Annotated in this window: 41 protein-coding genes, 2 tRNA genes and 1 pseudogene; 25 read left to right on the forward strand and 19 right to left on the reverse strand. The window is 68.6% G+C overall.

Annotation, left to right across the window (positions count from 1 at the left end; all coding sequences use genetic code 11):
• Window positions 1-282 precede the first annotated feature (282 nt).
• Window positions 283-1353, forward strand: coding sequence for a glycerophosphodiester phosphodiesterase family protein (locus tag Acor_RS30755; RefSeq protein WP_155340274.1), 1071 nt, complete (start codon window positions 283-285; stop codon window positions 1351-1353).
• An 85-nt stretch (window positions 1354-1438) separates the two neighbouring features.
• Here the strand turns inward: Acor_RS30755 and Acor_RS30760 are convergent, their stop codons facing one another.
• The gene (locus tag Acor_RS30760) at window positions 1439-2080 is read right to left on the reverse strand and encodes a maleylpyruvate isomerase family mycothiol-dependent enzyme (RefSeq protein ID WP_155340275.1); all 642 of its coding nucleotides are present in this window, start codon (window positions 2078-2080) and stop codon (window positions 1439-1441) included.
• A complete protein-coding gene (locus tag Acor_RS30765) occupies window positions 2077-2475 on the reverse strand; it encodes a YciI family protein (protein WP_155340333.1) in 399 nt (132 codons plus the stop codon). The genes Acor_RS30760 and Acor_RS30765 overlap by 4 nt, the downstream gene beginning before the upstream one ends.
• A gap of 281 nt (window positions 2476-2756) precedes the next feature.
• On the opposite strand from Acor_RS30765, the gene Acor_RS30770 reads away from it, so the two are divergent.
• The 3 genes and pseudogenes from Acor_RS30770 (at window position 2757) to Acor_RS30775 (ending at window position 4289) form a co-directional block, all read left to right on the forward strand.
• On the forward strand, window positions 2757-3263 hold the full coding sequence (locus tag Acor_RS30770; RefSeq protein WP_155340276.1) for a P-loop nucleotide/nucleoside kinase family protein: 507 nt from the start codon (window positions 2757-2759) through the stop codon (window positions 3261-3263).
• A gap of 432 nt (window positions 3264-3695) precedes the next feature.
• Window positions 3696-3848 (forward strand): annotated as a pseudogene (locus Acor_RS46430) (TetR family transcriptional regulator); the annotation flags it as partial.
• A 66-nt stretch (window positions 3849-3914) separates the two neighbouring features.
• Complete coding sequence (locus tag Acor_RS30775) at window positions 3915-4289, forward strand: hypothetical protein (protein WP_246239357.1); 375 nt, start codon at window positions 3915-3917, stop codon at window positions 4287-4289.
• A 31-nt stretch (window positions 4290-4320) separates the two neighbouring features.
• Here the strand turns inward: Acor_RS30775 and Acor_RS30780 are convergent, their stop codons facing one another.
• From Acor_RS30780 to Acor_RS30790, 3 genes are all read right to left on the reverse strand, one after another.
• A complete protein-coding gene (locus Acor_RS30780) occupies window positions 4321-4761 on the reverse strand; it encodes a fascin domain-containing protein (RefSeq protein ID WP_155340278.1) in 441 nt (146 codons plus the stop codon).
• Window positions 4762-5036: 275 nt separating this feature from the next.
• Window positions 5037-5903: an SGNH/GDSL hydrolase family protein gene (locus tag Acor_RS30785; protein WP_170317149.1), complete on the reverse strand. Its 867-nt coding sequence runs from the start codon at window positions 5901-5903 to the stop codon at window positions 5037-5039.
• A gap of 527 nt (window positions 5904-6430) precedes the next feature.
• Entirely contained in the window at window positions 6431-6970 is a 540-nt protein-coding gene (locus tag Acor_RS30790) for a GrpB family protein (RefSeq protein ID WP_170317150.1), read from the reverse strand.
• Between the two features lie 57 nt (window positions 6971-7027).
• On the opposite strand from Acor_RS30790, the gene Acor_RS30795 reads away from it, so the two are divergent.
• Both Acor_RS30795 and Acor_RS30800 read left to right on the forward strand, forming a co-directional pair.
• Window positions 7028-7528 (forward strand): C40 family peptidase, encoded by a 501-nt coding sequence (locus Acor_RS30795; RefSeq protein ID WP_155340281.1) that lies wholly within the window; start codon window positions 7028-7030, stop codon window positions 7526-7528.
• Between the two features lie 22 nt (window positions 7529-7550).
• Window positions 7551-10814, forward strand: a complete 3264-nt coding sequence (locus Acor_RS30800; protein ID WP_155340282.1) for an ATP-binding protein — start codon at window positions 7551-7553, stop codon at window positions 10812-10814.
• Between the two features lie 4 nt (window positions 10815-10818).
• Here Acor_RS30800 and Acor_RS30805 read toward each other — a convergent pair whose 3' ends face one another.
• Entirely contained in the window at window positions 10819-11463 is a 645-nt protein-coding gene (locus tag Acor_RS30805; RefSeq protein WP_155340283.1) for a hemerythrin domain-containing protein, read from the reverse strand.
• A 113-nt stretch (window positions 11464-11576) separates the two neighbouring features.
• Here Acor_RS30805 and Acor_RS30810 point away from each other — a divergent pair, with 113 nt between their 5' ends.
• The 10 genes from Acor_RS30810 (at window position 11577) to Acor_RS30855 (ending at window position 17586) form a co-directional block, all read left to right on the forward strand.
• Window positions 11577-11786, forward strand: a complete 210-nt coding sequence (locus Acor_RS30810; RefSeq protein ID WP_155340284.1) for a transposase — start codon at window positions 11577-11579, stop codon at window positions 11784-11786.
• Window positions 11787-11877: 91 nt separating this feature from the next.
• Complete coding sequence (locus Acor_RS30815; RefSeq protein ID WP_155340285.1) at window positions 11878-12333, forward strand: hypothetical protein; 456 nt, start codon at window positions 11878-11880, stop codon at window positions 12331-12333.
• Between the two features lie 96 nt (window positions 12334-12429).
• Window positions 12430-12505: transfer RNA gene (locus tag Acor_RS30820), tRNA-Thr, on the forward strand.
• Window positions 12506-12796: 291 nt separating this feature from the next.
• Window positions 12797-12870, forward strand: a tRNA-Met gene (locus Acor_RS30825).
• 77 nt (window positions 12871-12947) lie between these two features.
• Window positions 12948-13112 carry a 50S ribosomal protein L33 gene (rpmG, locus tag Acor_RS30830; RefSeq protein ID WP_030921771.1) on the forward strand — a complete coding sequence of 55 codons (165 nt, stop codon included), beginning with the start codon at window positions 12948-12950 and terminating at the stop codon, window positions 13110-13112.
• 359 nt (window positions 13113-13471) lie between these two features.
• The gene (locus tag Acor_RS30835) at window positions 13472-13921 is read left to right on the forward strand and encodes a MaoC family dehydratase N-terminal domain-containing protein (protein ID WP_155340286.1); all 450 of its coding nucleotides are present in this window, start codon (window positions 13472-13474) and stop codon (window positions 13919-13921) included.
• A gap of 2 nt (window positions 13922-13923) precedes the next feature.
• Window positions 13924-14352: a MaoC family dehydratase gene (locus Acor_RS30840; protein ID WP_155340287.1), complete on the forward strand. Its 429-nt coding sequence runs from the start codon at window positions 13924-13926 to the stop codon at window positions 14350-14352.
• A 47-nt stretch (window positions 14353-14399) separates the two neighbouring features.
• On the forward strand, window positions 14400-15767 hold the full coding sequence (locus Acor_RS30845; protein ID WP_155340288.1) for a glycosyltransferase family 2 protein: 1368 nt from the start codon (window positions 14400-14402) through the stop codon (window positions 15765-15767).
• Window positions 15768-15777: 10 nt separating this feature from the next.
• A complete protein-coding gene (locus tag Acor_RS30850) occupies window positions 15778-16818 on the forward strand; it encodes a UDP-N-acetylmuramate dehydrogenase (RefSeq protein WP_155340289.1) in 1041 nt (346 codons plus the stop codon).
• 198 nt (window positions 16819-17016) lie between these two features.
• Window positions 17017-17586 (forward strand): TMEM165/GDT1 family protein, encoded by a 570-nt coding sequence (locus Acor_RS30855; protein ID WP_155340290.1) that lies wholly within the window; start codon window positions 17017-17019, stop codon window positions 17584-17586.
• Window positions 17587-17704: 118 nt separating this feature from the next.
• Here the strand turns inward: Acor_RS30855 and Acor_RS30860 are convergent, their stop codons facing one another.
• On the reverse strand, window positions 17705-20527 hold the full coding sequence (locus Acor_RS30860) for an ATP-binding protein (protein WP_246239361.1): 2823 nt from the start codon (window positions 20525-20527) through the stop codon (window positions 17705-17707).
• Window positions 20528-20693: 166 nt separating this feature from the next.
• A complete protein-coding gene (locus Acor_RS30865) occupies window positions 20694-20861 on the reverse strand; it encodes a hypothetical protein (RefSeq protein WP_155340292.1) in 168 nt (55 codons plus the stop codon).
• A 185-nt stretch (window positions 20862-21046) separates the two neighbouring features.
• Between Acor_RS30865 and Acor_RS30870 the strand changes: the two genes are divergently transcribed.
• The 4 genes from Acor_RS30870 (at window position 21047) to Acor_RS30885 (ending at window position 25414) form a co-directional block, all read left to right on the forward strand.
• Window positions 21047-22021, forward strand: a complete 975-nt coding sequence (locus Acor_RS30870) for a hypothetical protein (RefSeq protein WP_155340293.1) — start codon at window positions 21047-21049, stop codon at window positions 22019-22021.
• Between the two features lie 148 nt (window positions 22022-22169).
• Window positions 22170-23111 (forward strand): deoxyribose-phosphate aldolase, encoded by a 942-nt coding sequence (deoC, locus tag Acor_RS30875; RefSeq protein ID WP_218034588.1) that lies wholly within the window; start codon window positions 22170-22172, stop codon window positions 23109-23111.
• Window positions 23112-24548: an aldehyde dehydrogenase family protein gene (locus Acor_RS30880; protein WP_218034584.1), complete on the forward strand. Its 1437-nt coding sequence runs from the start codon at window positions 23112-23114 to the stop codon at window positions 24546-24548.
• Window positions 24548-25414 (forward strand): aldehyde dehydrogenase family protein, encoded by an 867-nt coding sequence (locus Acor_RS30885; RefSeq protein ID WP_155340295.1) that lies wholly within the window; start codon window positions 24548-24550, stop codon window positions 25412-25414. The genes Acor_RS30880 and Acor_RS30885 overlap by 1 nt, the downstream gene beginning before the upstream one ends.
• Here the strand turns inward: Acor_RS30885 and Acor_RS30890 are convergent.
• From Acor_RS30890 to Acor_RS30930, 9 genes are all read right to left on the reverse strand, one after another.
• Window positions 25411-26736 (reverse strand): amidase, encoded by a 1326-nt coding sequence (locus tag Acor_RS30890; RefSeq protein ID WP_155340296.1) that lies wholly within the window; start codon window positions 26734-26736, stop codon window positions 25411-25413. The two genes, Acor_RS30885 and Acor_RS30890, sit on opposite strands and share 4 nt — an antisense overlap.
• Before the next feature lie 57 nt (window positions 26737-26793).
• The gene (locus Acor_RS30895) at window positions 26794-26964 is read right to left on the reverse strand and encodes a type II toxin-antitoxin system antitoxin (protein WP_155340297.1); all 171 of its coding nucleotides are present in this window, start codon (window positions 26962-26964) and stop codon (window positions 26794-26796) included.
• Window positions 26957-27808 carry an SPFH domain-containing protein gene (locus Acor_RS30900; RefSeq protein WP_155340298.1) on the reverse strand — a complete coding sequence of 284 codons (852 nt, stop codon included), beginning with the start codon at window positions 27806-27808 and terminating at the stop codon, window positions 26957-26959. Before Acor_RS30900 ends, Acor_RS30895 begins: the two co-directional genes overlap by 8 nt.
• Before the next feature lie 38 nt (window positions 27809-27846).
• Window positions 27847-28137 carry a hypothetical protein gene (locus tag Acor_RS30905; protein WP_155340299.1) on the reverse strand — a complete coding sequence of 97 codons (291 nt, stop codon included), beginning with the start codon at window positions 28135-28137 and terminating at the stop codon, window positions 27847-27849.
• A gap of 76 nt (window positions 28138-28213) precedes the next feature.
• Window positions 28214-29170, reverse strand: coding sequence for an SCO4651 family lipoprotein (locus Acor_RS30910; RefSeq protein WP_155340300.1), 957 nt, complete (start codon window positions 29168-29170; stop codon window positions 28214-28216).
• Window positions 29171-29348: 178 nt separating this feature from the next.
• The gene (gene hrpB / locus Acor_RS30915; RefSeq protein ID WP_155340301.1) at window positions 29349-31787 is read right to left on the reverse strand and encodes an ATP-dependent helicase HrpB; all 2439 of its coding nucleotides are present in this window, start codon (window positions 31785-31787) and stop codon (window positions 29349-29351) included.
• A 17-nt stretch (window positions 31788-31804) separates the two neighbouring features.
• Entirely contained in the window at window positions 31805-32890 is a 1086-nt protein-coding gene (gene rho / locus Acor_RS30920) for a transcription termination factor Rho (protein ID WP_422664845.1), read from the reverse strand.
• A gap of 204 nt (window positions 32891-33094) precedes the next feature.
• The gene (locus tag Acor_RS30925) at window positions 33095-33673 is read right to left on the reverse strand and encodes an LURP-one-related family protein (RefSeq protein ID WP_174876225.1); all 579 of its coding nucleotides are present in this window, start codon (window positions 33671-33673) and stop codon (window positions 33095-33097) included.
• A gap of 43 nt (window positions 33674-33716) precedes the next feature.
• On the reverse strand, window positions 33717-34319 hold the full coding sequence (locus Acor_RS30930) for a TetR/AcrR family transcriptional regulator (protein ID WP_155340303.1): 603 nt from the start codon (window positions 34317-34319) through the stop codon (window positions 33717-33719).
• 73 nt (window positions 34320-34392) lie between these two features.
• Here Acor_RS30930 and Acor_RS30935 point away from each other — a divergent pair, with 73 nt between their 5' ends.
• The 4 genes from Acor_RS30935 to lipB all read left to right on the forward strand — a co-directional run bounded on the left by Acor_RS30935 (window position 34393) and on the right by lipB (window position 37586).
• The gene (locus tag Acor_RS30935) at window positions 34393-35355 is read left to right on the forward strand and encodes a hypothetical protein (RefSeq protein WP_155340304.1); all 963 of its coding nucleotides are present in this window, start codon (window positions 34393-34395) and stop codon (window positions 35353-35355) included.
• Between the two features lie 327 nt (window positions 35356-35682).
• Window positions 35683-36684 (forward strand): lysylphosphatidylglycerol synthase transmembrane domain-containing protein, encoded by a 1002-nt coding sequence (locus Acor_RS30940; protein ID WP_170317151.1) that lies wholly within the window; start codon window positions 35683-35685, stop codon window positions 36682-36684.
• Between the two features lie 85 nt (window positions 36685-36769).
• Window positions 36770-36955, forward strand: coding sequence for a PspC domain-containing protein (locus tag Acor_RS30945; protein WP_155340306.1), 186 nt, complete (start codon window positions 36770-36772; stop codon window positions 36953-36955).
• Window position 36956: 1 nt separating this feature from the next.
• Window positions 36957-37586, forward strand: a complete 630-nt coding sequence (gene lipB / locus Acor_RS30950) for a lipoyl(octanoyl) transferase LipB (protein ID WP_155340307.1) — start codon at window positions 36957-36959, stop codon at window positions 37584-37586.
• A gap of 47 nt (window positions 37587-37633) precedes the next feature.
• On the opposite strand, the gene Acor_RS30955 is transcribed toward lipB, so the two are convergent.
• The gene (locus Acor_RS30955) at window positions 37634-39190 is read right to left on the reverse strand and encodes an amino acid permease (RefSeq protein WP_155340308.1); all 1557 of its coding nucleotides are present in this window, start codon (window positions 39188-39190) and stop codon (window positions 37634-37636) included.
• Window positions 39191-39217: 27 nt separating this feature from the next.
• Window positions 39218-40117, reverse strand: coding sequence for a choline/ethanolamine kinase family protein (locus Acor_RS30960; protein WP_170317152.1), 900 nt, complete (start codon window positions 40115-40117; stop codon window positions 39218-39220).
• Window positions 40118-40189: 72 nt separating this feature from the next.
• Between Acor_RS30960 and Acor_RS42415 the strand changes: the two genes are divergently transcribed.
• Window positions 40190-41929, forward strand: a 1740-nt coding sequence (locus Acor_RS42415) for an FAD-dependent oxidoreductase (protein ID WP_246239370.1), incomplete at its 3' end; no start/stop codon positions are given.

Genomic DNA, 41929 nt, shown 5'->3' on the forward strand with positions numbered 1-41929 from the left:
GGGCGGGGGCAGGGCGGGGGCAGGGCGCGGGCAATGACGCTGCGGGTGGAAGGGCTGTGGGCAGCGGACCATGCCGGACCTGAAATGGGAATACGTGAGCGAGAAGGTGGTCCCGCCTTCGCTGAGCGTTTCCTTGGGAGTCACGGATCATTGACAGGTTGGCGTCAAGGCTGCATCCATCCCGGCCTTGTGCGGGTCACCGGGTGCTGACATGCGGCCGTTTTTGTCCGTCATCCCCCGGTGCCGCTGATGCCGGCGCGGGGGCGAAAACCGGAAGGCGTCATGACCTTACTCCGTACCACCTCGGTTGCCCTGCTCGCCGGAGTGGCCGTGCTGGCCCTCTCGGGTCCGGCCCTCGCCGATCCTGGATTCTTCGGGAAACATCACCGTAAGAGCTTTGACGTTCAGGCCCATCGGGGCGGGCTCGGCCTCGTGGTGGAGAGCACTCTCGACTCCTTTGCCAATGGCCTGCGTGTCGGCGTCAGCACGCTCGAACTCGACATCCAGATCACCGAGGACGGCAAGGCCGTCGTCACTCACGACCGCAGGGTGGACGGCCGCAAGTGCCAGGACACCGGCCCGGCCGCCCCGAACGACCTCGAATATCCCTATGTTGGCAAATATGTGAACACGCTCACCTTCGCCCAGGTCAGGATGCTGGATTGCGGGTCCACCACCCTGCCGGACTTCCCCGGGCAGCGGCCCGCTCCCGGCGCCAGGATGCCGCTGCTGAGCGAGGTGTTCGACCTGGTCAAACGCTTCCACGCGCGCGACGTCATGCTGAACATCGAGACCAAGGTGGAGGCGGGAGCCCCGGCGGAGACCGCACCACGTGAGCAGTTCGTCCAGGTCGCCGTGCAGGAGATCCGCCGCGCCCGGATGCATGAGCAGGTGACCATACAGAGCTTCGACTGGGGGTCGCTCATGCGCATGCGCCAGGTCGAGCCGCGGTTGCCGCTCGTGGCTCTCACCAACTACGACTTCCTCCAGACCGGTCAGCCCGGCGCGTCACCCTGGCTGGGCGGAATCGACATCGACGACTTCGGCGGCGACCCGCTCAAGGCCGTCAAGTCCTTCGGTGCCAGCGCGTTCTCGCCCGTCCATGGGTTCCCCCAGAACGGAAAGGTGACCGACCCCGGCTACCGCCCCTACGTGACCAAGACGATGGTCGATGAGGCACACCGCCTCGGCCTCAAGGTGATCCCGTGGACAGTCGATGACGAGCCCACCATGAACAAGCTGATCGACGACGGAATCGACGGTCTCATCACGGACTATCCCGACCGCCTGCGCGGGGTGCTCGCCGGCAGGGGCTACAAGCTGCCGAAGCGGTACCAGGGTCCTCGCCGCTGATAGTGACCTGCCGCCCGCGCAGGCGAGCCCCGTCTGCGCGGGCCTTAATCCTGAACCAAAGAGCTCCCGATTCGACTGGGAGCTGTTAAAGCGTGGCTGCGATCCGTTTGGTGCCCGAACCGGACAAGGCGGCGAGTGCCGCGGGTCGGCCGGTTGCCAGTAGTAGCAGGTCAGCCACTGGTCCGCGGACCTCGTCTGGGCCCTCGCCTGCGGACCAGTTCACGTCGGTGGCGATCAGTTTGGTGCCGCGGAAGCGTTTCGGGCCGCCGTAGAAGCGGCGATTGCGGACATGGTCGAGTGTCGCGATCGCCGCGTCGCCCGGCATTTCGCGTACGAGACCGAGTGGTCGTGCGATGTCCTGCCCGTGTGCCAGCAGGTCGATGAGCGGGTCCCACGGGCCGGAGCCGGGGGAGCGGTTTGTCGAGTCGGCCGACTCGCGGAGTTGGGCGATGAGCTCGGCGGGACCGAAGCTGGCCGCGCGTTCGCGTGCCTGGTCGGCGGTCATCCGGTGGAAGTCGCCGCGCGCCCGGATGGCGTCCTTGATGGTCATCAGAAGCGTGGTACGGGTGGACGTGGTCAGGTGAGCGACCACATCGTGGACTGTCCAGCCGGGGCAGAGGGAGGCGACTTGCCACTCATGGTCGTCCAGGCCGTCGAGGAAATCGGCCAGGCTGAGCCATTCGGCCCGGATCCAGAAAGGGAGTTCATCAGGCACATTCTTGCTCATCGGCCCTGCTCCTCATCGGAATCGGACGAGCCCAAGAGCGGGCGGACCTCCACAGTGCCGAACCGGGCGTCGGGAAGGAGCGCCGCGATCTCCGTCGCGCGCTCCATGCTCACGCAATCGAGCAGGAAATACCCGGCGAGGTGTTCCTTCGCCTCGATGAACGGCCCGTCCGTGGTGGCCGGGACACCGTCGCGTACCCGGACGGTCCGGGTGTTCGCGGGGGCGGTCAGCGCTTCGCCTCCGATCAGTTCGCCGACCTCGAAGAGCTCGCCCATCAGTTCGTCGGACTGTGCCGTCAGTTCGTCGCGTTCCCGTTCCGACATCGCCAGCGCCTCAGGGGCTTCCAAGTGCATGGGATGCGCCCAGTTCCGCGGGTTGGCGTAGATCAACACCATGTACTTCACGGCGGCTCCTCACGTTCGTTCGGCGCCCGGGGCGGGCGCCTCCAAGCGGGGTCGGAGCGCAGGGCCCGGTCTCGACATTCGCCGCGAGGATTTATCTTCTCAGGACGGATGCCCCGGCGTGCGTACCCACTGTCTGCTTCGGCGACGACGCATCATCGGGCTGACCACCTGACTCACCTGCTCACGTCAGCGAAGTAGAACTAGGTGCGCACATTGCTATGGAAGTCTGCACGCACAGGCGATTACCCAGCCGCGGCTCCAAAGGCCGAGAGATGATCGCGCGGGCCGAAACCGAACGGACCGTGGTGATGATGTGCGGCGTCGCGGGTTCGGGTAAGACGACTCATGCTCGGGCGCGGGAAGAGCAGGGCTATGTACGGCTGTCGATCGATGAGGCGATCTGGGCGCGGTACGGACGCGACGGCGCGGAATTCGATCCACAGGTGTACGAGCAGTACCAGGCCGATGCCGAGGAAGAGCTGCGGCAGGAACTGATGCGTTTGATGCGAGCCGGTCGGCGGGTGGTTCTGGACTACAGCTTTTGGCAGCGCGCGACACGCGAACGGTACAAGTCCTTGATCGAGAGCTACGGGTATCGCTGGGAGCTCGTCTACCTGAAGGCCGACCCGGAAACACTGCGTCGGCGACTCGCGGTCCGGAATGAGTTGGGCGGCCCGAACGGCGTCACGGTGTCCGAGAGCGTGCTGGAGAAATACCTGGCGGGCTTCGAAGAGCCGCACGGTGAGGGAGAACACACGATCGTGCAGGGCGCGAGATGAGCGTCTTCCAGAACTAAGAGGTCACCAGTCGCGCCACTCGCCAGTGATTCCGACCGGTCGATGCCGTGTCGGGCTGCCAGGGCGTCGACGTCGATTCCGGCTTCGGTCAATGCGGCATCGAGGTAATCGCAGAGTTCCTCGCGGTCTATCGTGTCATAGTCACTGTCGAACTGGGATTCATTCACCGAGTTCAGCGCTTCGACCACGTGTCTTACCGCCGCGAATATCTCTTTGTCGGTCGGATCGGTGAAGTTGCCGATTCGACCGACGAAGGATGTGAGTACTTGTTCGGTGGCGGCCAGGAATGCCGCATGGTGATGCTCGTGCCAGCTGTCTGTCGGTCTTGTTGGCATTGCGTGATGGTATCGAGGGCTGCGGAGTCGCCACCACTATGCCCGTGACCTGGGCGTACGATTTGTCGGGGGAGGGTTGATGCGGCGGGGGGATCAGGAGAGGCGGCGGGCCGAGTTGGGGGAGGCGGCTTTGCGGGCATTGGGGAGGCGGGGGTTGGAAGGGTTGCGGTTGCGGGATGTCGCGGCGGAGGCGGGGGTTACTTCGGCGGCGGTTCTTTACTATTACGGGGATCTTGGTGAGTTGATGGGGGAGGTTTATCGGCACGGGGTGGAGAGATATTGCCGAGGGCGGGAAGAGGTGGTTGAGCGGGTTGAGGATGCGCGGGAGCGGTTGCGGGTTTGTATTGACGCAGGAGTCCCGCGCGGGCCGGGGGATCTGCTGGCCAGGTTGTTGGTGGAGTATGGGCCGCGTAGTTTGCGGGATCCGCATGCGGCGGCGCTGGAGAGCAGTTTGGTGGAGCGGCAGGTCGCCATTTATCAGGGAGTGCTCGTGCTGGGGCGGGCGCAGCGGCATTTCGAGTTCGAGGAGTCGGCGCGGGTGTTGGCGGGGAATTTCGTCGCGCTGGAGGGCGGGTATCGGATCGATGTGCTGACTGGGCGGCGGAGGCGTACCGATGTCGTCGGGGTTTTGTGGTCGTATGCGCAGAAGAGTGTCGGCGGCCTGGCCGCGTGATGCGACCAGGCCGCCGACCGCAGAGAAACGGCTAGCCGGTGATCAGGTCGAACTGTTCCCAGGGGCCGATGGCGGTGCGGTTGGCGATCAGTGGCTGGGCGCCGCCGCCGTCGGCGCAGACGTAGCGGCTGTTGGCTTGGGCGCGCAGGCTGATCGTGCCGTTGGGGTTGTTGATGACCTGGAAGGTTTCCCACGGGCCGGCCGCGGTGCGGTTCGCGATGAGCGGCTGGGAGCCGGCCGCTTCGGCGGCGACGTAGAGGTTGTTGGCCTTCGAGCGCAGGGCGATGTTGCCGTTGCCGAGGTCGATGCGGTCGAAGAGTCCGGTCGTCGTGACCGTGGACTTGTTGGCGATCAGGGTGGAGTTGGCGGTCACGCTGACGAAGAGGTTGTTGGCGCGGGAGCGGAGGCTTGTCCCGGTTGGGCCGGGGTTGCCGGGGGCGCCGAACCAGGTGAGGTTGACCGCGTTCGCCATGGCCTGGAGGCCGGCGTCGTTGGGGTGCAGGTGGTCGCCCGGGTCGTACGCGGGGAGTAGGCGTTGCGGGTTGGCGGGGTCGCGGGTGGCGGCGTCGAAGTCGACGAAGGAGTCGCAGCCGCTGCCGGTGCCACGGGCCCAGTTGTTGTAGCCGACACGCTGGGTTTCGACCGTTTGGGACCAGCCGCCTGCGCCCTGGAAGGGGGTCAGGGTGGCACAGATGAAGGAGATGCCGCGGGCGTGCGCTCGGTTGATCAGGCTCTGGGTGGCGGTGATCAGCTGGCTGGCGGTGGGCGGTGGGCGGTGGGCGGCGGGTTGCTGGAGGTGAGGTCGTTGATCGGGTTGTCGGCGAAGACCACCCAGCGGACGCCGGGCTGGTTGAGGACATCGCGTTCGAACCGGTTTCCGGCGCTCTGCCCGGCTCCGTCGGCGAGGAGGCGGTTGCCGCTGATGCCCTGGTTGATCACGTCGATGGTACGGCCGGAGGCGTTCAGGCGGGTGGCCAGGCGGTTCGGCCAGCGCCGGTTGGCGATGAAGGAGGAGCCGACGCCATCGACGATGGACGCTCCGAAGGTGACCACCGCGCCCGTCGCGCTGGCGTTGACGACGTCCAGGTTGGCCAGGAAGAAGTAGTTTCCGAACTCCTGGACGCCGGTCAGGTTGGCGCTGCCGCTGACATTGCCGGGGGCGACATAGTTACTTTGTGAGCTCATCTGGTGATACGTGGCCCGGCCGGTGGCCGAGGGCAGATGCACGCTGACGGCCAGGTCGGACTCTGCGGCGACGTTCATCGCGATCTCGTCGCTGGCGGCCAGGCCGCCGACGGGGACGGTGATCGACGCCTGGCCGCCGAAGGTCAGCACCTTGTCGGTGCTGACGTCCACCGAAGATTCCGAGGTACGGCGGGCGACGTGCACATTGGCGAACGTCACCGGCTGGGTGCCGAAAGCGTTGGATAACTGGACGCGGATCGCGGTGCCGCTGATGCTCGTCCGGATGATCTGGCGCAGGGTCTGGTTGCTGAACTGGCGGTCCCCGGTCTGGGGGGACACCGCCCAGGTGCCGGTCCAGGTCGCGGCTGCGGCCGTCCCGGTGGCCAACGGGGTGATCACGAGAGCGATCGCCGAGAGCAGGACGGTCACGAGCGCGGTTATCGACAGCCTGGGGACAGGGCTTCGGTGCATGGTGTCCTTCTCGTTCGGCGGTGACCGGTTTGCGAATGGGCGGCCTTCATCGGCAGTTCGGGGCCTGGCGTAATCACGGTGAGATTAAGCCGACACATCCGGGCCGTCAAGAGATAGATAGGATGTATGAGAGTCGTTTCGGCCTACTTGTGCTTCCTGTACCGCCCAATCTCATCGAGACATCGGACCTTCGACATTCTCGAGTGGAATGGCAGGAACGCACCAATGGGCAGATTGGCTAGCCATGGCATGCGGCTCCGCTGCCTCCGTGACTGATGCCGGGCTGCTCGCCGTTATCCGGCGCCGTTCACGCAGGCGACAGTCCTCGCCGCACCGGCGCCAAGGAGGCGCGGCCCATTCGGCCGGAAATTCTTACGCGGGCGGGGCGCGCGGTGAGTCAGGCGCCGTGGGGCCAGGCGACCGAGACGGATGGGCGGCCCGGGTGGTGAAGGCGGCTGCCTGAAAGGGGCGCGGTGCCGGGCGTGTCAGGGCTTTGGGGGGAGGTCGTTCAGGATGGTGTCGAGGCAGCGGATGAATTCGTTCTTCGCGCGGCTGTATGCGGCTGCGTCGCCGTCGGACAGATCCAGTAGCAGCCTTTTCATGTGCGAATACGAGAGTGCCATATCGCGATTCCGCAGCAGCCGGTCGCGGAAAACTCGCTCGTGGCTGTGCTGCCATTGGTATTCGTTCACCACGTGAATGTGAAGGTCGGGGTTCCCGTCCGGGCCCCAGCGGCGATAGAACGTCCGTCCGCCCAGTTCGGCGATGTTCATCCGGGTCAGGCCCATGCCCGTGATGACCTGATCCACCTGGTCACGCGCCTCCGGTGGGACTTTGATCATGATGTCCAGGACCGGTTTCGACCATAGTTCGGGGACCACGCGGCTGCCGACCGCTTCCATCTCGATGTCCCACCCGGCGAGAGATTTGGCAAGAATTCCGCTTATTTCGTTATACAGGGTTACCCAGTCGGAGGAATACTCCGTCAGGACGACCTCGTATTCGTGTCGCTTCTTGTCCGCCAATTTTCCTCCAGGACATATCATCCCATCCACGGATGAAGGTGGCTAGAGTCCTAGAACGTGAGGCGCTGGCGAGTGCTCGGGGTGGTCGCGTTACTCGTCATCCCCAGCGCCGCCCCCCAGGGCGACGAACGCACCAGGATCGTCTCCACCGCGTACGCGATCATCGGAACCCTCCCCTACTCCTGGGGCGGCGGCCACGCTCCCCGCCCGGGCCCGTCCCGAGGCACCTGCGCCGGATACGAGGGAAAAATCAAACCCTGCCCGGCCAAACGGACCCGTGGCCTCGACTGCTCCGGCCTGACCCGCTGGGTCTACCACATCGCGTACGGATGGGACGTTTTAGGCCCAGGAAACACCGACTCCCACCTGAAACGCCTCCACCGGACCACCGACCCCCGCCCGGGCGACCTCGTCTTCTTTGGCAAGCGCAAACGCACCCACCACGCCGGCATCTATATCGGCGACGGCAAGATGATCAACGCGTACGCGACCGGAACCGTGATCCGCGTGGACGAGGTCGATATTCTCGACGATCTCCTGGGTTACTACCGATTCTGACCCAACCTATGCTTTTCCCACCATGGTGCGTATACGTGTTTTGGGGCAGTTGACGGCCGAGGTGGCAGGGCAGTCCGTTGACCTGGGAACCTCGCTTCAACGTGCGGTGGTGGCACGGCTGGTCTCCGCCGCCGGGCACATCGTCTCGACGGATCGTTTCATCGACGATCTCTGGCAGGGCCAGGCGCCGCCCAAGGCCCTCGCCGCCCTCCAGGTCTACGTCTCGAACCTGCGCAGAGCCCTCGAACCCGGACGATTGCCACGCACCCCGGCGACCGTGCTGGTCAGCGCGCCCCCGGGCTACCGCCTCCAGCTGGCCCCCGACGCCGTCGACGCCTGGCGCTTCCCCCGGCTGATCGATGAGGCGGTGCGCGAACTGAACGCGGGCCACCCGGAGACCGCGATCAAGCGAATCGACGAGGGACTCGGCCTGTTCACCGGCCCGGCCTACGCGGAGTTCGCCGACGAGGAGTGGGCCGTCGCCGAGGCCGCCCAGCTGGAAGAACTCAAGCTGGTCGCCATCGAGTACCGTGCCGAGGCGGGCCTGGCGCTGGGCGGGCAGGCGGCAGCCGTACCCGAGTTGGAGCGGCATGTGACCGCGCATCCGTTGCGGGAGAACGCGGTGCGGTTGCTGGCGCTTTCCTACTATCGGGCCGGGCGGCAGGGGGAGGCGCTCGCGGTCATCCGGCGGACCCGGGAGCTGCTCGCCGACGAACTGGGCGTGGATCCGGGGCCCGCGCTGCGCACCCTCGAAACCGACATCCTCGCTCAGACCGAAACACTCCAGCACACCCCTCCGCCGGTACGGCCCAAGTCGGCCGTCATGTTGCCCAGCCCCGAGATCGTCGGACGTACCGCCGAACTCGCCCGGCTGACGACGGCGGCGGGCCTGGCGCGCGGCGGGTTCCGGGTCGCCTGGCTGGGCGGGGACCCGGGCGCGGGCAAGAGCACGCTGGCCGAGGCGCTGGCCCGGCAGCTGGCCGGGCAGGGCTGGACCACGGCGGTCGGGCGCTGCCCGGAGACGCTGGGCGGAGTGCCGCCCGCGTGGGCGTGGAGTGAGGTGTTGCGGCAGTTGTTCGGGGTTCGCACCCCGACGGCGGAGGTCGCCGCCCGGCTGGCGCCCCTGCTTGTCGACGACGCGCCGCCGGTGGGGCAGTTCTGGCTGGCCAGGGCGGTCGGCGAGTTTCTGGACGGGGTGCCGGGGCCGCTGCTGATCGTGCTGGAGGACGTGCACCGGGCCGACGACGAGACCCTGCACCTGCTCCGGCATCTCGCGGCGCGGCTGGCCGAAACCCAGGTGCTGGTCCTGCTCACGCATCGTCCGTCGGAGGCCAGTGACGACCTGATGGCGACGGGGGCGGCGCTGGCCGTACAGGCGGCGGAGAATTTGACGTTGGACGGGCTGGGCGTGGCGGATGTGGCGACGCTGGTCCGGGAACGTTCCGGGGTCGAGGTGAGTCCGGCGACGATCGTCACGATCGCGGAACGCACCGGCGGGAATCCGCTCTTTGTCAGTGAAATGGCGCGGCTGTTGGGGGCGGAAGGGGCCGCCGCGGCTTACCGGCTGCCGCCCGGGGTGCGGGATGTGCTCCGGCGGCGGCTGGCGCGGTTGCCGGCGACGGCGCAGACGACGTTGCGGAACGCGGCCGTGCTGGGGCGGGACGCCGACGCGGACGTGCTGATCGCGATGCCGGACTCGGACGAGGAGACCGTGCTCGACGGCCTGGAAGCGGGTGTTCTGTCCGGGTTGCTGACCGAGCCCGCGCCGGGGAAGGTCAGGTTCGCGCACGTGCTCGTCCGCGAGACCCTTTACGAGGACATTCCCCGTCTGCGCCGGACCCGGCTGCACGCGAAAGTGCTCACGGCCCTCGAATCGGTACGGCCCGGCGATGTCGGCGCGCTGGGACATCACGCCCTCGCGGCCGCCACTCCGGCCACCGCGATTCGGGCGGCCGGATATGCCCTGCGGGCCGCGGCCAAGGTCTCCGCCCTCTACGCCCATCGCGAGGCGGTCAGCCTGCTGCGGGACGCGCTCGACGTCCTCGATCAGGCCACCGAGCCGGACCACGCGGTCACCCTGGACGTCATGTGCCGGCTGGTGTCGGCGCACGTGCACGCCGGTGATGTCAGCAGGGCGTTGAAGACGCGGGCCGAGGCACTGGCACTGGCCCGGCGGCTGGGTGATCCGCAGGGGGTCGCGCGGGTGGCGGCCTCCCTGGACGCACCGCTGCTCTGGACGATCCGGCCGACCAATATCCCGGACCTGGAGATGATCGCCGCCATCCGGGAGTCGATCCCGCTGGCGGACCCCCCGCTCCGGGGCCGGCTGCTGGTCGCACTGTGCCACCAGCTGGAGGGGCACGACATGGCGGGCATCGAGGTCGCGAGCGCCGAGGCGAGCGAGATCGCCCGCGAACTCGACGATCCCGTCCTCCGCTGCATGGCACTCAACGGCCTGTACTGGGTGGTCAACTATCCGCTCCGGCGCGCCGAACTGGCGGAAGTGGGACGGCAGCTGCTGGAGATATCCGAGGCGCACGGCCTGCCCGCCTACCGGGCGCTCGGGCACTACCTGATGATCATGGTGACGCTGGGCGACTGCGACCGGGCCCAGGCGCGCTGGCACGCCGAACAGGCCACCAAGCTCGCCACCAGCGGGCAACTCGGGCACATGCTGGCGATCGTCGCCATTCTCGACGAGATCGACCTGGTCATGGCGGGCGACTTCGCCGCGGCCGAGGCCGCCTGCCAGACGCTCGCCGATCAGATCGCGGAGACCGGCGGAGTCAACGCGTCGGCTTTCGGGGCCCTCGCCCTTTTCGCGATACGGCACCTGCGCGGGCGCGGCGGCGAATCCGTGGCGGAGATCAAGGACGTCATGCACCTGTACGGCGACGAGTTGCACGAGGCGTACATCCGCGCCCTGGTCGCGGCCGGGCGACTGGACGAGGCCCACGCCGAGTGGCAGCCCGGCTCCCCGCCGGCACGCGGGGTCTACTGGGAGTTCATGGCCGTCCTTCGCGCCGAAACCGCCATGATCCTCGACAGTCGCGAGGTCGCCGCGGAGTGCTATCGCGACCTGGGACTGCTGGCCGGGGAGTTCGCGGGCATGCACACCGGCTCCGTCACCCTGGGTCCGATCGACCATACTCTCGGCGAACTGGCCGAATACCTTGGCGACCGGTCGGCCGCCCGCGCGCATCACGCCGCCGCCGTGGAAGTCGCCAACCGAGCCGGTTCTCCCTATTTCGCCCAGCAGGCCCGCAAGGCGCTTCGCCGACTGTGATCCGTTATGCGGTTGTCGAGCCGAAGATCAGCCGGTGTCGGCGGCGGTGGCCTGGGCGGATCATGGCGATCATCAGCGTGATGATCGGGCCTGCCTTGGCGCGGAGGTGGGCCAGTTCGGCCGGGGTGGCGTAGTGGGCCACCCAGCCGAGGTCGAACTTGATGCTGCCGCCCTTGCGGATCTCGTTCTCGGAGTGCTCCCAGTCGGCGGTCGTGACGTATTTCTGGATGACGGGGAAGATACGGCGTTCCTCCTCCTCAATGTGTTCATCGAGGAGTTCGGAGAGCTTCCGAACAGAGGCGGCCAGCGCGCCGATGGCGTTCCGGTTCGCGACGAAGGCGCGCCCGGCGGACTCCATCTCGGCGAGCAGCGGGTCGAGCACCGAGTGGTCGTCGGAGAGGTCGGTGAGGTCGACGGCGGCGCCGGCCGAACGTTCGAGCAGCGGCCAGACGATCTCGTCCTCGCGGGTGTGATGCTGGTGGATGGCGTGCCTGATCTGGCCGACGAAGTCGGCGAGGGCGCGGGCACGGGCGGGTGAGACGTCGGTGCGGCCTGCGGCGATCGCCTCAGTGAGGGCGACAAGAAGGTGCAAGTCGCCACGCATCGCGCGGTGAATGATCCGGATTCCGGTGAGATCTGGGGTTGTCATGGAGCTACCGTGCGCCCGCCCGCTTAACGTCGACCTAGTGTCGACTTGGTGAAACGCGAGTGGCGTGTGTCATTGCCCGAAAATGACGGTGCTGGACGCTAGTTTGTCGAGCTATGGACAGTCGATGGGTGGGACCGGACGGATACGACATCGTGCCCGCGCTTCTCGACGGGCGCCAGGTGCTGCGCGTCAGAAAGAACGGGCAGGTGATCGCCGACTGCCTTTCGGTCGAGGCGGTCGCCCGACATGTCGACCTTGCCGACCTCTGTGAGGTCATTCCGCTGCCCCGCCGCGTCGCCGACCGCTGGGCCGCTGTCCCGTAGCCGCCGCTGTCCCATAATCACTGCTGTCCCGTAGCCGCCACTGTTGCGTTGATTCCGAGAATCCGCAGGCCAAGCCATCTACGGTCGAGGTATGCGCCTGTCCATCGTCCTCGCCGCCGCGTCCCTGGCCGCCGTCTCCTGCGGCACTTCCACCCCATCTGGTACGCCTTCGGCGACCGCGACCCCCGCCTCGGTCTCCCCTTCCTCAGAGCCGCAAACCGGGCCGGTCTATGTCCTCAACCTCTTCGGCGACGAACAGGGCAGACCAGACCAAAGCCCGAAAAATCTGGTCGTGTCGGAGTTCAGTTCGCTCAGTGAGGTGACCTGGCGGAACTGGGGGCCGGCCACCGCCGTCGGCGCCGGCAAACTGAGCGGCAGCTGGTGCCTGCCGGAGTGCCTCGACAAGCCCTATGACGCGACCGTGACACTGAGCTCGATCAAGGTGGCGCAGGGCCAGTCCTATTTCTCCAGATACGACATCGAAGTGGACTTGCCGGTGGCTCAGCAGGAGGGCGCCGACCTGAGCGGAACCCTCGCCACGCCCTGATCCCGATCCCGATCGAGGGCGGGATTTGATTTCACATCCGTCGGGGCGGACGTGTATGGTTGCACCTGTCCGCAGCGCGCGAGCGACGCGGATGCCGCCCCTATAGCTCAGTCGGCAGAGCGTCTCCATGGTAAGGAGAAGGTCAACGGTTCGATTCCGTTTGGGGGCTCCAGCTACCAGTGAGAACAGGCCATCACCGGACTCCGGGATGGCCTTTTGATCTTCTGGAAGCGATCCTGATCCGGGCCAGATGGCCAGTGTCTTGACTCTGGGTCCGGTGGGTTAGGATGGCGGTTGGCAAAGGGATGACACCTGCCGGTGTCGGGGTTCCCTGCCGAAAGTGATGTGGGGGCTCCGGTGAAAGTCGTGGGCTTCTTAGCCCGATCCTGGCGATGCGCGCATGTGCGTGACTGTCGTGCAGGTCGGGTATCCTTGCGTGGCCGGTGAATTTCGTCGGCCTCCAGGCGGAGTAGCTCAGTCAGGCAGAGCAAACGGCTCATAATCGTTGTGTCGCCGGTTCAAGTCCGGCCTCCGCTACTACCCTGCCGGGTCCCCCTCCATAGGAGCCCGGTCCGGGTTCGTCCAGAGTCCCAAACGTAGAAAGGCACTCCCACGTGGCTGCCACAGACGTTAGGCCGAAGATCACGTTGGCCTGCCAGGAGTGCAAGCACCGCAACTACATCACGCGGAAGAACCGGCGTAACGACCCGGATCGGCTTGAGCTGAAGAAGTACTGCCCGAACTGCAAGACGCACCAGGCCCACCGCGAGACCCGCTAGCCCTAAAGGGCCGCTGGTTCGCCTCCCTTTCGCATCTTTCAAGGTGCGGAGTTCGAGGTTCCATAGCGACGTGCGACTTCGTGGTGCGTTCGTAGGTGGGCGGTTCTTTTAGGTCGATGGGTCTTCTTGCTTTGCCTTTTGTCAGGCTAAGCGGCCATTGGTGTATTCGCGAACCGGCGTACCCGGAATGGGGCGCCGGTTTGTTGTGTCCGCACAGTGCGTGCGGGATGGGCTTGGCGGGTTCGGCAGCGGGGTTTCCCGGCTGGACTGGCTACGGTGGAGTTGGCCGCGCAGACAACGGAATCTTGTTCTGTTACTGTCGGTTTCCTGTCTCTTGCCGCCGAAGGAGCACGTGCCCGATGGCTTTGAATCGCGATTTCCTTGGGCGGGCGTACGCGTCGTCCGTTCCCTACGAGGTCAGCCGCGTGAAGATCAAGGAGTTCGCGGCCGCCATCGGCGACACGAACCCGATCTACCGGGACCGGGAGGCCGCGGTCGCCGCCGGGCACCCCGATGTGGTGGCTCCGCCGACCTTTCCCATCATTTTCAGCCTGTCCGGGGCGGGTGAGGCGCTCTCCGACCCCGAGTTCGGGCTGAACTTCGCGATGGTGGTGCACGGGGAGCAGCGATTCAGCTACCAGCGGCCGATCTACGCGGGTGACCAGCTGATCTGCACGTCGACGATCTCGGAGATCCGCAGCGTCGGGCGGAACGAGTTCCTGACGGTCAAGAGCGACATCACGACCGTGGGCGGGGAACAGGTCTGCACGACGTACAACGTCATTGTCGAGCGTGGAGGGGCGGCGTAACCATGGCTGCGACGATCAAGTATGACGAGGTCGAGGCCGGCCAGGAGATCCCGGCGGTCGAATACCCGGTGCGCCGGGTGAACCTGGTCATGTACGCCGGGGCGTCCGGGGATTTCAACCCGATTCACTGGAACGAGCGTTTCGCCACGTCGGTCGGGCTGCCCGATGTGATCGCGCACGGCATGTTCACCATGGCCGAGGCCGGGCGGTTCGTGACCGACTGGGCAGGGGATCCGGCCGCGGTGGTCGACTACGGTGTGCGGTTCTCGTCGATGGTGGTCGTGCCGGATGACGAGAACGGGGCGACCCTCGTGGTGAGCGGGGTGATCGAGGAGAAGCTGGAGGACAAGCGGGTCCTGGTCGCGCTGACCGCCAGGTCGGGGGACTCCCGGGTGCTGTCCAAGGCGCGCGCCGTGGTGCAGCTGTCCTGATCGGCCGCCCGCGATAGTTTCGGATGTGGCTGGGTAGCGTCATTTAGGTGACTGAACCTTCACGTGATGTTGTCGAGCTGGCCGAACGGCGGGCGCAGGCGCGCGCAGAGCGTGACTTCGTGTCCGCCGACAACTTGCGGGACGAGATCGCGGCGGCTGGGTGGATCGTGCACGACACGCCCGGCGGCGGCTTCGAGCTCACCGCGAAACCACCGTTCGAGGTCTGGCCGACGGTGGAGTCGATCCCTGTCACCGCGGTCGTGGTGGATATTTCGCGACTTGATCAGGGTGGGTCCAAGGCCGGGCAGGCGTTGACGGGGTCCGAGGATCGGGCGCGTCAGTGGGAGCAGGCGCGGGACCAGGCGGTCGCCGCCGAGCGGGCGGGGGATCGGCCGGAGCGTTCGCACGAGGGTGCCGGTCCGGCGCTCAAGCCGCAGCATGCCGAGGCCGCGCGCGTGGCGAATGAGGCGAGCGGGGTCGTCGACGATCCGACGGCGCCCGGGGGCATGATCGAGACCGCGCTGACTCGGGCGGGGACGCCGTCGATGGTCGCGTCGCAGCTGCTGTGGGACGGCAGCAGCGCCACCTCCAGAATCGACCAGGTCATCGCCGATCACGAAAAATCCGTGCATAGGGCCGCGGAAGAGGCTCTCGACCGCGATCGGCGTGAGCAGGCCGGTGAGCCGAGCTCTGGCGCGCCCGCTGAGCAGAACGAGCGCCCGCTCGTTTCGGTGGGGATCCTGGTGGACGGGTGGCCCGATGATCTGCGGACCTGCGTCGAGTCGCTGATCGCGCACACGTCCGCGCAGATCGTGGCCCTGGACCTGGGTGATGTCGACGGCGCGGGAGCGATGCTGCACGAACTCGCTCAGCGCTACCCGGATCGCGTCAAAGCGTGGCATGTCGCCGAGAAGCCGCACTGGCGGGAAGGCTCGGCCGGTTGGGGCGCCGCGCGGAGCAAGCTGCTGCACCTGGACAACGCGCAGGTGCACGTCGTCCTGGAGACCTCGACCGTCTTCGAGGGTGACGCGATCACCCCGCTGGTGCACGCCCTGGACGCGGACGGCGTCGCCGCCGCCGGCTGGCGTGGGGTGATCCCCGCCAACAACGGACATCAGTGGGCGGAGGCCGGACCCGGCGAGGTCAAGGCGCTGCTCGGGCATCTGTTCGCGGTCCGGCGGCTGACCGCGCTCGGCGTCGGCGGATTCCCGGAACGGGCGCGTTTCTCCCGCCACGCCGACCTGGAGTTCTCGCTGAACCTGCCGGGCAAGCTCGTGGTCCCCGAGAAGGATCTCCCGGTTCGGGAGGAGCGGCACCGGGGCTATCACGACGTCGATCCGGAATATCGTGACAAGGAGTCTCGGCGCACCTACGACCGGGTGCTCAAACGCCTGCGCGAAACCGGGGACGACTAGGCTGGTCGGCGTGTCTGATCGTTTGACAGGGGTACGGCTCGCGCCGTACACGACGCTGCGGCTGGGTGGGCCCGCGCGGGCGTTCGTGTCGGCGGGGTCGCAGGAGGAACTCGTCGAACTCGTCGCTGAGGCTGATCGGGTGGGGGAACCCGTGCTGGTGCTCGGCGGCGGGAGCAATCTCGTGCTGGGGGACGGCGGGTTTCCCGGGCTGGTGGTGAAGGTCGCGTCGGCGGGGGTGGAGATCGGGCCGGCGGGGCGGGTGACCGTACAGGCGGGGGAGGATTGGGACGGGCTGGTCGCGCGGTGCGTGGCCGAAGGGCTGTCCGGGGTGGAGTGCCTGTCCGGGATTCCGGGGTTGGTGGGGTCTACGCCGATTCAGAATGTGGGGGCGTACGGGCAGGAGGTCGCGCAGACGATCTCGTCGGTTCGGGTGTATGACCGGGTGACGGGGGAGACGCGGGATCTGCCCGCGGCGGCGTGTGGGTTCGCTTATCGGGATAGTGCCTTCAAAGCGGATGCCGGGCGGCATGTGGTGCTGACGGTTACCTACGATCTGGCCGAGTCCGGGGTGTCGGGGCCGGTGGCGTACCAGGAGCTGGCCTCGGTGCTGGGGGTTGAGCTGGGGGCTCGGGTGCCGCTGGCGGCGGCGCGGGCCGCGGTGCTGGGGTTGCGAGGGGGGAAGGGCATGGTGCTGGACGCGGGGGATCCGGACACGATCAGTGCGGGGTCGTTCTTCACCAATCCGATTCTGGGGGCGGTCGAGGCAGCCGAACTGGAGCTGCGGGCGCCCGGGTATCCGCGGTGGGGCATGCCGGGGGACCGGGTCAAGGTGCCGGCGGCCTGGCTGATCGAGAACGCGGGGTATCCGAAGGGGTACGAACGCGGGCCGGTACGGATCTCCACCAAGCACACGCTCGCGCTGACCAACCCGACGGGGGCGGCGAGTGCGGCGGAGCTGCTGGCGCTGGCCAGGGAGGTTCGCGATGGCGTACGGGAGAAGTTCGGGGTCACATTGGTGAACGAACCGGTCATGGTGGGAGTAAGTCTCTGATGGGCTAGGGTGGGAGCACCCGAAGGGGAGTAGTCCAGAATCCGGTGATCGACATACTGGCGCGTTTCGCGTCCGGTCCCGGGGCCCGAGTGGCGGACGAGACCTTCGGTCCGACAGTGATATCAAGCTGCCGGACCGAAGTCATGCTCTCTGTGTGGAACGCGGTCCGGTTGCTGTGAACGGAAGGGCAACCCCCGCGTGGAAGCGTTCTGGATCTCCCTCGTTGTCATCTTCGTGGCCGAGCTCGGTGACAAAAGCCAGCTGATGGCCCTGACCTTCGCGACGCGCTTCCGGACCCTGCCGGTTCTTGTGGGCATCACCATCGCCACCACGGTCGTCCATCTGCTCAGCGTCGCCATCGGCGGCGTCCTCGGCGACGCGCTGCCCACCGCCATCTCCATCGCGGCCGGAGTCGCCTTCCTCGGCTTCGCGCTCTGGACCCTGCGCGGCGACGAACTCACCGCCGACGAAGCCAGGAAAGCTCAGCAGACGACCAGGTCAGTCCTGGTCGCCGTGACGGTCGCCTTCTTCCTCAGCGAACTGGGCGACAAGACCATGCTCGCCACCATCACCCTCGCCACCCAGCACGGCTGGTTCGGCACCTGGATCGGCTCCACGGTCGGCATGGTCGCCGCCGACGCCCTCGCCATCGTCGTCGGCCGCCTCCTCGGCACCCACCTCCCCGAAAAGTGGATCAAATACGGCGCCTCCGCGGCTTTCGCCATCTTCGGCATCATCCTCATCGCCGAAGGCATCACGCAGCTGTAGAGGTCCTCGCCGTTAGCCGGCGCCGATGGACTTCGTGCCGCTTCTCGCCGCACCGGCGCCAAAAGCTTCAGGTCAGGCGGGCGGTGCCAAAAGCGTCCGGGGAGGGGTGCCGGAAGCCTTAGGTCAGGAGGGCCAAGCGGTGGGCGGCGGCGGTGGCTTCGCCTCGGGTGGAGACGCCTAGTTTGGCGATGATGTTGGAGACGTGGACGCTGGCGGTTTTGGCGGAGATGGAGAGTTGGGTGGCGATGTCGCGGTTGGAGCGGCCCTCGGCGACCAGGCGGAGGACCTCCAGTTCGCGGGGAGTGAGGAGGGTGGTGTCGTCGGGGGCGGGGGTGCCGGTGAGCGAGATGCCGGCGCGGCGGGCCACCAGGTCGAGATGCGTGACCAAGGGGGTGGCGGCGAGGTCGGTGGCGATGGTTCTGGCCTCGCGGAGCCACTCGGTGGTCAGGTCGCGGTTGGTGGCGGTGGTCGCGGCGTGGAAGAGGGCCTTGGCGCGGGCGTAGGGGCGGTTGAGGTGCAGCCAGCCTTCGGCGGCGCCGATGAAGTCGCCGAGGCATTCGAGCCGGAACATCTCGCTGACCGGGCCGTCGGTGTTCATCGCGGTGGCCAGGTCGTCGGCGCGGGCGCGGAGGGCCTGGGCGCGGGCGGGGTCGACGGTGGCGGCGGCGTCGCAGACGCGGTAGATCTGGGCCAGCAGCCGCCAGCCGAGCATGGCCTTACGCGACCAGGGCGGGTCGATCAGGGCGGCTTCGGCCTTTTCGAGCGCGGTCAGCGGGTCGCCGACGACGAGGTGCCAGTTGAGGGCGAGCCGGGTGTTGTGGGTCCATTCCTGGGTCCACTCCTTCAGCCGGCCGGAGAGCGCGCCGATCTCCACCAGGTCGGCTTTGGCGGCGTCCGTCTCGCCGCGGGCGAGCGCGATCCCGGCCCTGGTCCGGGTGAGATGCCAGCGGTTGCGTACCGACGGGTCCATGGTCATGGCGCGTTTGATGACGGCCAGCGCCTCGTCCCAGCGGCCGAGCGATTCGAGCGCTTCTGCGCGGTTGTTGGCGATGAAGACGCCCTGGTCGCGGTAGCGGCCGTACTCCTTGGCGAGTTTCTCGCCTTCGACGGCGAGTTCGACGGCGTCTTCCGATCGGCCGAGGTTCTCCAGCGCGTCCACGTTGTTGGCCAGCGCGCGCAGCACGACGCGGCCGGATTTGTGGCGGGTGCCGATGGCCTGGGCGCGGCGGTTGGCGGCCAGGGTGGAGTGCAGGTCGCCGGAGATGGAGTGGCCGAGCGCCAGGTTGATGAGCAGGTCGGCTTCCTGGCATTCGTCCCCGACGGCGCGGGCGACCCGGAGCGCCTCCTGGGTGACGGCGGTGCCTTCGACCACGTGGTCGCCGAGCATCAGCAGCGTGCCCAGCCGGGACAGCACCATCGCCCGCGTCTCGCTGGGCAGCGGCACCAGCCGTTCGGCTTTCCGCAGGTCCTCCAGGGTGCCGTCCTTGCCCTTCTGGACCCGGCAGTTGACCAGCCGGACCAGCAGCGCGGCGACCCGCTCGGGCGCGGTGGCCTCGTCCAGCTCGCTGAGCGCGCCTTTCGCGAACTTCGTGCACCGTTCGATGTCGCCGCTGGCGTAGGCGGCCTCGGAGGCCCGTTCCATCACGGTGGTGTGGTCGGCGCCGATCCGCTCGGCCGCGTCGGGCACCTTGTCCCACAGGGTGAGCACCCGTTCCAGCAGCTGGATCTGCTCGGTGTACGCGAACGCGTTGGCCGCCTTCCCGGCCGCCTCCCATGCCGACACCAGGGCCCACAGATCGTCCCGCGCCGAGAACCAGTGGTGCGCCATCTCGATGGCGGCCCGGCCCGGCGGCACCAGGCTCCGATCCCGGTCGATCGCCTCCGCGTACCGCGCGTGCATGCGCGCGTGCTCTCCCGGCAACAGCTCGTCGTGTACGGCTTCGCGGATCAGCGCGTGCCGGAACGCGTACGCCCCGCCGTCGGCGACCTGCATCACGTTGCCCGCCACCGCCGGCCGGAGCGCGTTCTCCAGATCCACGTCGGAGAGCCCGCTGACCAGCGCGAGCAGCTCGTGCCCGACCCTGATCCCGCCGGCGGCGGCGATCCGCAGCACCCGCTGGGTCTCCTCGGGCAGCCGTTCGACCGAGCCGAGGATCAGGTCGTGCAGCGAGTCGGGGAAGGAGTAGTCGCCGTCGCAGTCGACCATCGCCTCGACGAACAGCGGCACGCCCTCGGTGCGCTCGAAAACCTTGCCGACGCGGGCGAACTCGGGGGTCCGGCCGAGAATGCCGGCCATCTGCTCGGCGACCTCGTCCAGGGTCAGCCGAGGCACCTCGATCCGGGAGACCCCGTCGACTCTGGCCAGCTCGGCCAGTACCGGCCGGAGCGGATGGGTGCGGTGCAGTTCGTCCGACCGGTACGTCATGACCATCAGCAGCGGAACGGCCCGCATGTTCCGGCTGAGGAAAGCGATGAGGTCGCGACTGGATCGGTCGGCCCAGTGGATGTCCTCGATGACGAGGACCACTGGCCGCCGCTCCGCCAGTCGCTCCAGCAGGGTGAGGATCTGCTCGAACAGCCGGGCCCGCGCCGATTCTGTCTCGGTGTCCCCGCTCGGCTCCCCGAATTCGGGCAGCAGCCGGGCCAGGTCGCGGGCGGCTCCTTCGGGCAGCATGGCGGCCACTTCCGCGGCGCCCATCTCGCGGACGAGCTGCCGCAGCGCGGCGGTGAACGGCGCGTACGCCAGGCCCTCGGTGGAGAGTTCGACGCAGCCCCCGACGATCACGTGTGCGCCGTCCTGCTCCGCCTGTTCGGCGAAAAGGCTCAGCAGGCGGGTTTTGCCCACCCCGGCCTCGCCTCCGAGCAGGACCGCGGCGGCGGCCTGCTTCCGCGCCTGATCGAACATTTCGGCCAGGAACGCCAGCTCCGCAACTCGTCCCACAAAGACGGGGCTAACCGCTCGACCCACCATGTTGTCCAGCATGTCATGCCTTCTATGGGCTATTCGCCCTGTTTTTTCTGCGGGTGAAACCACCCGATTCATGGCTATGGGGGGATCTCGCATGCCCGGCCGGGAGGGAGGTTCCGGCCGGGCATGCTTGGCGCCGTCATGAGGAGCGGAACTTGCTCAGCCCGGCGCGGAGGCGACGGCTCGCGCTCCGCTGGTGGGCCTTCCTGGACGCCTGCGCCTCGCGCGCCCGGCGGTGGCTGGTGGCCTCCTCCTGAAGCTCGGCGACCCGGTTGATGATCAGCTGGTAGTGCAGTTCGGGACCCATTAGGGGCTCTCCTTGTTTCGTTGTTTGCTTACATACTTAAGATTCGGTCTAAGGCCCCCACCCTCACATCGGGCGGATGCCTTATCTCTGGCCGAACCTTTGGCCTAGGACTGCCTAGGGTGTGCCGTATCCCCGCCTTAGACGCGCGAGCATGGGGCTCCGTGATGTCTTTGACGATCTTCTCGGTGCTGTTGACCTTGCTGTCTCCGCAGGTGAAGGCCGCCAAGTGGCAGGTCTTCCGGACCATGCGCCCGGCGCCTTCGACCCCGCTCGAGGGCGCGGCGGCCGGGCTCGCCGATCTTTGGGTGGTACGGGCGGGCGCCACCGCACTGCACTGGGACGGCCGGCTCTGGGGCGAGGACGGCGAGCCGCACCTGATGGCCGGTCGCGGGCGCGAAGTGTGGCGGTTCACGGACGGCCCGGCCGGGGTCGTGGCCGGGCGCCGGACCGGGAAGAGCTGGGCGGAGCAGCCGCTCGGCGTGCCGGACGCGCATGTGACCGAGGCGGTCGTGACCGGGCCGGCCGACGCCTGGGCGTCCGGGTTGCAGTGGACGGAGGCCGGCATGCGGGACGTCTCGTGGCGCTGGAACGGCCGCGCCTGGCGGAAGATCACAACGCCCCGGCCGGTCACCGACTACGCCGCGACCGGGCCGGCCGACGTGTGGGCGGTCAGCAGCATCGACCGGGTCACCTATTTCCTGCACTGGGACGGCTCGGCGTGGACTTCCACGGCGGCCCCCGGTGGCCCGGTCGAGATCACGGACATCGTCGCGCTGTCGCCGAAGGAGGCATATGCCGTCGGCTCAGTGAGCCCGGTCCAGCCGGTCGTCGCCAAGGTGGCGGGGCTCCTCGCTCCGCCTGACACCACCGGTGTGGCGCCCCGGTCGGAAGGCGTGGTGCTGCGCTGGAACGGGACGGCTTGGAGCCGTGTCGTGCGGAAACCGGCCGGCGGCCCATACACGCACGCCGCGCCCGACGGCGTCGGCGGCGTGTGGCTGGTCGAGGGGACGAATCTGGTGAACCTGCGGAACAGGCGCTGGACGCGACATCCGGTTCCGGTTCAGGCGGAGGTGAAAGGGATCGCCAACGTGACCGGCACGGCCAGGATGTGGGCGGTCGCCGAGTCGGCGGCCGGGCAGTACGTGCTGTCCTACCCGTGACATGTGCCAAAGATTGCCCGCCAGGATCGGCGTGCTGCTCCCTTCTCCCCGGGTTGACCTGCGGTGACGCCTTCTTCGCCGGGGACGCCACGCACGGGCCGGTTTGGATTCGTTCGTCCTGGTCGGCGATGCTAGGGAGGTGTCAACTCTGACGACCTCCGGGTTCTCCGATGTCGCCTCGTCGAACGCGGCCCTGCGCGGGTTCCTGCATGGGCTGCCCGGTGTCGACAAGGTGGGCGCGGACGGCCGCGCCGCCATGCTGGGCACCAGGTCCATCAAGACCACCGCCAAGCGGCAGGCGATCGACCTGGCCATCTCGATGGTCGACCTGACCACACTGGAAGGCGCCGACACCCCGGGCAAGGTCCGGGCGATGTGCGCCAAAGCAGTCCATCCCGATCCGTCGAATCCCGACGTTCCCCGGGTAGCCGCGGTCTGTGTGTATCCGGACCTGGTGGCGGAAGCCGTACGGGCGGTGGGGTCTTCCGGGGTGAAGGTGGCCAGCGTCGCGACGGCGTTCCCCAGCGGGCGGTCCTCGCTGGAGGTGAAGGTCACCGACACGGAGCTCGCGGTCGCGGCGGGGGCCGACGAGGTGGACATGGTCATCGACCGGGGGGCGTTCCTGGCCGGGGACTATCTGAAGGTGTTCGAGGAGATCGTCGCGATCAAGGCGGCCTGCGGGGACGCGCACCTGAAGGTGATCCTGGAGACCGGCGAGCTCGCCACCTACGACAACGTGCGGCGGGCGTCCTGGCTGGCCATGCTGGCGGGAGGCGACTTCATCAAGACCTCCACCGGGAAGGTGCAGCCGGCGGCCACGCTGCCGGTGACCCTGGTGATGCTGGAGGCGGTGCGCGACTTCCTGGACAGCACCGGCCGCAAGGTCGGCGTGAAGCCGGCCGGTGGCATCCGCACCACCAAGGACGCGATCAAGATGCTGGTGCTGGTCAAGGAGACCGCCGGGGACGGCTGGCTGGATCCGGACTGGTTCCGGCTGGGCGCGTCCTCGGTCCTCAACGACCTGCTGATGCAGCGCCAGAAGCAGGACACCGGACGCTACTCCGGCCCCGACTACTTCACATTGGACTAAATGATGTTCGAGTACGCACCAGCGCCCGAGTCGCGCGATGTCGTCGACATCAAGCCGTCCTACGGGCTGTTCGTCAATGGCGAGTTCGTGGACGGGTCGGGATCGGCGTTCAAGACGATCAACCCGGCCTCGGAGGAGAAGCTCGCCGAGATCGCCGCCGCCTCGGCCGCCGACGTGGACCTGGCCGTGCAGGCCGCCCGTAAGGCGTTCACGACCTGGTCGGCGATGCCCGGCGCGGAGCGCGCCAAATACCTGTTCAGGATCGCCAGGATCATCCAGGAACGCGCCCGCGAACTGGCCGTGCTGGAGTCCCTGGACAACGGCAAGCCGATCCGCGAATCCCGCGACGTGGACCTGCCGCTGGTCGCCGCCCACTTCTTCTACTACGCCGGCTGGGCGGACAAACTCCAATACGCCGGGTACGGCACCCGCCCGCTCGGCGTCGCCGGCCAGGTCATCCCGTGGAACTTCCCGCTGCTCATGCTGGCCTGGAAGATCGCCCCAGCGCTGGCCTGCGGCAACACCGTGGTCCTGAAGCCGGCCGAGACGACCCCGCTGACCGCGCTGCTGTTCGCGGAGATCTGCCAGCAGGCCGACCTGCCGCCCGGCGTGGTCAACATCGTCACCGGCGCGGGCGAGACCGGCGCGGCCGTGGTGAACCACCCGGACGTGGACAAGGTCGCGTTCACCGGTTCGACCGAGGTCGGCCGCCTGATCGCGCGCTCGGTGGCGGGCACCGGCAAGAAGGTGACCCTCGAACTGGGCGGCAAGGCCGCCAACATCGTGTACGAGGACGCGGCGCTGGACCAGGCGGTCGAGGGCATCGTCAACGGGATCTTCTTCAACCAGGGGCACGTCTGCTGCGCCGGGTCGCGGCTGCTGGTGCAGGAGTCGATCGCGGGTGAGCTGCTGGCCTCGCTGAAGCGGCGGCTCGGCACGCTCCGGATGGGCGACCCGCTCGACAAGAACACCGACATCGGGGCGATCAACTCGGCCGCCCAGCTGGCCAAGATCCGCGAGCTGTCCGACGCGGGCGAGCAGGAGGGGGCCGAGCGCTGGTCGCCGGCCTGTGCCATCCCCGCGCAGGGCTTCTGGTTCCCGCCGACGATCTTCACGGGGGTGGCGCAGTCGCATCGCATCGCCCGGGAGGAGATCTTCGGTCCTGTGCTGTCGGTGCTGACGTTCCGTACGCCCGCGGAGGCCGTGGAGAAGGCGAACAACACGCCGTTCGGGTTGTCGGCGGGGGTGTGGACGGAGAAGGCGTCGCTGATGCTGTGGACGGCGGATCGGCTGCGGGCCGGGGTCATCTGGTCCAACACCTTCAACCGCTTCGATCCGACGTCGCCGTTCGGCGGCTACAAGGAATCCGGGTACGGCCGCGAGGGCGGGCGGCACGGTCTGGAGGCTTACCTTGACGCGCGTGATGGGAGCCTGTGATGACTGAGCGGCTGTCGGTTCGCAAGACGTACAAGTTGTTCATCGGCGGGGCGTTTCCGCGATCGGAGAGTGGAAGGTCCTATGTCGTGACCTCCGCCAAGGGTGAGTTCCTGGCCAACGCCTCCAAAGCCTCCCGTAAGGACGCGCGGGACGCGGTCGTCGCGGCGCGGAAGGCGTTCGGGGGGTGGTCGGGGGCGACGGCGTACAACCGGGGTCAGGTGATCTACCGGATCGCCGAGATGCTGGAGAGCCGCCGCGCCCAGTTCGCCGCCGAACTGGTGGCCGCCGACGGCGTCGCCGCCAAGAAGGCCGCCGAGCTGCTGGACGCGGCCGTCGACCGGCTGGTCTGGTACGCGGGCTGGTCTGACAAGATCGGCGCGATCCGGGGTTCGGCCAACCCGGTCGCGGGCCCCTACTTCAACCTGTCCTCGACCGAGCCGACGGGCGTGGTGGCCGTGGTGGCCCCGCCGACGGGTCCGCTGCTCGGCCTGGTCAGCGTCATCGCGCCCGTGATCGTGACCGGGAACACCTGCGTGGTGGTCGCCTCGGAGCGGGCGCCGCTGCCGTCGATCACGCTGTCGGAGGTCCTGGCCACCTCCGACCTGCCCGGCGGCGTCGTCAACATCCTCACCGGCGGGTCCGAGGAGATCGCCCCCTGGCTGGCCGGCCACATGGACGTCAACGGCATCGACCTCACGGGTGCCGCACCCGACCTGGCCAAGACCTGCGAGGAGCTGGCGGCGGAGAACCTCAAGCGGGTGCTGCGCCCGCCTGCCGACAAGATCGACTGGCTGGCCGATCCCGGCACCGCACGGATGACCGCCTTCCTGGAAACCAAGACCGTCTGGCATCCGATCGGCGTCTAGGGCGCGTGCCGGGACCACGGGCGGGCTGATTCCAGCGTCGCCGCCAGGCCGAGAAGCTGAGCTTCCGCGCCCGGCGGCGCGATCAGCTGGACCCCGATGGGCAGGCCGCTGGAGTGGCGGCCGTACGGCACGGTCATGGCCGGCCACCCCGCCAGGTTCCAGGCGGCGGTGACCGAGGCGTAGCCGACGTTGAGCAACGTGTTCCTGGTCAGCCCGCGGCGGCCCCACCGGGCCGCTTTCGGCGGCAGCTGGGCGAGCGTCGGCGTGACCAGCACGTCGGCGTTGCCGAACCACTGGTCGGCGCCGTTGGCCCGCCAGCGGTCCCGGGTGCGGCTCCCGTCCAGGTGCAGCGAGCGCACCGCCCGGCCCGCGGCGGCCATCGTCCTGGTCCGGCGTTCCAGCTTGGCGTGGGCCAGGCCGCGCACGTCCAGGGCGGCGCAGGAGTACCAGACCGCGACCGACGACACGCCCACGATGGCGGGCACCCGGCGGCCGGGGACCACGGTGTGGCCGGCTTCGCGGAGCGTGTGGCCGGCCTCCTCGACCGCCCGCTGGAACTCCTGGTCGATGGACAGGCCGACCGGCAGCGGGTTCGGCGTGATCGCGATGCGCAGGTCGAAGGCTCGCGGGGTGACGGGGTCGCCGGCCATGACGCCGAGCGCCAGGGCGGTGTCGGCGACCGTGGTGGCCAGCGGGCCGTTCTCGGCCATCTCGAACCAGTTGTGCACGGGCGGGGGGACCAGGCCGAGGCCGGGTTTGATGGCGAGGACGCCGCAGCAGGCGCCGGGGATGCGGAGTGAGCCGAGGCCGTCGTTGCCGAGCGCCAGCGGGACCAGCCCGGCGGCCACGGCCGCGGCGCTGCCGCCGGAGGAGCCGCCCGCGGTCCTGTCCAGGTTCCAGGGGTTGCGGGCGGTGCCGTACACACTGTCGGAGAAGGCGACCAGGCTGAGTTCGGGGACGTTGGAGAGGGCCAGGACCACCGCGCCCGCCTGCCGCAGCCGGGCCACCACCGGGTGGTCGGCGGTCGCGGGCTCCGCCGGGGTGGCGGCGGAGCCGTTGCGGGTGGCCTCGCCCGCCACCTCGACGTTGTCCTTGACCACGATCGGCACGCCGGCCAGCGGCAGCCGGGCCAGATCATCCCGATCCTGGACGGCCCGCGCCTCCCGGACGGCCTCGTCGATCCGCACCTTACGGAAGGCGCCGAGCGTCGCGGCCCGCGCGTCGATGGCGGCGAGGTGCTCGGCCACCACCGCCGGCGCCGTGGTCTTCCCGGTCCGCACGGCTTCGGCGATCTCCACGGCGGTACGTCCGACCCACGACATGCCCAGAGTCTGACCCCACCCTCCAACCGTGGGAAGGCCTGTGACCAAGCCGATGCATCACTCGCCGCGCGGTTCGCGCCCCACCTGTTTGAGCGCGAGCCGCAGCGCGAACTCGATCTGCGAGTTCACGCTCCTGAGATCGTCCGCCGCCCATTTGGCCAGGGCCTCGTGGACGGCGGGGTCGAGCCGCAGGAGCAGCTTCTTCGGTTCGCGCCGGTTCTCAGGCATACAGGCTGCCGGTGTTCACCACCGGCTGGGTCGCGCGATCACCGCACAGCACGACCAGGAGGTTGGAGACCATCGCGGCGCGGCGCTCCTCGTCGAGCTCGACCACGTGCTCGGCGCTGAGCCGGTCCAGCGCCAGCTGGACCATGCCGACCGCGCCCTCGACGATCTGCCGCCGGGCGGCCACGATCTGCGAGGCCTGCTGGCGGACCAGCATCACCTGGGCGATCTCCGGCGCGTAGGCCAGGTGGGTGATCCTGGCCTCCAGGACCTCTATGCCGGCCAGGTCGGTGCGGTCGCGCAGCTCGGTGGTGAGCTCCTCCGCCACGGTCGCGCCGTCGCGCAGGCTGGCACGCTCCTCGATGTGCGAATCGTAGGGATGGGTGGTGGCCAGGTGCCGCACCGCGGCCTCGGACTGGATCGCCACATACTCCTCGTAGTTGTCCACCGAGAAGGACGCCTTGGCCGTCTCGACCACCCGGAACACGACCACCGCGCCGATCTCCACCGGGCTGCCGTCGGCGTCGTTGACCTTGAGCTTGGCGGTCTCGAAGTTACGCACCCGCAGGGTGATCCGCCGCTTGTCGGTCAGCGGGATGACGAACTGGAACCCGGGGTCCTTCACCGAGCCCACATACCGCCCGAAGAACTGGATGACCCTCGCCTCGTTCGGGTTGATCACCGTGAATCCGGTGCCGACCACCGCGGCCAGCAGCACGGCGACGACGAGACTGACGACCATCGTGGCTTCGTCTCGGGAGATGCCGAAGACCACCAGCACCGCGACGACGATGACCGCCGCCAGCAGCACCCAGAAACCGTTGACCCGGAACGCCTGTCGCTCCATCGGCTCCTCCTTGCTATTGAAGTGATATCACCAAGCTATCACTTCTCGGCCGTGGACGCGCGCGCGAAAAGTTCGGCCACCGTCACCCGGTAGTGGAACCGGGCCGTCGCCCCGATGACCATGGTCAGCCACATGTCCTCGTTGATCCGGTAGACCGCCCGGTCCTGCTCCACCACCGGATGTTTGGGCTGGTGCCGCATCGCCAGCTCGTACGCGATGGACCTGGCCTCCGCCTGCCCCCCGTCGACCTCGTAGATATCCGCGATCCGCCATTCCTTGCGGTCGAACCGACCGACGTTCTCCTCGATGAGAACCCGCCACTCACTCATGCCGCGATCATGCCGTGCCGGACATGACAAGGCGAAGGCACGCCCCCGGGTGAGGGCGTACCTTCGACGGTGGTGGTTAGCCGAGGCCCCACTTCTGGAGCACCTGCGGCGGGACCGGCTTGGTCTGGTCGGCGGGCGGCGCCTGGACCGAGACCGGCTGGTCGTAGTCGGTTACCGTCGAGGTCAGCGTGAACTGCGGCTTCTGGCCTTCCTCGTTGCGGTAGCGGGTCTTGCGGACCATGCCCTTGTCGTCGACCCAGATGTCGGAGCGCAGCTCGTGCACGCCGGCCGCTGGGGAGGACTCGGCGCCCGGGCTCCCCATCGGGCTCGGCGCGGTGCTGTCCCCGAAGGCGGCCTTGACCATGTCCAGGTTGTAGTTGGCGGTGTAGTGGGTGACGCTCACGCCCTCCACCTCGGCGGTTCCGACCATCTTGACGTCTTCGTACGCGTCGACGACCTTCCCGATGGTGGCCGGGTCGGTGACCGTGGCGGTGTTGAACATCTTGGCCACCGCCTTCCCGTGCGGGCCCTTGAGGTCGGCGAGGTTGACCTTCCACCAGGGGGTGTTCTCCCCGGGGCTCTGGAAGAGGCCATCAGGGTTGAGGTACCCCGCGCCACCGCTGACGATCAGCTCTGGTTTGGCGTCGCTGGCCTTGCCGTTCATGGTGAGGTCGGTCACCTTGGCGTCCATCGTGACGGCTGGTTTGGTCTGGTACTCGTAGGTGCCGTTGGCTGTCGTATCACCTGAGTTGAAGGTGAACTTGCCCGAGCCACTTTTGGCCTGCGCGGACTTGGTCAGCGCCTGCCGCAGCGCGGTCGTCGGGTCGGCCTCCGTGGACGGGCTGGCGGACGGGCTCTCCGATCCGCCGGGCTCCGGCGCCGTGGTCTCCTCCGACGGCATTTCGCTGGGGTTGTTTTCGGTCATACCCGGTGACGGCGGCGCGGGGGTCGCCCACGCTGTGGTCGCACCGATGCCGCTGGCCAGCACACTGAAGGTGCCGAGAGCGGCTAGTCGAAGACGAGCCTGTCCCATGTATCCCCCTGGTCCGGCGAAATTGACCTGCCAAAGAACGTTATGTACCGAATTCGCATGAAATATCCGCGAATGCGTATTTCAGAGGGTTCGCGGGTGATTACTTTGCGTCAACGGCAGGGTTGCCGACCATGTGTTGACCAGGGTGGGATTGTCAGTGGGATCGTCAATGGGATCGTCAATGGCGGCGGGGGTTGACGCGGCGGGTGGCAGTGGCGTCCGACGGGTTCTCCGGCCATGGGTGCCGGGGGTACCTGCCGCGCAGCTCCGCACGCACCGCCTGATATCCCTCGCGCCAGAACGAGGCCAGATCCGCGGTGACGGCCGCGGGGCGGCCGGCGGGGGAGAGCAGGTGGACGGTGAGGGGCACGCCCGCGATCCGCGGGGTCTCGGTCCAGCCGAACAGTTCCTGCAGCTTGGCGGCGAGAACCGGACGGTCGCCGGAGTAGTCGATTCTGACCTTCGAGCCGCTCGGGACCTCGATGCGTTCTGGCGCGACCTCCTCGATCCGCGCCGACCAGGGCAGCAGCCGGCGCAGCGCCGCCAGCACGTCGATCCTGGCCAGATCACTCCGCCGCCGTACGCCGGAGAGGTCCAGCCAGTGCTCGGCGCGAGCCACCAATGTCGCGTCGTCCACCGGCGGCCAGGGTTCCCCGAGCATCCGGTGGCAGAATTCCATGCGGTCGCGGAACGCACGCGCCTCCGGCGTCCAGCGCAGCAGCGTCAGCCCTTCCTGCCGCAGGCCCTCCAGCACGGCCGGGCGCAGGTCGGCCTTGGCCAGCGGGCTCGACGACAGTTCGATCGCGCCGAGCCGGCGGACCTTCCTGGCGACGATCTCCCCCCGCCGCCAGCCGATCTCGTCCGCCTCCGCCAGCAGGGCCGCCGCCGCGACGCGGGCGATCTCCTCGTCGATCACCACGCCCTGCCGGACCCGGGCGGACACGCTGCCCACCCCACGATCGGCCACGGCCACGGCCAGCCACTCGGCCCCGCCCAACTCCGGACCGGCTTCGGCCCCGGTCCCCGAGGCCATCACGAAGCCGCCTTCGCCGCGCCGCCGCGCGACCCGATCCGGATAGGCCAGCGCCACCACCAGCCCCGCCGCCCGGTCGTCCGACCCGCCGCCGCGACCGGTGGCGCCGAGGGCCTGGGTGAGGCGGCGGGTCTCCTGCCGCCAGCGGGCGGTCAGGCCGTCCTCGCCCCGGCGGACCGCGCGCAGGACCGCGACGAAGTCGTCCGGGGCCGAGCGGGGCAGCCGTTCGCCGAGCAGGGCGACGATCTCGGCGGCCCGGGTGGCGCCGACCCGGGCCGCGCCGTCGATGAGCGCGCGGGCCAGCCGGGGGTGCACGCCGATGGCGGCCATCTTGCGGCCCCGCTCGGTCGCCCGGGTGCCGTGCAGCGCGCCGAGTGCGGTCAGCGTGTCGTGGGCGGCGAGCATCGCGCCGGACGGCGGCTGGTCCAGCAGCGCCAGGCTGGCCGAACCCCAGCAGGCCGCCTGTAGCGCGAAATCGGTCAGATCGGCGAGTGCGATCTCCGGCTGCGGATACTCGGGCCGCCGGTCGTGCTCGGCCGCCGACCAGCACCGGTACGCGCTCCCCCGGCCCTCACGCCCGGCCCGCCCGGCCCGCTGCGCGGCCGACGCCTTCGAGGCCCGTACGGTCACGAGCGACCCCAGCCCCCGCGCATGATCCATCCGAGGCTCCCGGGCGAGCCCGGCATCGACGACGACGCGCACCCCCGGAATGGTCAGACTGGATTCGGCCACCGAAGTGGCCAGAATCACCCTCCGCCCGGCACCCGGGACCAGCGCCGCGTCCTGCACGGCGGCCGGCGCCTGACCGTGCACCTCCAGCACCTCGACGTCGCCGGGCAGCATCCGGGCCACCTTGCCGAGTTCCGCGACCCCCGGCAGGAAACAGAGCACATCCCCGTCGTGACGGCCCAGCGCCAGCCGTACGACCTCGGAGACATGACCGAGGAACTTCGGGTCGACCCGCAGGCCGTGCGGCGGCGCGACCGGCTGGGCCGGCGGAGCCCAGAAGATCTCCACCGGGTGGATGATCCCCTCGGCGTGCACGATCGGCGCGTCCCCGAGCAGCCGCGCCCAGCGACCGGCGTCGGTGGTCGCCGAGGTGGCCAGCAGGCGCAGCTCAGGACGGAGGTTCGCGCGGACGTCGAGCAGGAACGCGAGCGCGGTATCCGCGTCGAGATGCCGTTCATGGCATTCGTCCATGACGACCACGTCGACCCCGTCCAGATCCGGCTCGTTCTGCAGCCGCCGCAGCAGCACCCCGGTCGTCACCACCTCGACCCGCGTCCGCGGCCCGACCTGGCGTTCCCCCCGGATCGAGAACCCGACCCGCTCCCCGACCTTCTCGCCGAGCAGCCAGGCCATCCGCCGCGCCGCCGCCCGCACCGCGATCCGCCTCGGCTCCGCGACGAGCACGCGCCGCTCCGCCGAAGGGAACTCGGGCATCAGACCCGCCAGCGCGAGCGGCACCAGCGTCGTCTTCCCGGTTCCCGGCGGCGCCGTCAGCACCGCGGCGCCGCGGTCGAGCGCGCCCAGCAGTTCGGGCACCACATGCCGGACGGGAAGGGAGGACCACTCGGGGCGCATCCGCCAATTGTGGCGGCTCAGGCCGCGCGCAGGGCGAGCAGCAGTTCCGCGTTGGAGGAGGTCTCCTTCAGGCGGGCGATGAAGGGTTCGTACGACTCCGGCCCGTACAGGGCCTTGCGGAGTTTCCAGACGAGGGAGAGCTCGGCGGGGTCGAGCAGGAGCTCCTCGCGGCGGGTGCCGGACGCGGTCACGTCGACGGCGGGGAAGATACGGCGGTCGGCCAGCGACCGGGCCAGCTTGAGCTCCATGTTGCCGGTGCTCTTGAACTCCTCGAACAGGTTGTCGTCCATCTTGGAGCCGGTTTCGACGAGCGCGGTGGCCAGGATGGTCAGCGAGCCGCCCTCGCGCAGGTTGCGGGCCGCGCCGAGCAGGCGCTTGGGCGGGTGGATGGCGCGCACGTCGATCCCGCCGGTGAGGATCTTCCCGCCGCCGGGCTGGGTGGCGTTGTACGCGCGCCCGAGCCGGGTGATCGAGTCCACCAGCATGACCACGTCGTGGCCCAGCTCGACCAGGCGCTTGGCCCGCTCCACGGCGAGCTCGGTGACGGCGATGTGGTCGGCGGCGGGCCGGTCGAAGGTGGAGGAGATGACCTCGGCCTGGACCGAGGCGCGCATGTCGGTGACCTCTTCAGGCCGCTCGTCGACGAGCACGACCATCAGATGGCAGTCGGGGTGGTTGGTGATGATCGCGTTGGCGACCGCCTGGAGGAGCATGGTCTTGCCGGCCTTGGGCGGGGCGACGATGAGGCCGCGGGTGCCCTTGCCGATGGGCGCGACCAAGTCCAGGACCCGGGTGGCCAGCACGCCCTTGGTGGTCTCCAGGCGGAGCCTCTCGGTGGGGTGGATGGGGGTGAGTTCGCCGAACGCGGGACGGTTGCGCGGCGGTCCGGTGGCGATCGAGATCAGCCGGCCGCCCTGGGCGGTGCCGGTGACCACGTCCCCGGTCCTGAGCCCGTCGAGCAGGTCCTTCGGGATGGTGACGTCGTCGGGACCGCGCAGATAGCCCGCGGTACGCAGGGTGGAGCCGTCCAGAATGCCGCTGACCTCGCGAAGCGCCGTGGGTTTGGCCGCGGTGTTCCGGGTACGCGTCCGGGGCTCACCCACACGAGTTTGGGTAAGAGTCATGATGTTGTCCTTGCGGATATGGGGAAGCTTGACGTGACCGCAGGCACGACTGAAGAACGAGAAAAACGCGGTCACAGATTTCGGCCTGGCGGCCGGCCGCACGCGCCCAAGAGGGCCAGAAACATGCGAGCTACGACGAAGATAACACGCGGGACGGCGAAATGTATTCCGCCACGCCGCGTGTCAGCGGGCCTGCAGCGCGTCCAGAGCCACCGCCATGGCGATGACCAGGCGCCGGTCCAGGCGCGGATCGTTGATCTCGATGGCGTAGCGGTCGCGCAGACCCCAGCGGCGTTCCACCGAGAAGGCGATGGAGGCGCCCACGCTGAAGTCGAAGTGGTAGGGCAGCCACGACAGCGAGTCGGTGAACCGCCGCACGATCGCCACCAGCGGGTTCCGTTCCTGGCCGGTGTAGGTCGGCAGGCCGGGCTGCTGGAGGTGCCAGGTGGAACGGAGCAACGACTTGGCGAAGTCCTTGCGGAACAGCCCGATCGGGCCGCCCGAGGCGTCGACCACGTCGTAGCCGCTGGCCAGGTCGATGACCTTGCGCGCCTTGAAGGCGGCCAGCGCCTCGCCCCTGGATTCGTCGGTGTAGAGGGTGACCTGCTCTTTCAGGGTGAGACGCTTCTGCTCCGCGAAGGCGACCACCGGGCCCTCTGAGCCGTCGAATTCGGCGACGTGGACGACATAGCGGTTGACCATCATGGTGATCTTCTGGCGCAGGATCAGCCGCGTCTGCGTCTGGAGGGTCGCCGTGTCCACTTGAACCTCCGTAAATGGTCTTGTTTGCCACCTTAATACGGCATCAGCGCAGCGGAAGATCCCCGGTGAGAAAGCGCTGGATGGAAGGTGCCACACAGGCCACGATCTCCTCCGGCGTGAGCGCTGTCATGATCTCGATCTGGATCACGTAACGGGCGAAGGCCACCCCCATGAGCTGGGACGCGGCCAGCAGCGCGCGTTTCTCCGGATGGTCGCGTTCCAGCAGCTTGACCATCGGGCCGGCCAGTTCATGGATCATGAACTCTTTCAGGATGGCGGCCGCCGCCGGGGAGGTGGCCGCCGAGGTGACCACCGCCCGGATCCGTGGACCGATCTCGGGATCTTCCCATAGGGCGATATAGCGGGCGGTGAGTCGCTCGCCGATCGTGTCCAGGTCGCCTTCCAGGGACTCGGTCAGCTGCCGGACCGGCACCCCGCCGTAGGCCAGCGCCGCGCCGAACAGGCCGTCCTTGTTCCCGAAGAAGTGCATGACGAGCGCGGGGTCCACCCCGGCCGCCCGCGCCACGCCCCGGATCGTGGTTCCGGCGTAGCCGGACTCGGTGAAGGCCGTCATCGCCGCCGCCAGGATGGCCTCCCGCGTCTGCGGGTTGCCCGGCCGCCGGCCGCTCTTCGTCTCGCTCTCCATGCCCGCTATTCAACCATGTTGAATTCGTCTATGGTGAACTCAACGCTGTTGAAGTCACCACTAGGAGAATTCGATGAGGAAGCTGCTGCCGGCCGTCGTGCTGGTCACGCTCATCGGGCTCGCGTTCGCCGCGTCGTTCGTCGGCGCGCTGCACCAGCCCGAACCCCATGGCGTGCCGGTGGGCGTGGTCGCCCCCGCCCAGGTGGCCGCCCAGATCGACGCCGGGCTGGCCGCCAAGAAGCCCGGCGCGTTCGAGATCACCGCTTACGCCGACGAGGCGACCGCCCGCACCGCGCTCGGCGACCGCGAGATCGAGGCCGTGGCCCTGCCCCAGCAGGCCAAGCTGATCGTCGCCAGCGCCGGCGGCCGGACCGCGTCCACCGTGGCCACCCAGGTCTTCACCGGCCTCGCCCAGGCCCAGGGCCAGCAGCTCACGGTCGAGGACGCCCACCCGCTGCCCCCCGGCGACTCCGGTGGCATCGCCGGCATGTTCTACGTGCTCGCCCTGGTCATCCCCGGGATCGCCATCGCCGTCCTGGCCGGTCACGCCGGCGTCGGCACCGGCCAGAAGATCGCCGCCATCGCGCTCGCCTCGGTCACGGTCGCGCTGGCCAACGCCTGGCTGGCCGACGCCGTCTTCGGCGCGCTCCCCGGCGCCTACCTCGCCCTGGCCGCCGTCTCGGCCGCCGTCACCTTCACCCTCGGCCTGGTCGTCGCGGGCCTGGTCCGGCTGCTCGGCACCCCCGGCGTCGGCCTGGCCGCCCTGCTCTTCGTGGTGATCGGCATCCCCGCCAGCGGCGGCCCGCTCGGCGCCCGCTTCATCCCCGAGTGGTACGCCGCGATCGGCCAGACCCTCCCGATCGGCCAGGGCACCGCCGCCATCCGCAACACCGTCTTCTTCGACGGCGCCGCCCTCACCGTCCCGCTCAGCGTCCTGGCCGCCTGGTCCCTGGTCGGCCTGCTCCTCCTCCTCATCCCACTCCGCCACGCCACCCCCGCCCCCACCCCAACGACCCACCCCATCCCGGTCGCGTGACACACATCACCCCATATCCGGAAATCTCAGGCCGGGCAATTGTCCAATATCGGGCATAGCCCGGCCCTCCCCACCGCTACACCCTGGAAGAGACCAGACCCACAGACCCCCCTCAGCCTCATCTCAGCAACGACCTGCAAAACTCTCCATGTCCCATCCCCGCAATCAAATCCCTCTCCCCCTCCGCCCAGGCTTGGCCGCGCCTGTGTCTGGACTGAGGAACGCAGGGTCGCGGAGCGGCCCGGAGTGACGAGGGAAGACACAGGCTAAGGAGCGGCCAAGCCCGCCGCGCCGGAGGCGCGGCCATAAAAAGGAGTGCGCATGTTCATGGGGTGGAGGTGGGTCGCCGCGCTGGCTATCGGCGGCGGCGCATATCTCGTCCTGCGCGACGAACTGCCGGAGCCCGGCGAGATCTGGGCCACCATCACCAACGTCAGTCCCGCGTGGCTCGGGGTGGCCGTGGTCGCCGAGGCGATGTCCATGGCGGTCTTCGCCCGGCTCTTCCGCCGCCTGCTGACGCTGGGCGGCACCAAGCTCTCCTTGGGGCGGGCGCTCGCCATCACCTACGCCCGTAACGCCTTTTCCAACTCGTTGCCCGCGGGGCCGGTGGTGTCCATCGCGTACACGACGCGGGAGTTCGGGCGGGTCGGCGCGAGCAGACCGCTCATCGCGGCCACGCTCGTGCTGGCCGCGTTCTATTCGGGCGTGACCTTCGGCGTGCTGAGCCTGGTCGCGCTGCTCGGCTCGCCGGCCACCCGGGTGCCGACGCTGGTCATCGCCCTCGCGGTGGTGGCCGTGACCGCCATGCTGATGGGCACCCGCCCGCTGGTGGGCGTGCTGCGGCGGCGGATGCCCCGGCTGTCGGCGGAGCTGGACGCGGCCAGGACCGCCATCAGGGCGGAGCGGCGGGATCACCTGATCCTGGCGGGGCTGGCCCTGCTGAACTGGCTGCTCGACGTCGCCTGCCTGGTCGCGGTCTGCGTCGCGGTGGGCGTCGAGATCGGCCCGTACACCATGCTGCTCGGCTACGTCGCCGCCAAGGGCGCCCAGGCGCTGGCCCTGATCCCCGGCGGGATCGGCGTCGTCGAGATCGGCCTGGCGGCCACCTTCGTCGCCGCCGGCGCGACCGGCGGGACGGCCGGCGCGGTCGTCGCGCTGTACCGGCTCATCTCCTACTGGGCGATCCTGGTGACGGGCTGGCTGGCCTGGGCCTTCCTGCACGACGAGGTCCGCGCGGCGGCCAAGGCCGTCGGCCGCTTCCTGCTCCGCGCGGCCGCCACCATGAGCCCGTTCGCGCTCCCGCCGACCGAACGCAGCGCCCACCCCTAGGGTTTTGTCAGGGTTCCTGGTGGAACGGGGTATGCCACCGGTTCGTTTGACTAGGTGAATAGCAACCCTGACGGAGGAAAATACGATGCACCGGTCCAGACACCACAAGATGATCGCGGGCGTCTGCGGCGGGATCGCCGAGCGCTTCGGTATGTCCCCCACCACGGTCCGGATCCTGTTCCTGCTCTCCTGCATCCTGCCCGGTCCGCAGTTCATCCTCTACCTGATCATGTGGGTCTTCGTACCCAAGGCACCGGCGTATTCTCGATGACATGCAGAACCGGCCGCTGACCCTCATTCAGGACGATCTGGTCGACTACGAGAAGGCCATGGACCGCATGGCCGACCTCGTGGCCGAACGCCAGGACGAGCTGCGGCCGGACACGCTGTGGCTGCTCAGCCACCCCATGGTCTACACGGCGGGGCGGCGCACGCTGACCGAGCACCTGCCCGACCCGTCGCACGGGATCCCGGTCGTCTCCACCGGCCGGGGTGGGCAGCTCACCTACCACGGCCCCGGGCAGCTGGTCGGCTACCTGATCGTCAAGCTCGGGCCGAACGAGGGTGTGGTCGACTACATCCGCGAGGTCGAGCTCCGGCTGGTGGCCGCGCTGGGCGTGCTCGGGGTGCCGGCCGAGCGCCGGGACACCCCGCCGGGCTCTGAGCTGCTCACCGGCGTCTGGACGACGGGGCGCAAGATCGTTTCCATCGGCATGCGGGCCAGCAAATCGGTCACCAGTCACGGATTCGCCATCAACGTCAACGGCGACCTGACGCCGTGGGACCTCGCGGTCGCCTGCGGCATGCCGGATGTGGACATGACCTCGGTCGCCCGCGAACTCGGCGGAGCCGACTTCGAGACGGTCCGGGCGACCGTCGCCAAGGAGTTCCAGGCCTCCTGACCGGCCGGTACGGCTCCCGCGGGCGGAAGCCGTACCGAACGAAAAGGTCAGGCGTCGATCGAATCGACCGAATCGGTCGTGTCGACGGTGCGGCGCGGCCCGGTGAACCACTTACGGGCCGACAGGTACCACCACAGACCCACTCCGAGCACCATGGCGCCCACCACGATCGGCGCGTAGTTCACGGCCGTCCAGGTGAACGACTCGTCGGCCTCGGTGGCGGGGTTGTCGGAGTTGAACGGGACGCCCGCCGGGGCGAGCGGCAGGATGAAGTAGATCGACACGATCGTGATCTCGATGATCGCGATCCAGCCCATCACCTTGTACTTCTTGCCCAGCGTCCACGGGCCGGGCTGGAAGGCGTCGCCCATCCGCAGGCGCAGCCAGATCGGGATGGCGAAGGCGATGTACAGGCCGATCACCGCCACCGAGACCACCGCGTAGAAGGCCAGCGGCGTGCCGGTGGGGGCCTGGTACAGGGCGGGCAGGGTGAGGATGAGCGCGGCCACGCAGCCGAAGATGATGGCGTTGACCGGAGTGCGGTTCTTGTCCACCTTGGACCAGAGCCGCCAGCCGGGCACCGCGCCGTCCCGGGAGAACGCGTAGGTCATCCGCGACATCGAGGTCACGCAGCTCATGCCGCAGAAGAACTGCCCGATCGTGGAGATCGCGAAGATCGCGTTCGCCAGGTTGCCGGGCACGGCGGTGTCGAAGATCGCGCCGACGAAGCCGAACTGGTTGTTGATCTCGTCCACGTTGGTGGCCGCGAACAGGAAGGCCAGCAGCAGCACCCAGCCGCCGATGGCCGAGTAGAAGATCGACTGCCAGAGGCCGCGGGCCGCCGAGGTGGCCGCGCCCTGGGTCTCCTCCGACACGTGCGCGCACGCGTCGAAACCGGTGATCGTGTACTGGGTGAGCAGGAAGCCCAGCGGCAGCACGTAGATCCAGAAGCTGCCGCTGCTGAAGCCGGAGTTGTTGATCGTCTCGGTGAACACGAACGACATCGACTGGTGCGAGTCCGGACCGAAGATGAGGATCAGGACTACCACCGCCGCCCCGAACACATGCCACCAGACCGACACATTCTGCAGGACGGAGATGAGCCGGTGGCTGAAGATGTTGATCAGGGCGTGCAGCACCAGCACGATGGCGAATAGGACGAAGGTGTTGGTCAGTGACACCTCGAAGCCGAAGAACCGGTCGAGGGTGATGTTGAGGAAGGTGGCGCAGCCGTAGTCCACCGACGCGGTCACCGCGATCAAGCCGATCAGGTTGAACCAGCCGGTGAACCACCCATGGATCGGCTTGCCCATCTTGGCGGCCCACCAGTAGATGCCGCCCGCGGTCGGATACGCGGACACCAGCTCCGACAGGCACAGACCGATGATCAGGATGAACATGCTGATGATCGGCCAGCCCCAGGAGATGGCGATGGGGCCGCCGTTGTTCCAGGCCTGGCCGAAGGTGGTGAAACAGCCGGCCAGGATGGAGATGATGGAGAAGGAGATCGCGAAATTGGAGAATCCGCTCCAGGTCCGCGACAGTTCTTGTTTGTAACCGAGTTCGGCGAGTCGTTTGGCGTCGTCGTCGAGGGCTTGCGCCATGAAGGCCTCCTCAGTGCCTTTGGGGGGTTACCGGCGCACGGAGTCGATCAGACGTCCGAAGCCGGGGTCTTTGAGATCGCGTACGGCTTGCGCGAACTTGTCGGCGGCCTCGGCGTTGTAGTCGAAGTCGCGGTGCTGTGGGGTCAGCCCGTGGTGCACGACGAACCAGAGCGTCCAGGTCAGATTGGACATGATCAGGTTCAGCCGGACTCGTGCGGCGGGGGCGTCGTCGTCGAAGTACGCCAAGGTCAGGCGCTCGACGTCGTCGGGGTCGAAGTCGGCCTCGGCGGCCAGATCGCCGAGCTCGAAGCAGGGGTCGTTGTTGCCGGACAGCTGGTAGTCGACGATCCGGATCGCGCCGCCGGCCTTGATGAAGTTCTCCGGCAGCAGGTCGTTGTGGCAGGGTACGGTCGCCATCGGCCGGACCGCCAGGGCCTGTTCGATCTCGGCGACGGCGGGGGAGCAGTCCTCGTACCCGGCCGGGAGCTTGAGTTCGCTGGCCCGGCAGAGGGCGACGAAGTCGGCGTGCTTCCGGAAGATCGAGAAATCGTTGCCGAAGCGGGGGCCGGCGTGCAGCACCCGGCAGGCGGCCGCGATCGGCCCGATCTCCTCGCGGACGGCCGGGGCGTCGAGGGTCACCCCGTCGATGTACTCCAGGATGAGCGCGCCCGGCAGTTCGTGCAGCACCTGCGCGCCGACGCCCGTGGACGCGGCCAGTTTGGTGTTGGCTATCTCCTGGGCCAGGGGGATGCCGAGGCCGGTCGCGGCGATCCGGGGATCCAGCACCCGGAGCAGCCAGCGGTCGCCGTCCTCGGTCTCGACCCGGGCGATGTGGTGGCTGAGACCACCTTTGATCGTCGTATGGCTGACCGGTCGCCCGGCCCAGGCCGCGACCATCTCCAGCGCGTCGTTGACGGCATCTGGCATGCCCGGCTCCTTTTGGTCTACCTTCAGACCATTGATCCGATTGTGGAGCCCAGGCGTTACAGGACGGTACCAATGGTGCAACTTCCCGCAGACGCCCAGGCGGTTGTGGTGGGTGGTGGGGTAGCCGGATGCAGCATCGCTTTCCACCTCGCCCGGCTGGGCTGGCAGGACGTGGTCCTGCTGGAACGCCACGACCTGACCGAGGGGACGACGTGGCATTCGGCTGGTTTCGTCGGCCAGCTTCGGTCCACGGTCACGCAGACTCGCATGATCATGTACTCGGCTGGTCTCTACCCCGAACTGCGTGATCTCACCGGGTTGGATCCTGGCTGGCACGGGGTCGGGGGGTTGCGGCTCGCGACCACACCCGAACGGCACGAGGAACTCCTGCGCCAAGCGGGTGCGGCCGAGACTTACGGCCTGGACATGGATCTTCTCGACGCGTCGGCGACCCACGATCTTCTGCCGTTGCTCGCGGTGGACGATGTCCTCTCATCGCTCTGGCTTCCCGGTGACGGGTGGCTGGATCCGGCCAGGCTGGGCCGCGCGCTGGCGGAGGGCGCCCGCAAACTCGGCGTCCGGATCGTCACGGGTGTCGAGGTGACGGGGCTCGACGTCGAGAACGGCCACATTCGTGGCGTAAAGGTCCGCGCATCCGCCGTCGGCGAGCCGGAGTCGAGCGTTCGCGAGTCGGCTGGCGGGGACTCGCATGGTCGCGGCTCCGGTGCCGATGGCCCACACGCGAGCGTGTCACGTTCGCCGGAAGGCCCGGCCGCCGGAGGGCGTGCGGAATTGTCGCCGGGTGAGCAGTGGGTCATTCGGACCGGCACGGTGGTCAATGCCGCTGGGGCAGCAGCTGGTGTGGTCGGGCGGATGGCCGGGGTGGATGTGCCCATTGTGCCGATCAAGCATCAGTATGTGGTGACCGCGCCAAGTGGGGTGCCGGTGACGGCGCCGACGGTTCGTGATCCGGACAACATCGTGTATTTCCGTGAAGAGGGCGGCGGCATTCTCGTCGGGGGATATATCCGGACTCCGGATGTGTGGGATGACCCCAATCCGCTCTCCCGGCCGCGTGCGCTTTTCCCTCCGAACATGCCCAAATTCGAGGAGTCCTGGGAGTCGGCCCGCCGTCGTCTCCCCTCGCTCCGCACTGACGGCGAGATCGTCAAAGTCGTTCACGGCCCCGAAGCCTTCACACCCGACGGCGAGTTCCTCCTGGGCGAAACCTCCGTGCGCGGCTTCTGGGTCGCGGCGGGATTCTGCGTGCACGGCCTCGCGGCGGCCGGCGGCGTCGGCAAGGTCATGGCCGAATGGATCGTCGACGGCCAGCCCGAATACGACATGTTCGGCATGGACATCGCCCGCTTCGGCAGCCACGCCCGCTCCCGGAAATGGGCCCGCGCGAAGGCACTGGACTCCTACAGCAAGTACTACGACATCGCGTACCCCGGTGAGGAGCGCACGGCCGCCCGCCCGCTGCGGCGCTCTCCCGCGTGGGTACGGCACGCGGAACTGGGCGCCGAATTCGGAGAGAAAGCCGGCTGGGAACGAGTCAATTGGTACGACTTGCCCGAGTTCCTACGGGGATCGTCATCTGAAAGGCACTCGGACTCTGCGGGAGTCGCGGCGGGGGAAACTTCGTCACTCCAGGCTTCATCGCTTCTAGCCTCCTCACTTCACGCCTCGTCAGATCGAGACGCCCCCGACCAGATCTCCGCTGAGCCTTTGGTGTCCGATGCCTCCGGCGAAGCCACGGAGGGGGCCCGGGAGCGGAGCTCCGGATTTAGACCGGGTGGGTGGGCGGGTCGT

The sequence above is a fragment of the Acrocarpospora corrugata genome (genome assembly GCF_009687845.1).
GTDB lineage: Bacteria > Actinomycetota > Actinomycetes > Streptosporangiales > Streptosporangiaceae > Acrocarpospora > Acrocarpospora corrugata.

Coding starts and splice junctions, on each gene's coding strand:
- Acor_RS30755 (WP_155340274.1), top strand. CDS start 283: ATGACCTTACTCCGTACCACCTCGGTTGCCCTGCTCGCCGGAGTGGCC.
- Acor_RS30760 (WP_155340275.1), bottom strand. CDS start 2,080: ATGAGCAAGAATGTGCCTGATGAACTCCCTTTCTGGATCCGGGCCGAA.
- Acor_RS30765 (WP_155340333.1), bottom strand. CDS start 2,475: ATGGTGTTGATCTACGCCAACCCGCGGAACTGGGCGCATCCCATGCAC.
- Acor_RS30770 (WP_155340276.1), top strand. CDS start 2,757: ATGATCGCGCGGGCCGAAACCGAACGGACCGTGGTGATGATGTGCGGC.
- Acor_RS30780 (WP_155340278.1), bottom strand. CDS start 4,761: ATGGCGAACGCGGTCAACCTCACCTGGTTCGGCGCCCCCGGCAACCCC.
- Acor_RS30800 (WP_155340282.1), top strand. CDS start 7,551: ATGGTGCGTATACGTGTTTTGGGGCAGTTGACGGCCGAGGTGGCAGGG.
- Acor_RS30805 (WP_155340283.1), bottom strand. CDS start 11,463: ATGACAACCCCAGATCTCACCGGAATCCGGATCATTCACCGCGCGATG.
- Acor_RS30810 (WP_155340284.1), top strand. CDS start 11,577: ATGGACAGTCGATGGGTGGGACCGGACGGATACGACATCGTGCCCGCG.
- Acor_RS30815 (WP_155340285.1), top strand. CDS start 11,878: ATGCGCCTGTCCATCGTCCTCGCCGCCGCGTCCCTGGCCGCCGTCTCC.
- Acor_RS30835 (WP_155340286.1), top strand. CDS start 13,472: ATGGCTTTGAATCGCGATTTCCTTGGGCGGGCGTACGCGTCGTCCGTT.
- Acor_RS30840 (WP_155340287.1), top strand. CDS start 13,924: ATGGCTGCGACGATCAAGTATGACGAGGTCGAGGCCGGCCAGGAGATC.
- Acor_RS30865 (WP_155340292.1), bottom strand. CDS start 20,861: ATGGGTCCCGAACTGCACTACCAGCTGATCATCAACCGGGTCGCCGAG.
- Acor_RS30880 (WP_218034584.1), top strand. CDS start 23,112: ATGATGTTCGAGTACGCACCAGCGCCCGAGTCGCGCGATGTCGTCGAC.
- Acor_RS30885 (WP_155340295.1), top strand. CDS start 24,548: ATGACTGAGCGGCTGTCGGTTCGCAAGACGTACAAGTTGTTCATCGGC.
- Acor_RS30890 (WP_155340296.1), bottom strand. CDS start 26,736: ATGTCGTGGGTCGGACGTACCGCCGTGGAGATCGCCGAAGCCGTGCGG.
- Acor_RS30895 (WP_155340297.1), bottom strand. CDS start 26,964: ATGCCTGAGAACCGGCGCGAACCGAAGAAGCTGCTCCTGCGGCTCGAC.
- Acor_RS30900 (WP_155340298.1), bottom strand. CDS start 27,808: ATGGAGCGACAGGCGTTCCGGGTCAACGGTTTCTGGGTGCTGCTGGCG.
- Acor_RS30905 (WP_155340299.1), bottom strand. CDS start 28,137: ATGAGTGAGTGGCGGGTTCTCATCGAGGAGAACGTCGGTCGGTTCGAC.
- Acor_RS30910 (WP_155340300.1), bottom strand. CDS start 29,170: ATGGGACAGGCTCGTCTTCGACTAGCCGCTCTCGGCACCTTCAGTGTG.
- hrpB (WP_155340301.1), bottom strand. CDS start 31,787: ATGCGCCCCGAGTGGTCCTCCCTTCCCGTCCGGCATGTGGTGCCCGAA.
- Acor_RS30930 (WP_155340303.1), bottom strand. CDS start 34,319: ATGGAGAGCGAGACGAAGAGCGGCCGGCGGCCGGGCAACCCGCAGACG.
- Acor_RS30935 (WP_155340304.1), top strand. CDS start 34,393: ATGAGGAAGCTGCTGCCGGCCGTCGTGCTGGTCACGCTCATCGGGCTC.
- Acor_RS30940 (WP_170317151.1), top strand. CDS start 35,683: ATGGGGTGGAGGTGGGTCGCCGCGCTGGCTATCGGCGGCGGCGCATAT.
- Acor_RS30945 (WP_155340306.1), top strand. CDS start 36,770: ATGCACCGGTCCAGACACCACAAGATGATCGCGGGCGTCTGCGGCGGG.
- lipB (WP_155340307.1), top strand. CDS start 36,957: ATGCAGAACCGGCCGCTGACCCTCATTCAGGACGATCTGGTCGACTAC.
- Acor_RS30955 (WP_155340308.1), bottom strand. CDS start 39,190: ATGGCGCAAGCCCTCGACGACGACGCCAAACGACTCGCCGAACTCGGT.
- Acor_RS30960 (WP_170317152.1), bottom strand. CDS start 40,117: ATGCCAGATGCCGTCAACGACGCGCTGGAGATGGTCGCGGCCTGGGCC.